The sequence below is a fragment of the Candidatus Pantoea communis genome (genome assembly GCF_011752685.1).
GTDB lineage: Bacteria > Pseudomonadota > Gammaproteobacteria > Enterobacterales > Enterobacteriaceae > Pantoea > Pantoea communis.
Window position 1 is genome coordinate 57,672 of record NZ_VWXC01000006.1, and the last position, 57,671, is coordinate 115,342.

The following is a 57,671-nucleotide window of genomic DNA, read 5'->3' on the forward strand; positions in this document are numbered from 1 at the left end:
GATTTGCGTTGCCACTGCCCTTCCGACTTCAGCGCACGCGGTGGCAGCAGACGCATCAGCAGGCTGGTGCTACTGCGCGGTAACCAGCGCACAAACAACGATTTCAGGAACAGTAAAATTAATAACAGCAGGATCGCCACCTGCACCCAATCCATCAGTGTCATCTGCGGCGATCTCCATCAAGATTGAGAACAATAGGTTGCGGGGTTTGCGCCCCACGCAGGTCAGAAGCGGACACCTTGTTTGCCCGCGGGGCCTCAATCGGTGCCATCGGCACTTCACGCTGCGCCACCGGCGTCAGCTGACGAATCTTGTGCACTTCCGACAAAATCTGGTTGTCCTCGAACCACACCACGCGGTTACTAAACAACTCATCGTGCGGCAGCGAGAAAATCGATTTCAACGCAATATCCAAATCGTTGAAGCGGCAGGATGACAGAAACAGATAGATGCGATCGTTAATCAGCGTCACCAAATCACCAAAACGACGCGGTTTACACAGCGTCAGAATCTGCTCAGGTTTCAGCTGCGGCACCGGGCGCAATGCCACCATCAGCCCCTTGTCGTTTTCTGGCAGCAGCGTATTGCTCATCAGCTGCTGTACCGCCGCGCAGAACGGCTCCAGCTGCAAATAGCCTTTTTGCTGCAGCGGCTGTAATGCCTGCATCAGCGCGGGCAAGTTGGCCGGAACATGACGCGTAAACTGCTGGCCCTGAATCCCTTCCAGCGTGGTGAGAAAGCGCGACAGCGTTTGAGCGCCGGGCACGATGGCATTGACGCCACAGGCCAGCAATAATCGCTCATCGCTATACCTAAGACTGGTACTGATTTCGCGTACCACAATTTTTAATGCGTTACCGCGTGAGCGGCGCAAACTGTGGACCATTTTTGCCAGGGCATTGATATCCTGGTTATGGACCAGACTAAAAATGACCGTGGCGGCGTTGGCCTGTTGCGCACGCGAAAATACGCTTTCATTATCACTAAACAGCTGCCACTGGCTGGAAAGCGGCGGTGCGCCTTCCAGCACCCCTTCTTGTGCCAGAAACTGATTTTCATCATTAAGGCTAAGGGGGGTGGTTTGCTCAACGTCATTAATGGCAATGAATTGATTATCATTACAACTCAGGCGAATCGCACGGTCAGCCAGTAATTTGTCTGCGGAGTACCACCAGTTAATTCGATATTGCCAGCTATCCTGTTGAAATTCTAAATGTGCGACACCATCAAGTTGGCGAAAATAACGCTGTAGATGGTTACGCAGATGAATAATCGACGCCCCCGAGGTGATCAGTAACAGCGTGATTTGTTTTTTGATCAACAACCGCCGCATGCGTTTCACCCAAAGCGTGAGTTCATCCTCGGATAATTTACTCCACTGCGCAGCGTTGCTGTAAAACAGCACTAAACCACTGCGGCTATTCAGTACACGCGCGAAATCATTCTCCAGATGCTGCAGGCCGGTTTTATTGGCCGGCAGCGAAAATAAGGGAATGCGCGCTGGGCCCGTCAGTGGGTCCGGCGTAAGTAAAGACTGAGGCTTCTCATCTGAACTGACCAGGGTTGCCGCCTGTTGATGGCTCACCACCTGACGCAGCAGTACCCGCGCGTCTTCCTGACGCTGACTGGTAATCCAATAAAACCCCGGATTTTGCAGGGTAACTAATTCCTGCTGAACCTGTTGTAGGCCAAGCGCATAGCGATTTTTCATATTTGTTTCGCGATCAGAACAATCCAGGCTAGTTTAATATAGACGGCAACGATTGGAACTGCTGAAATAATTAAAACCTGCGCTATCTCAAATGATATCGATTTTTACATAGTCTGCGCATTTTTCCGGGTTTAAACTTTACAAAAAATAGAACCACAATTCATCCATTGCTGTTTTTTGGTGGCAAAAAGTAATGAAAACAGAAAATGCCTTTTCGCTGATCGCGTCTACCACTGAAGATCAGGATGACATTAATACCCTGAGCGAAGCCTTTTCCCTTAAGGCATTTCGTTACATTGATATTGCCCGCGAAGAGCGACTGAATAGTCTGCTGACGCGCTGGCCGCTGCTGCGTGAATTATCCGCCGACCAGGAGCCTGAACGCTAATGCCGGTCATTGCCTTACAAGGTTTGCGCGGCGGTTGTGGCGCAACATCACTCAGTGCGGCACTTGGCTGGGCGCTCAATGCTTTACAGGAGTCGGTGCTGGTCATCGACTTTTCTGATTCGAATCAACTGGCTGCCCATTTTAACTTGCCGCTCAATCACACCCAGGGCTGGGTTCCCGCACTGCTGGAACAGCAGCCGTGGCAGCAGTGCGCGCAGCGCTATCAAACTGGTCTCGATTTCCTGCCGTTTGGCGCATTAACCTCTCAGCAGTGCTTAAGTCTGCAAAACGCCGACACCTCGTTCGCCACGCCGTTGCTGAAGGCGTTGCCGGCCCTGAAATCACACTATCGCTGGGTGATCCTCGACCTTCCGGCGGATCTGCTGCCGTGGCAACGATCCTTCGCCCTCCACGCCGATCGCCTGCTGCAGGTGCTATCGCTGGATGCTAACTGCCAGTTGCGGTTGCACCATCCGCGGTTTTTGCCGCACACGCTGTTTCTGATCAATCAATTCAACGCCAACAGTCAGCTGCAACAGGATCTGCATCAGCTGTGGCTGCGCACGCTGAAGAATCTGATTCCGCAGGTGATTCACCGCGATGAAGCACTGGCAGAAGCCTTGATGATGAAACAACCGGTGGGTGAATATCGTCCTCATGCGCTGGCGAGCGAAGAAATCAATACGCTGGCGAACTGGCTATTGCTGAACGTTGCGGGCGGTGCGGCGTGAATCCGTTGCGCTGGCTGCTGGTACCTCAGGCCTGGCAGGCGCTGCAAAGCCGTGCCCGCGTGGCGCGCCAGCACGGCGCGGGCCGCTTAACCGTGATGTTGCATCTGCTATGGTGCGTGCTCGCCTGGTCGCTGCTACGGCTGGAAATGCCCGGCTGGCAGCGCTTGCTGCAACAGCGTCAGCGATACTATCCGCAAATCTCACCGTTACGTCCACGCCCGTTAGACGTTGTGCGTTACGCCATGCAGAGCCTGTGGCTGATGCTGGTGTTACCGCTCGACAACAGCGCACGCAGCGAGCGCAAACGGTTTAACGCGTTTGGCCCCCTGTTCCGCTGGCGCCAGCAGTTTTATCAATGGCTGGGAGCGCTTCCCGCGCACATGGCGAAAACGGGCATTCATCTGCGTACCGAACAGCAGTTGCAGAAACTGCCACCGCGTGTACGCCAGCTGCTGTTTATTGTCGCGGCGATTGTCGCCAGCCTGCTGGCGCTATTGTGTATTTCACAGCCGTTTGGCATCACCACGCAATTTGTCTTCGTGCTACTGCTATGGGGCCTGGCGATGATGGTGCGTCGCGTGCCGGGCCGCCTCTCTACTATCATGCTGATTGTGCTGTCACTCACCATTTCCTGTCGTTATTTGTGGTGGCGCTACACTGAAACCCTGAACTGGGACGATCCGCTGAGTCTGACATTCGGTCTGCTGCTGATTGGCGCTGAAACCTACTCATGGACGGTGCTGGTACTGGGCTATTTCCAGACGCTGTGGCCACTCAATCGCCAGCCGGTCTCCATGCCACCCGAGATCACATCCTGGCCCAGCGTCGATATCCTGGTGCCCACCTACAACGAACCGCTGAGCGTGGTGAAACCAACCATTTATGCCGCGATGGGCATCGACTGGCCGCAGGACAAGCTCAACATCTACCTTCTGGATGACGGCAGCCGCGAGGAGTTTCGCGAATTTGCCGCCAGCGTGGGCATCAATTACGTGGTGCGCCCTACCCATGAACATGCCAAAGCCGGCAACATCAATCACGCATTGAAAGTGGCCTGCCGCAGCGATTACGTGGCGATTTTTGACTGTGACCACGTACCGACGCGCTCTTTCCTGCAGATGACCATGGGCTGGTTCCTGAAGGATCACCGCCTTGCGATGCTGCAAACGCCGCACCACTTCTTCTCGCCCGATCCGTTCGAGCGTAACCTTGGTCGCTTCCGCCAGACACCCAATGAAGGCTCGCTGTTCTACGGCCTGGTGCAGGACGGTAACGATACCTGGGATGCGGCGTTCTTCTGCGGCTCTTGCGCCGTATTGCGCCGCGCCGCGCTGGATGAGATTGGCGGCATAGCGGTGGAAACCGTAACCGAAGATGCGCACACCTCGCTGCGTCTGCATCGTCAGGGTTACACTTCCGCCTATATCCGTATTCCACAGGCGGCGGGCCTCGCCACCGAGAGTTTGTCCGCACACATCGGCCAGCGTATTCGCTGGGCGCGCGGCATGGTGCAGATTTTCCGCCTCGACAATCCGCTGATGGGCAAGGGCCTAAAGCTGGTACAGCGGCTGTGCTACGCCAACGCCATGTTGCACTTCCTCGCCGGGATTCCACGTCTGATCTTCCTGCTGGCACCGCTGGCGTTTCTGCTATGCCACGCCTACATCATCTACGCGCCGGCGCTGGCGATTGCAATCTATGTACTGCCACACATGGTGCACACCAGCCTGACCAACTCCCGTATTCAGGGACGCTGGCGTCACTCGTTCTGGAGTGAAGTGTATGAAACCGTGCTGGCGTGGTACATCGCGCGTCCCACCACCGTCGCGCTGTTCAACCCGCACAAAGGCAAGTTCAACGTCACCGCAAAAGGTGGCCTGGTCGAAGAGCGTCACCTCGATTGGGTGATCACCAAGCCCTACATGATGCTGGTGCTGCTGAATATCGCGGGCATCGGCATGGCGTTCTGGCGCATGGCGTATGGCCCGGCTAACGAGTTACTCACCATCTGGGTCAGCCTGGTGTGGGTGGTGTACAACATGATTATTCTCGGCGGTGCCGTAGCCGTTTCGGTGGAAGCGCGCCAGATTCGTGAAGCACATCGCGTGGAGATCGCCATGCCCGCCGCCATTGCACGTGAAGATGGCCATATGGTGCCGTGCACCCTGCGCGACTATTCAGATGGTGGTGTCGGTGTCGAACTGCGTGAGGCGGATGCACTGAAAGAGGATGAGCCGGTGTGGCTGCTGCTGCGCCGTGGCCAGCAGGAGTTCAGCTTCCCGTGCCAGGTTCAGCGTGTATTTGGCCGTCGCGCGGGGATTCGCCTGCATCAGCTCACCACCCGCCAGCATATTGAATTTATCCAGTGTACCTTCGCCCGCGCCGACACCTGGGCGCTGTGGCAGGACGGCTTCCCGGAAGATAAACCGGTGCAGAGTCTGGCCGATATTATGGTGCTGGGTTTCAAAGGTTACCTGCGTCTGGCGGAGTATGGCCCTGCCCCGCTGCGCCGTCTTTTCCGTGCACTGACTTCCCTGGTGAGCTGGCTGGCAACACTGCTGCCGCAGGGCATTAGCCGCGCACCTGCGGCAATCAAAACCGATTTTTCATAAGTTGATGATATGACCATGACGAGAAAACTGAGCTGGTTTACTGCCCTGCTGCTGGGCACTGCAACGCTGGCACAGGCCGCACCGCAGCCTTCTGCCCCTGAAGCACCGCGCGCCAGCGCACAGATACCGCTGCCGGTCGTCAGCCAGCCGCTGGATGCCAATGCCCCGCTGCGCGACAGCCAACTGCTGTTTAATCAGGTCGCGCCGCCGCCGGGCAGCATGACGCTGCGCGGCACCGAGCCTACCAGCCAGATCGAGTTCGGCGTGCGCAGTGATGAAGTGGTGACACGCGCCATGCTGACGCTCAGCTATCGCCCTTCACCGGCGCTGATTCCGACGCTGTCGCAGCTCAAGGTCTATCTCAACGATGAGCTGGTGGGACTGGTCACCGTGACCGCCGATCAGCTGGGCAAAGAAAATCAAACTCAGTTGCCGATCGATCCGCGTTTTATTGGCGATTTTAACCGCGTGCGCCTTGAACTGGTGGGCCACTACGCCAACGTGTGTGAAAACCCGGCCAACAGCACCATCTGGATGGATATCAGTAAAGAGAGCAAACTCGACCTGACGCTGCAAAAGCTGCCGTTGAAAAACGACCTGTCGCACTTCCCGGAACCGTTCTTTGATGCCCGCGACAGCCGCCCACTGCAATTGCCGATGGTGTTCAGCACTCAGCCTAACCTGCTGCAGCAGCGTGCCGCAGGGATTCTGGCTTCGTGGTTCGGCAGCAAAGCACAGTGGCGTGGTCAATCCTTCCCGGTCCTGTATAACCAGCTACCAAAAGAACAGCATGCGGTGGTGTTTGCCACCAACGATCATCGCCCGGACTTCCTGAAAGATCTGCCACCGGTGGAGAAACCCACGGTGGAAATGGTGAGCCAGCCGGACAATCCCTACGAAAAAATGCTGCTGATTCTCGGCCGCGATGACAACGATTTGCTGACCGCCGTCGAAGGTATTGCGCAAGGCGAACTGCTGCTGCGCGGGGATACCTCAACCATCGACAGTGTAAAAATGCTGGCACCGCGTCAGGCCTATGATGCGCCAAACTGGGTGCGCACCGATCGCCGCACCACGTTTGCCGAGCTGACACAGTATCAGAACCAGCTACAGGCCGATGGTTTGCAACCGAACCCGATCAGTCTGACGCTGAACCTGCCGCCTGACCTGTTTCTGGTGCGTGCGCGCGGCATCGACATGGATCTGATTTACCGCTACACCTCGCCGATCCAGCAAGATGGCTCGCGCCTGGCGGTGCATCTGAACAATCAGTTCATGCAGGATTACCCGCTGACGCCGAAAGACACGGCAGGCCAGCAGATCATGCGCATTCCGCTCATGCAAGGCCTACAGGACAGCAACCGCCAGTTGACCATCCCGGCGCTGCGCCTCGGCGTGGTCAACCAACTGCGCTTCAGCTTTGATTACGCCAACACCTTTATTGGTGGCACCGCCGACGGCCGTTGCGAAACCGTCACCGCGGTGGGCCACCATGTGGTGATCGATGACAACTCCAGCATCGACTTCTCCGGCTATCGCCACTACATCGAAATGCCGTCACTGGGTGCATACGCCAACGCCGGTTTCCCTTACAGCCGTTATGCCGATTTGGCGCAGACGCTGGTATTAGTACAGCCGAAGCCCGCGAACGGTGAAGTGAGCACTATGCTGAACGCACTGGGCGCCATCGGTGCCCAGACCGGCTATCCGGCGCTGCGCGTGCAGATGAGCGATGACTGGAACCAGGCAAAAGATAAAGACGCAGACCTGCTAATGATCGGCGGCATTCCGCAGGATCTGCAGGATGACAAAAAGATCAACCTGCTGGCGGATGCGGCGCGTAGCTGGATCAACATGCCATCACGCCCGATTACCGCGCAGAACGTACCGGTGTCCGCCAGCGATCGTGCGGTAGAGAGCCAGACCGGTATCCGCTCACGCGGCCCGATGGGTGCCATCGTCGGCTTCCAGTCGCCGTTTAACGATCAGCGCAGCGTGGTTGCGCTGCTGGCCGACAGCCCGCGCGGCTGGGATTTGCTGAATAATGCCCTGCTCGACAGCGGCAAGCGCGCCGCCGTGTTCGGTTCTGCCACCGTTGTGCGTGAGTCGGGCGTCACCAGCGTGCGCGTCGGCGATACCTACTTCGTCGGTCATCTGCCGTGGTGGGAGCGGCTGTGGAATCTGCTGGCAACGCATCCGGTGTGGCTGGCGATTTGTGCCGTGGTGGTGGTGATCTTGTTTGCTCTGATGGCATGGCGCCTGATGCGCATGGTGAGCCGTCGCCGCCTGGCCGAGCTGGAAGACGATGAATAAACTGCCACTCGGTCTGCTGATTGCCACTATCCTGGCGGGCTCCGGCATGGCTGCCGAGGGTCCGCAGGTGTCACCGGTCGCATGGCTACTGATGCAGATTCGCACCGGTGAATCCACCAACAAGTATGATCTGGTGCAGCAGTCGCTTTATCGCCTGGAAAAAATCGACCCTGATAATCCGCAGGTGCTGGCGGCGCAAATTCGCATGGCGTTGCGTCAGGGCGATCAGGCGAAAGCGCAGACGCTGCTGGATGAACTGAAGAAAGTGGCGCCGAATGACGTGGCGACGCGTGAATCGGAAACCGGCCTGCGTCTGATGAGCGCTGAAGGGCGCCAGCAACTGCAGCAGGCACGTTTGCTGGCCACCGCAGGACGCGTTGAAGAAGCGAAAACGGCCTGGGATGCCTTGTTCCACGGCGTGTTCCCGGATGTGAATACTGAACTGGAATACTGGCGACTGGTGGCACGTTTACCCGGTCAGCAGCCCACCGCTTATCGCCAGTTGCAGGCGCTGGAAGCGCGTTATCCCGGCAATATCGGGGTTGAACTGCAGCTGGCGCGCATGGCGTTTGATAACAATCAGCCAGGCGAGGCGCTGGTGCAGCTGCGTCGTCTGGCCAATCGTGACGGCGGGCGTGATGCCGCCTCCGAACTCTGGCTGCAACAGATTCAAAATCAGCCGGTGTCAGACAGTACTGTTGCCAGTCTGAAGCAGTATCTGCAGGTATTCACTTCCGGTGATGCGCAACAACGCGGCGAGGAAGAACTGGCCCGACAGCAGAAGCTGCTGGCCGATCCCGCTTATCGCCAACGCATGCGCGGGCTGGCGCTGGTGGATGCCGGTGGAGGCGCAGGTGCCATCGCGTCACTCAGCGCCGCGCTGAAAGCCAACCCGAATGATGCCGAACTGATGGGCGCGATGGGTCAGGCGCAGGCGCGAGCCAATAACCGCGCAGCGGCGATCGGCTGGCTGCAGAAAGCGATTCAGGCCGGACAGGCCAGCACCCAGATTGGCAAGTGGCAATCACTGTTGCAAACCAACCGCTACTGGCTGGCGATCAACAACGGTGACGACGCGCTAAAAAAAGGCGATGTGGCCGGTGCGGAACGCCAGTACCGCAGTGCGCAGGCCATTGATAACCGTGACAGCTGGGCGTTGATTGGCCTCGGCGATGTCGCGCAGGCGCGCAAAAACGACGCGCAGGCAGAACAGTACTGGCAACAGGCGCTGCGCCTCGATCGCAGCAATACCACCGCCGTGCGCCGACTGGCCGCGCTGTATCAGCAGCAGTCACCTGCTCGCGCGATGGCGTTTATCAATGCCCTGCCCACCGCGCAACAGCGGTCGCTGGCGGAGACGTTGCGTTCACTGCGCAGCGACAGCCTGCGGGCTGAAGCGGATACGCTGGCCCAGCAAGGTCAGTGGCATCAGGCGGTGGTGAAATATCGCCTGGCCGCGCAGGACAACCCCAACGATATCTGGCTCTCGTATCGTTTAGCCGGTGCGCTACGCAGCAGTGGCGAAGAAGCACAAGGCGCTCAGGTGATGGACGCCATGGTGCGCCAGCACGCGCAGGAACCCGCTGCGCTCTACGCCTGGGCGCTGTGGCTTTCGTCTGGCGATCAGGATGATGCGGCGCTGGCGGCACTGCATCGCCTGCCGGAAACCCGCTGGGACAGCAATATGCACGAGCTGGCGGACCGCCTAACGCAGGATAAAGTCTACGCCCGTGCCAGTGAGCTGCGCGCCAACGGCAATGAATCTGCCGCGCTGGCGCTGTTGCAACAGCAGCCGGCCTCGACGCGACGTGATATCACCCTGGCGGATTGGGCTCTGGAACGCGGCGACGCAAAATCTGCACTGGCGAGTTACCAACGCGTCCTGCAGCAGGATGCGACTAATAATGACGCTGCGCTGGGCCGTATCGAAGCCCTTATCGCCCTGAAACGCAAAGACGAAGCACGCATAGTGCTGCAGACTTTACCTGCCAGCGTGGCGCAGCAAAATATCAACAGCGGACGCCGCGTGGCGCTGGCCTGGCAAAACAGCGGCGATACGGCGCATGCGCAGCAGCTATTCGATGATTTAAAAACCCGTGCTGCCAAAGAAGCCCCGTCGCAAAGCAAAGCGCTGGTGTATCGCGATGCCGCACGGCTGGAAACTCAGCAGCAACAGCCGGATGCAGCGCAGCAGGATTATCGCCTGGCAATGACGGCCAGCGGCATCAGCGCCGACGCACCGCAGGATAATGACAGCTACACCCGTTTGACGCGTAACGATGCCAGTGATGACTGGCTGAAGCGCGGTATTCGCAGCGATGCCGCCGATCTCTATCGTCAGCAGGACACCACCTTCACGCTTGAACAGGATTATTCGCGCGATAAAGGCACCGGCGGTATCTCCGATTTCACCGCGCATACCACCATGATGCAGGCGGAGACACCGCTGGCCGACGGGCGCAGCTTTTTACGCGTCGATCATGTTCTGGTATCAGCGGGCACTTTCTCTACCAGCAATGGCAGCCACAGCGAACGCTTTGGTAGCTGTAATGATGATAACTCCGGTGGCTGTAGCCGCGACTTTACCCAGCGTGATGAAGGCACGGCGATAGGCGTTGGCTGGCATAACGATCGCTGGTCTGGCGATATCGGCACCACACCGCTCGGCTTTGAAGTCACTAACTGGGTGGGCGGTCTGAGCTGGAAAACCGACGTGGAAGATATTGGCGTGACGTTCACCGCGTCACGCCGACCGATCTCCAGCTCGCTGCTGGCCTATGCCGGTGCACGCGATCCGTCGGCCAACGGCGGCAAAACCTGGGGCGGCGTAGTGGCAACCGGTGGTTCGGTGGGGCTGAGTTACGATCAGGGCGGTGCGAATGGCGTATGGGCCGATATCAGCGCCCACCAAATTACCGGAGAAAATGTCGCAGACAACAGCCGTGAACGCCTGATGGCAGGCTATTACTACAAGTTGATCAACGAAGATAATCGCCGTGCCACCGTCGGACTGAACAGCATGCTGTGGCATTACCAGAAAGACCTGAGCGACTACACCTTCGGCCAGGGGGGCTATTACAGTCCGCAGCAGTATTTCTCGCTGGCGGTGCCGGTCACTTATCGCCAGCGCACCGAGAACTGGTCGTTTGATCTGGGCGGCTCGGTCTCCTGGTCACAATCGCAAACCGACGGTCAGCAGCGTTATCCGGTCAATCCTGGCTTTACGCTGGCTTCCAACCCGACCTCCGACAGCAGCTCCGGCAACGGTTTCGGTTACACCCTGCAAGCAGTGGTAGAACGACGCATCACTCCGCACTGGTCAGTCGGTCTCGCGATGGATATTCAGCAAGCCAAGGATTACACCCCGAGTCACGGCTTGATCTACATGCGTTATTCAATGGGCGGCTGGAATGGCGATATGGATATGCCACCACAACCGCTTGAGCCGTATGCGGACTTCAAATAAAAAAGCCGCACTTCGTTGATGAAGTGCGGCCCTTTCAATTACGTAGTACGTTGCACTGCTACAAAAATCGCGCTATGTGCTGACAACGCGATGTATCGCGAAATATTTAACGCTTTTCCTGATACGCCAGCCAGGTCAGTAACTGCAAGCTGGCGGAGAAGTAGTTCTGATCCGGCGCTAAACGATCGCTGAGATAACCGGTTTGATTCAGAGTCAGATCGCGAATCGCCAGCAAGCCGCCGTCCATATTGTAGAGCGCAGGGGTGTTGGCGAGCACATCAAACCAGGCCGGTGTCGTCTGGCGACCATAGCCCTGCCAGACGCGCTGGAACGGCACCAGACGCAGGCTTTGCGGGTCATACCACCAGATATTGAGCGGAATACGAATCGCATCGTAGCTAAAGCGATTGGAGTAACCCACTGCCGGTGCCACTGAACCATCGGCATTCAGCGCCACCCAATCGAGCGGCAGACCGGTTTTGCCAAAGTGCATATCACCGAGCAGTTCCATGCCGTCATCGATCAGGTTATTCCATACGCGCAAATGGCTGCGCTCAGCAAACTCCTGCCAGGCGGCAAACAGGAAATAAGAGGGATTCAGCACCACATAGCTGTTTTTATTGAAGCCCTGTGCGCCTGGCAACATCACCGTGTGGCCGCCAAACGTGATCACGTTTTGTTTGACGATGGCGCGCTGAATACGGTCAGAAGTTGACTGATAATCACCGCCCCACTTTTGGCCTGCGCGCTGCAGTGCCCACGCAATCAGCACATCGCCATCAGAGGCATTGTTCTTGTCGGCAATCGGGTCTGAAGCACCCGGCGTGTAACGCCAGTAGAACAGATCGTTTTGCGGATTACGCAGATGAGTGCGCGTCCACTTCCACAGCAGATCAAACGTGGTGCGGTCGTCGTTCGCGACGGCCAGCAGCATGCCATAACCCTGACCTTCGGTATGACTGACATTATTGTTGGCCGTATCACTGATACGTCCATCGCCGCTCATAAAGCGGCCTTTGAAGGTGCTCCAGCCATCTGCAGCAGCCTGGGCGCTGAAAAACATCACCATGAAACACAGCATCCATTGACGCCAGAAGCGCATGACTCTCATCAAACAATCCTATTGATATCGGTAATGCAGCGTGTTGCCGTCATTCTTTTCGAAGGTAACCGGCACCGCAGCGCTGCCGCCCTGTGCCTGCAGCCACTGTGAATAAACACCGGCCAGCACGGCGCTCATCGCCAGCTGCCAGCGCTCTGCACCCACCTTGCTGTCGCCCTGCGGCAGCGCATGATGCTGAATCAGAATGGCATTTTCCAGCGGCTGAAGCTGGGTGAAACCCCAACTAAAGCGCGCCAGTTGCAGATTCATCTCGCGTTCCAGATCCTGCACGGTGCGCGCTTCCGCTAAAGGATAGCGCGCTGCCAGCGATGCGCCCACATTGTTGAGGAAGCCTTCGGCTTCCTCGCCCGCGTTGTCCAGCATCCCTTCAATCATCACGCTGACCAGATCAAACCAACCCGGCTGATGCGGATGGCTGACGCGCGCGGTTGCCTGCTCACTCATTTAGTTGTCTCCGAACAGATAACGGAAGTACAGATTCGCTGTGCTCTCGTTGTAATCGCCAAAGGTGTCGTAGCCTAACTGGCCGCCAATGGTGACATCTTTGTTAATCTTATAGTCCGCACCAGCATGCAAGTTATAGCCAATACCGTTCTTGCTAGTGCCTGAGTAATAAGCCTCTTTCGCAAAACCTGCAGAAGTCAGCAATTCCATGGCAGTTTGTGCATCAGGATCGTTAGGGAAATATGCACTTTTATCTTGGCTATAAGTCTGGTAACCCATGGAACCGCCTACATTGACTTTCAAGTCGTCAAATTTACGCGAAAACTCAATCGGGAATGAAACCGATGCGTAATTCTGCGGGCTGAAGTAACCACCTTGACCATAAGTGAAATAGCTAAGGTTTTTCGAGAAGTCCATCCATGACAAGCTCATGCCCACTTTCAGCTCACGATCGTCGTAGTGGAACGGACGGACGTAAGCACCGGCGGTAGCATTCAAACTATTGTTGCTGGCAACATTCTCACCGATATAGCTATAAGCGCCTACACCGGCATAGAAGCCAGCATCGCCATTGTCGTAGCTAAGTAAAGCGTTTGCGCCGTTCTTGGTTACGCGGCCCCACTTCGTACCGGTAGCCTTGTCAGTTACGCCAACATAAGAGAGCAGGCTATCCGTCATCGCACGACGTTCACCCGTCAATACTAACGTCAGGAAATCAGTGAGTTTTGGTGACCACTGCACACCACCTACAAGGGTGCTGAGATCCTGGCCCAGTGGTGTACTCCCTATATCAATCTTGTAGCTGTCGCCCTTAAGCGCCATGTTAAGTTCAACGCCTGACGCACGCTGAGAATCGGTAGATGCACTTGGTACATCGTTGACGGTGGCTCCACCCGTAGCGACAACTAGCCCCTGAATTAAGGGGTTCGCTCCGAAGCGACGCCAGGCATCACCCGATGCGCTGCCAGCCGTTAAAGATACGGGTGTCATAGTGAAATCGAAACGCGATTCGCCAAATGGCACGGTGGAGAACGTCAACGGCGCTTTCGCTTCAGTCAGTTTACTCAGACCCGATTCGCCGTCACGCCCACGCACCTGTACTGCGCCCTGAATCCAGGTGCCGGTTTTCTCTTGCAGATCGTCCATCATACTGTCGATCTGGCGTAACGTCTGGCTCTGCTGGATTGCCGGTGTATTGCTGGCCAGCGTGGTCCCCGTTGCGCTGCTGGTGACATCCGGTGCCGATTGCCATGGCATCACCGCGCCATAAGCAGACGGAGAACGTCCCACCGGCGAAGTACCCCGGTTGATGAACGGGTTATCCGCCAATGCCAGGCCACCCACGCTTGGCGTATCACCGTTGGTGGCACCCTGCAGACCAATCAACTGCCCGCGCGCACTGCGCAGATAGCTCATGGCCTGGCTGTGATTGCCGTTGGCTTCAGCCACGCGCGCCAGTAACAACTGGCGATCCGGTGACTGCTCATTGTTCAGGCCGCGTGTCAGGGTATTGGCTTTATTGACGTCATTATTCGCCAGTGCCACGTTGATGGCACCGATACGCGCATCTTGCGTTGGCGTATCCTGGGTCATCAGGTAGTCATACACCACACCCGCTTCTTTGTTCATCTTGCCGGACTGATACAGTCGCGCCATGGCGAACATCAGATCGCGGTTCTGTGGATCGTGCTGCAGTGCGCCCACCAGCTTGTCGTAAGCCGCGGCGTACTGCTTCTGCTCACGCAGACGATCCACTTCGTTGATCACGTAACCGTTGCGAATACCCGCCAGCTGCGTTGGTGTACTGCGCGCCTGCAACTCCGGGCTGCTGAGGAAGCTCTGCGCTTCGGTATTCAGACCCGCCTGGTTGAGCACCGCAACCTGTGCAGCGTAATCACCGGCATTCCCCTGAATGCCGCGCTGCATATTGCTGCGCACCACAGAGACAGCGGTGGTGAGATCGCCCGCTTTCGCCAGCTTCTGTGCCAGGTTACCGGCATCCACCGGGTTGGACGGAGGTGACGAGGCCAGCGCACGCAGGGTATTCGCCGCTGCAGCATTCGAGCCCTGCGCCAGATACTGATCGGCGGTGGTCATCTGCAGGTTGAAGTTCACACGCTGCGCCAGCTCGCGCATATCGCTGCTCTTGCTGCCGTTCGGTATGCGTGACAGCAGTAAACTCGCCTGCTGCCAGGCACCGCTCTCGCTGGCGTTCAATGCGCCAGCATACAGCTCTGCCGTGCTGGCGCCGCTGCGCATCGACGGCTGCATGATATTGGCGGCCATCATATTATCGCCCTGTGCGCGATAAATACGCGCCAGGTCGAGGCGTAACCAGCCATCGTTGGGATAGCGCTGAATACCGCTGTTCAGCGTGGCAATCGCCGCACTGTTGTTGCCTGCCGCCAGCTCACGCTTAGCCTGCGCACGAATCGGATCGGTGCTGCTGCCGCGCGGGGCCACGCTCTGGCGCACGCTATCCGGCAGAGAAGCCAGCAGCGTGTTCGCTTCTGCACTGCGGTTCTGCTGACGCAGCACGTAGAACAAGCCTTCTTTGGCGTTACGGTTGTTCGGATCGGCTTGCAGGATAGAGCGATAAGTTTGTTCTGCCTGGTCGAGTTGATTGCTGCGACGCTGCACGTCCGCGCGGAACAGCTTAGCTGAAACGCCTTTCTCGCCATCGGCCTGCGCCAGGGGTTCACTCAAGGCTAATGCCTGCGCGCTGTCACCGTTTTTCAGCGCCTGCTGCGCGGTCGCCAGTTGAGCATAGAAGCGCGCATCGGCTGCCTGCTTTTGGCGCGTCTCGCTCTGATCGCCGCCCATCTGCGCGGCGCGCGTCAGATAATCAGCCGCTTCGGCATAGCGCCCGGCACGCTGAGCCACATAGCCCATCCCTGCCAATGCATCGGCATCCTGCGGGTTCGCCTGCAGCACTTTCTCAAAGTTGTTCTGCGCGTTGCTGACGTCACCACTGTTCAGTGCGGTAAAGCCAGCACCCTTCTCAGCGCCGCCAACATTTTTACGGTAGTAATCCATCACCGCATTGTCTTGCGGATGACGCTGCTGCCAGGTTTGGTATAGCGAGGCATCGGACGCCTGCGGGCCGAGCCACAGCAGCGCCTGACGCAGTGAACGGTCAGCATCTTTGTTGCCATCCGCCAGCGTGCCCAGCAGATCAATACCCTGACGACGGGTCGATTCCTGATAGGTCAGTGCTTTGCCGAGTGCCAGCTTCGCGCCGGTATCTTGTGGATGATCGGCCGCGAATTGACGCAGCGCTTCGACCGCCTGCGGCAGCAGCGAGCGGTCTCCGGCCATGGTCAGGTAATATTCCGCCGCCACGCTCGGTGGTGGCTCATTACCATTAAAGGTATTGCGCCAGGTTTGCAGCGAAGCTGCAATATTGCCGCTGCGGGCCTGCTGGCGCGCTAACGACAGCTGCGCCTGTGGGATGGTTTGCAGCTGACGCGCATTATCCAGCTCGGTGAGGTGCGGATCGTTTGGCGATGCGGCACTCAGTCGCGCGCGCCACTGCGCCGCTTCCGCGCTGCTGCCGCTCTGCTGGGAATAGAGCGCCAGCAAATAAAGCGCCTGAGTGTTGTTGGGTTCCACCATCAACACTTTTTGCAGCGAAGATTTGGCCAAATCGTCATGCGCTTTCTGATGCCAGTAAGCCGCCTGATCAAACAACGCTTGTAACGCAGGATTGGTGCTCTCCGCCGCCAGCAGCGGCTGAGAGAACGCCAGTGCCCCACCCAGAATCAGGGCATGACGAATACCGGCACTCAACAGATTTTTTTTCATTGTTTTTATCCTTACTTCTTGCCGGACTTGCTATCAGCTTTCGGGTTGAGGCGTCGCCATGCATGACGCTTCAGCATCGCCCATGCGCTACCGCCGACCAGCGTTGCCAGCACCAGAGCGGCCAGCGCCATCAGCACCGAATGCTGGTTGGCATACCACACCACCATCATGTACCACGGCATTTCGCCACTCGGGAACTGTGGGCCGACGCGGAAACTGCGAATACCGTTTTCATCAGTGATGATGGCGGTATCGCCACGAATGCCCGCGTTAATGCGCGCCGAGTTGAGATCTTCATGCAAACGCAGCAGCTGTTGATCGCTGGTTGCCACCGTCATCACCACCAGGCGATCGGCATTCCACGGCGAGCGGTAGCTGACAAAGCCACGCCACGCTTCGTTGGAGGAGAAGTAACGATCGGCATCCAGCTGCTGAAGGTTCCAGTCGCCGGTCAGCCAGCCACGCAGCTTGTCCCAGGTCGTCGGATCTTTCACGCCCAACGTATTACCGCTGGTCTGATAAGGCGTGTTAGCCAGCATCTGCTGATTGAATTCACTGTTCTGTGTGGTGCTCACCGCCAGCAGATCACTGTCCTGCAGGCGTGTCAGGTTAGTGCCACCATTTGGCAAACCAAACAGCACCTGGTTCTGCACCAGCGGTACACCGGTCGCGTTACCCGCACGTGAAGACATATCCAGCAGCGTGGAGATCTCTGCATCGGTCGGTTTTTCTGGCAGCAGCAAGGTGGTCTGCGAGAAGTCCGCCAGACGCGAGAACGGGAATGATGCGCCAACGAAGTACGACAGGTTCGGCAGCATGGTGAAGTGACGCGTGTGGCTCAGATCGATCCACGAATCATCTTCGATGCGGCTCTTGATGTTGTTGTTCAGCAACACACCACATGGCGCGTCCGCTTTCGGTTTGATGTTGAAGTACAGCGCCAGCTGGTTATCACCGTAAATCAGATACGGCTCCAGCTTCAGGGTGTAGTGCTCCTGACGGGCGTCGCCGCCCAGACGATGCCAGGCGCTCTCCAGCAAGCCGACTTTGTTTACGGTCAGGTTGCGCAGGAAGGTGCCGTTAATCATCACATTGAGGAACGATTTGTTCTCATCAATCCAGCTTTCTGACGGGAAGCGATAGTGCAGCTCGACCGGAATGGTGTCGCCATCCCACATAAACAGGTCTGGCGCCGCGCGGAAGTTCACGCTCAGCGCATCGTGCCAGATGCCGGTGGTGGTCAGACTCTGATCTTTACGCAGCAGCTCGCTCAACCGCACCGGACGAGTGGTATTGATCCAGCGCGGCGCGTCATACGGCTTACGCAGGCCAATCGGCTGCGGCTGCACGTTCAGGCTGCTGGCATCGGTCGCCAGCGGTTGCGTGGTCAAACGGTTTGCCGCCTGACGCAACTGAGCATCATCCGCACCGACGACTAACAGCAGTTTGTAAACCGGGTTGTTCGGGTTATCAATCACCTGCAACAGCGGACCGTTGGTGGCAGGTAAAGTCACAGAACCGATCTTCTCACCGGGATGACCAATCAAAATGCCGTTGTGCTCAGGCAGATCGCCACGCACCACCGGGAAACGAATGCCGCGATAGTCCGATTGAATACCCATCCATGATGCCACTAACGCCGCCGCGCTGATGCTGTCCGGCGTGGCATTGGCGGTAAAGCCAAAGGTCACGCTGGCTGGCGTCATACGCTGCGCATCCATAAACGGACGCGGGAAGTTGCGCAGGCTGGTGCCGATATTCAACTGCTGGCCTTCGAGGCTCAGCGTGGTTTTAGGCAGAATCGACACCTGATACTGCTGTGCACTCTCTTTTTCGCACAGCAGTTTGTCGGCATCGTTAATTTTGAAGCTGAGGTTGTTGCTTGAGACCACCATTGCCGCTGGGATATCCAACTGGTAGTCGCTGACATCGCTGTCGCTCGAACCCAGCGGCAAGGTGCCTAGCGGCTGACCGTTCAGCATCAGCTGCAACGAGGTATTACGCGCCGCCAGTGCTGCTGAAACGCGCAGCGACAGATTCAGGCGCGCGTTGGTGATCACTTCATCGCTCGGCAGAGTAAACACGATACCGGATTGCAGCTGACCGCCCGTTAAGGTGATGCCCTGCGGCTGGCCCATCTGCGCCACGGAAATGGTGCTGCTGATAGGTTGATTGAGCATCGCAGAAGCGGAAACCACGGGTGCGGCGACTGATGCCGCAGCTGCCACATCAGGCAGCACCATCTCTGGCGCTGGCGTGGTAGCAGGCGGCTCCGTCTGTGGTGCAGCCGAGTTCGTGGCGTTGGCTGCTGGCATATCCGTCGCAGCCGGGGCAGTATTTTCAGTTGCTGGTGCATTTTCAGTGGGCGCATAAGGTGTTGCACCCGCCGCCTGCTGCAACTGGGCATCCGCTTCACTCTGGATGCCTTGCGGTGGCGGCACGTTGGACAAGGCCGAACTATCCTGCGTTACCGCAGGGGTTTCTGCCCAGGCCGGGGCGAGCATCAGCGCCGTCGCCAGCGAGCTTGCCAGCAACGTTTGCGTCAAATTCTTCATACTGCGCTGTCCTCTTTCACTGCCGACTGGTTTTCACGCTTATGCTTCTCACGGCGATCTTTCCAGGTCAGCCAGAACAGCTCAAATACGGTACGAATAATAGTGCCCAACGATACCAGCGGGTTGTCCTGCTTATACTCGGGCTGGATCCACGCATCGGCGCGCGCCAGTACCACACGCACCAGCTCACGACGACGCGATAGCGGCATATCACCAAAGCGCAGACGAATGGTCTCTTCATCGCCGGAGATTTTGCTCACCGGAATAGTGATGGCACCGGATTTCAGCAGCAGATCAATCTCTTCAATTTCATCATGCTCATGACGGTTGTCCGGTGCATCCAGTTGCGCGCCGCCCATCGACAGGTCGCTGGTTTGGGTGCGTGATGAGATACCGCTGGCGTAGTGAATCACCGCCGGAATCTGCACTTCGATACGAATGGTTTTACGTACCTGCTTGGTTTCGCGCGCCACGGCAATCGCCGCCATCAGGATGATCAGGCTGAACACCGCCCAGCCGACGTTGAGGGCGATAACATAAGGGTCAACACCGAAGTAATCATGTGCCGTTGCACGAACCACACCCGCGACGATACCAATGGTCAGCAGTACCGCGACAATCACATGGGGGCGGACGATGTGGAAATCGAAGAAGCCCTGGTCCAGCAGGCCCCCCTTATCCGTTACGTTAAATTTACCGCGCTTTGGTGCCAGCATGGTCAGCAACGTCGGGATCACGAGGTGGAAGCACATCACGGTTTCGTAGATTTCACCCCAGAAGGTGTAACGGAACTTGCCGTTCATGCGGGAGTTGACGTACAGCGACATCACCAGATGCGGCAATACGTAGGCGAAGATCAGCGACGCCGACGAGTGAATGATGTTCAGGTTGAACAGCAGGTACGCCAGCGGCGCGGTCAGGAATGCCACGCGCGGCAGACCGAACTGGAAGTGCAGCATGGCGTTGAGGTAGCAGAGACGCTGCTGCCATTTCAGACCACGGCCAAACAGCGGATTATCCACACGGAAGATCTGCGTCATGCCACGCGCCCAGCGGTTACGCTGAACCACGTGCAAACCGAGACGCTCGGTTGCCAGACCTGCAGCCAGCGGAATCGCCAGGAAGGCAGACCCCCAACCCAGGCGCTGCATTTTCAATGCGGTGTGCGCATCTTCGGTCACGGTTTCCACCGCAAATCCACCAATCTCTTCCAGCGCGCTACGGCGAATCACCGCACAGGAACCGCAGAAGAAGGTGGCGTTCCAGTTGTCGTTACCCTGCTGAACCGGGCCGTAGAACAAAGCCCCCTCGTTCGGAATGGTACGCGCTGCACGCAAGTTACGTTCAAACGGGTCCGGTGAATAGAAATAGTGTGGCGTCTGCAACAGCGCGAGCTTGGGATCGTTCAGGAACGGACCGACGGTCGCCTGCAGGAAAGTACGGGTGGCGACGTGGTCACAGTCAAAGATGCAGATCAGCTCACCCTTGGTGATTTTCATCGCATGGTTGAGGTTACCGGCTTTCGCATGACTGTTGTCGTCACGGGTGATATAGCCCACCCCTACATCGGCGGCAAAAACCGCAAACTCGCTGCGCTTGCCGTCATCCAGCAGATAGACCTTGAGCTTGTCACGCGGATAATCGATGCACTGCGCCGCCAGCACGGTATCACGCACTACGTCGAGGCTTTCGTTATAGGTCGGGACATAGACGTCAACGGTAGGCCACAGGCTGGTATCGTCCGGCAACGGTTCAATGGTGCGTTTTAATGGCCAGGTGGTTTGCAGGAAGCCGAGAATCAGAATCAGCCAGACATACAGTTCGGCCAGATATAAGCCGATGCCGAGAATCGCTTCAATCTCGGAATTAAACTGCAGCGTCTCCGTGGTGCGCCACCAGATATATCGGGTCGACATCAGCGCAGAAAGGATAACCATGATGACAGTTATTTTGCGGCTTTTGCTGAAGCCCAGTAAAAACATCATCCCGATGCTGATTAAGCCAAAAATATATTGTTTTTGGCTGTCCATAGGCGTGATGACGATTACCGCGGCCACAGGTGCAAGCACCAGCAGCAGCAGGTAAAACCCGAGTTTACTCATGATTCACCCTAAAGAAGCTGTGTTGTTATTATTGCTAATACCGCCAGGCAAATGCCTGGCGATTAATAATGGCTGCGGATAGGTGCCTGAACTTCACCGTTACCCACGGTAATATTCAGGATATTGGCTACGCGCTTCGCCACCAGTTCGATATCAAAGGCTGCGGCTGATGCCGGGCTGAAATCATAAACTGATTGTTGTGAAGCATTGGCTTCCGCGACGCTTTCATCACGATGCACCACGCCTAATAAATTCTCGCCCAAACGCTGCTGCATAAAGCCAGTGACTTCACGGCTAATATTGCGGCGATTGTCACTTTGGTTAAGCACGAAATAATGACCACGCTTATTATTGAGCGGCTGACCTATCATGCGGTCATTTTCAATTTGCGGCAGTAAAGAGACCGAGGCGGTATCTGCCAGCATCACCACTAAATGCATATCGGCCAAAGCGGCCATGGCTTTAAGTGCCGGACCTGGGCCTGGCGGGAAATCGGCAATAATGACCAGTCCCGGATAATTTAAAACCGTGTCCAGACCGCGGCGCAGGAAATGCGGATCTTTAATCAGGTTCTCTTCAAAACGCTCACGCTGATCTTCGGTCACATCGCCATAAGGCATGACGAAAATATTACCGCCGGTGGTGAGGATGGATTGGCTCCAGTCAGCCTGCTCTTCAGAGCGCGCAACAAAGCCGCGACCATCGTGCAGTGGCACACCAAAATGCAGGCGCAATGCGTTCTGGACATCGAAATCGATTGCCAACACCTTGCTGCCAGCGCGAGCCAGGCTCCATGCAAGGTTGGCCGCCATGGTGGTTTTCCCTACTCCCCCTTTTGGCGAGCACACACAAACTAACGGCATAGCGCAATCTTCTCCAATAGCGGTTTTAAGGGTGTTTCTTTTGAAAGATTAGCAGGTTCCGTCGCACGCGAGCGGAACAGGGCACCAAAACGTGAGGGTGCAGAAGCTGCCGGACGCGCCGGTTCAACCGGAGCGGTAAAGGTAGACGCGGGCGCACTGAACGTTGTTGTAGCCTGCGGCGCTTCAGCCGATGTCGCGGCAATCGGTGAGGCTAAAGGCGCTGGAGCAGGGTTCGCTACAGGTGCGGGAGCCGGCGTCACTGTAGGTACCGCAGCGATAGGTGCGGATGCAGATAAAGGTGCAGCAGCCGGTTTCGCTGGCGGCGGTGGAAACAGCGACGTCGTGGCCTGACGCTCAACATGGGTCGCTTTCGGTGCCTGTGAGATCACAGAAGGTGCCGGTTTAGCCGCGGGTGCAGGCGGGAAGAGAGACGAGACTCCCGCAGGCGGCGTGGCTGGCGCAGGTTCTGCAGGCGCAGTGGCCGCCAGGCTGTCGAGAATCGAACCGCGTGAAGTGCTGGCCGCAGGTGAAATTGCTGCCGGTGCAGCAGCGGGTGCGCTGAACTCATCACCGCGAATCGGCTGCGGCTGTGGCAGGTCAATACGCTGGCCGCTGCCTAACTCAGGCTCATTATCGGTCGCTAATTGGCGAATGATCGCCCACTGGCTGTGATCCGCTTCCTGCGATTGCCCAGACATATCCTTAAAAGCGATATCTAGCGTTTTGGTCTTTTCTTTAAAACGCTGCAGATCGTCGTAATTCTTCATGATCAGAGCCTGTAAAAGCGGGAGGGAATTTTCCGCGAATATATCACACACATTAAAAGAGAGTGAGGGAATTCTGATTACAAAAACGGCGGATTCAACAAAAGACTTTTATCAATATGATTGAAATTCTGGCAATGCAAAAAGCGTGCAGATATTTAAGGCCCGAGATTTATTAATATCGATTAACTGAAATAATAACGACAAAAACATTCACCTAAGCTACTGATATGAAGCAGAAGTGGTTCAAGTTGCGGATTTAACAGGTGCGTGATTATGCTCACATAATCCTGACGCTATTCAGAATTTGCCTTAACGATTTAACCCCTAATCAGGACCAATCGATTACTGATGCACTGGAGTAATACATTTCCAGGCGCTTCTGGCAGAAACATTTCTCTTGTTAGCATCCCTGAAGTATAACGCAGGAAAAAATAAAGGCTCCCGCAGGAGCCTTTATTCATTTTTGGCGTTGTTAATTACACGCCCACTGGCTGATTCTCGTCCTGATCCACCGCGAAACAGGCAATTTGCTGCTCGCCATATTGCTTAAGTTTGGGCTGCAACTGGACGCAGGTACCAAAGCGGCGGCGGCAGCGCGCGTTAAACGCACAGCCCGGCGGCGGATTGAGTGGACTTGGCAGTTCGCCGGTCAATTTAATCCTTTCACGACGCTCATCTGGATTCAGACGCGGCGTGGCTGACAACAAGGCCTGCGTATAAGGATGACGCGGATTGCTGAAAATGGCCTCTTTACTGCCGCGCTCAACGCAACGACCTAAATACATCACCATTACTTCGTCAGCGATATGCTCCACCACCGACAAATCATGAGAAATGAACACATAGGACAAACCCAAATCCTGCTGCAAATCCATCATCAGGTTGAGTACCTGCGCACGCACGGAAACATCGAGCGCAGAAACCGGTTCATCGGCGATCAGCACGTCCGGATCGAGCATCAGCCCACGCGCGATGGCGATACGCTGACGCTGGCCACCGGAAAACATATGCGGATAGCGATCGTAATGCTCGGTTTTCAGGCCCACCTTCGCCATCATCTCCAGCGTTTTCTCGCGACGTTCCGCTTTAGTCAGAGAGGTGTTAATCACCAGCGGTTCTTCGAGAATCTGGCTGATTTTTTTGCGCGGATTAAGCGAGCCGTACGGGTTCTGGAACACGATCTGGATCTTCTGACGACGCAGTTTTTGCGCCTGTGGATCGTGTTTCAGCAAATCCTGACCATGCCAGTAAAGCTGGCCTTCGGTCGGTGTTTCAATCATGGTCAGCAAGCGTCCAAGTGTGGATTTTCCACAGCCCGACTCACCGACCACCGCCAGCGTTTTGCCGCGTTCAAGGTTGAACGAGACGCCATCCAGTGCTTTCACCAGGCGCTCCTGGCCAAACAGCCCTTTCTTCACCGGGTAGTGTTTTTTCAGGTCGATCGCCTGCAGCAGGTAATCCTGCTGAGTATTATCAAGACTCATAAGTCGGTCTCCCGGCATCATCCAGTGGGAAATGGCATTTAGACTGGCGACCCGGAATGTCACGCAGTTCAGGTTCTTCACGACGGCAGCGTTCGGTCACATACGGACAGCGCGGATTGAGCAGACAGCCGGTTGGACGATCATATTTGCCCGGCACCACACCCGGCAGCGAAGCCAGACGCGCTTTATCTGCGGCAAACTCCGGCAACGCGCGCAGCAGCGCTTGGGTGTAGGGATGACGCGGGGCTTTAAAGATATCTACCGCCTTGCCGCTTTCTACCACCTGTCCGGCGTACATCACGATGATGTGCTGGGCTGCTTCGGCCACCAGCGCCAAATCGTGGGTGATCAGAATCAGCGCCATGTTCTCCTGCTTCTGCAACTCCAGCAGCAGTTCGATGATTTGCGCCTGAATGGTCACATCCAGTGCAGTTGTCGGTTCATCAGCAATCAGCAGCTTAGGTTTGCAGGCGATCGCCATCGCGATCATCACGCGCTGGCTCATACCGCCTGACAGCTGATGCGGATAAACATCCAGACGAGAGGCCGGATCGGGGATCCCCACCTGTTCCAGTAAATCAATGGCGCGCTGACGACGGGTGCTTTTACTGCCGCCCTGATGCACCTTCAGCGCTTCCATGATCTGGAAGCCTACGGTGTAGCACGGGTTGAGGCTGGTCATTGGGTCCTGGAAGATCATCGCCACTTCGGCGCCCACCAACTGGCGGCGCTCTTTCTCGGAGATCTTCTGCAGGTCGCGCTGGTTGAACTCCAGCTTTTCCGCCATTACGCGGCCGGGATAATCAATCAGCCCCATAATCGCCAGCGAGCTGACCGATTTACCGGAGCCGGATTCGCCCACAATTCCCACCACCTGGCCTTGTTCAACCTGGTAGCTGATACGGTCTACTGCACGGAACGGTGTTTTTTCGTCGCCGAAGTGCACCGACAGTTTTTCTACATTTAATAGTGCCATCTCGGTGCCTCTTTACTGCTTGAGTTTCGGGTCGAGTGCATCACGCAAACCATCGCCCATGAGGTTGAATGCCAGCACGGTGAGCAGGATGACGACACCAGGGAACGTCACCACCCACCAGGCACTTTGCGCATACTGCAATACGTCGGAGAGCATGGTGCCCCACTCCGGCGTTGGCGGTTGCGCCCCCATTCCGAGAAAGCCCAACGCCGCCATATCGAGGATGGCGTTGGAGAAGCCTAATGAAGCCTGCACGATCAGCGGTGCCAGGCAGTTAGGCAGAATATTGACGAACATCTGGCGCAGCGTACCGGCACCCGCCACGCTGGAAGCGGTCACGTAGTCGCGATTCACTTCCACCAGCACCGCAGCACGCGTCAGACGGATATAGTGCGGCAGGGCGACGAAGGTGATCGCCAGCGAGGCGTTGACAATCGACGGACCAAAGATCGCCACCAGCACCAATGCCAGCAGCAGACTTGGCAGCGCCAGCATGATATCCACCAGACGCATGATCACCGCGTCGACCACGCCGCCGAGGTAACCCGCCATCAGGCCAAACACCACGCCAAGGATCAGCGACAGCACCACCACCAGACAGCCAACCAGCAACGATAAACGTGTGCCGAACATCAGGCGTGACAGCACATCACGGCCCACGTCATCGGTGCCAAAGATAAATTTCCAGCTACCGCCTTCCTGCCACACCGGCGGATGCAGCAGTGCATCACGGAACTGCTCTGACGGCGCGTGCGGCGCCAGTACATCGGCGAAGATGGCGATCAGCAGCATCAGAATGATGTAAACCAGGCCAATCACCGCGCCTTTATTACGTTTGAAGTAGTGCCAGAATTCCTGAATCGGGGTCATCGGCTTGGGTGCAGCGCTTACGCTTGCGGGATCAACAGTTGTCATGATGCCCCCCTTATTTCTTATGTCGAATGCGCGGATTGACCACGCCGTACAACAGATCAACCAGCAGGTTGACCACGATGATCAGAATTGCCACCAGCAGCACGCCGCCCTGCACCACCGGATAGTCACGACGCTGCAATGCTTCGATTAGCCAGCGACCCAGTCCCGGCCACGAGAAGATGGTTTCTGTCAGAATCGCACCGGCCAGCAAGGTGCCGACTTGCAGACCAATCACGGTGACCACTGGCAGCATGGCGTTACGCAGCGCATGCACCACGATGACGCGCATACGCGTCAGGCCTTTAGCGCGCGCGGTACGGATATAATCCTCACCCAGCACTTCCAACATTGAGGAGCGCGTCATACGCACGATCACCGCCAGCGGGATGGTGCCGAGCACGATGGCTGGCAAAATCATGTGCATCACTGCATCTTTGAAATCACCCGCCTCGCCCCACAGCAGCGTATCAATCAGCATAAAACCGGTGAGTGGGTGGCTGTCATCAAGGAAAATCGTGTCACTGACACGCCCGGATACCGGCGTCAGGTTGAGCTGCACCGATACCAGCATGATCAGCATGATGCCCCACCAGAAAATCGGCATGGAGTAACCGGTCAGGGAGATACCCACAGCGGTGTGATCAAACACCGAACCGCGTTTTACCGCCGCCAGCACGCCCACCGGAATGCCCACCGCAATCGCGAAGAGCATCGCGCAGATGCCAAGTTCCAGCGTGGCTTTGAAACGAGGGACAAACTCATCCCATACCGGGATGCGGCTTTTCAGCGAGATGCCGAGATCGCCGTGCAGCACACCATTAATGTAGGTGATGTACTGTTTCCACATCGGCTGGTCGAGGCCAAATTGGGCCATCAGCTGGGCGTGACGCTCGGGAGAGATACCGCGCTCACCCGCCATGATCAACACCGGGTCACCGGGGATCAGATGGACAAACGCAAAGGTCAGTAAGGTAATACCGATGAACGTTGGGATGACAAGGCCCAGACGTCGGAGTATGAATTGCAGCATAAGCCGGATTCTCAGTCATTTCCCGTGGCGTTGCCGCCAGGGACTACATTGCTCACAACACGCAATCGACAAAGCCGATCGCGACGCAAGAAGCGCTTCAATATAAGAAATTAGCCGGAAAAAAAGTGCGGAGACCGGGCGGCAAAGGTGCCGCCCGAGGGCCAGCAGCGCTGGCCCAGACCGCGATAATCCGAAAGGTTATTCCTGGATATCGACGTTTTCGAAGTGATGTTTACCTAATGGATCAACCACATAGCCAGTCACTTTCTTACTCACCGGCTCATACACGGTGGAGTGAGCAATAATCAGCGCCGGAGCCTGGTCATGCATCACTACCTGAGCCTGTTTGTAGAGCTCAATACGTTTGTTGTGATCGGCTTCTGCACGTGCAGGCTGAATCAGATCTTCAAACGGCTTGTAGCACCAGCGTGAGTAGTTAGAACCGTCTTTGGCGGCGGCACAGCTAAACAGGGTGGCGAAGAAGTTGTCCGGATCCCCATTATCACCGGTCCAGCCCATCATCACGGTCTGATGCTCACCGGCTTTGGCGCGTTTCAGGTACTCGCCCCACTCGAAGGTGACGATCTTGGCTTTCACGCCAATTTTCGCCCAGTCAGCCTGAACCATTTCCGCCATACGACGGGCGTTCGGGTTGTAAGGACGCTGTACCGGCATCGCCCACAGGTCGATAGAGAAACCATCCGGCATGCCGGCTTCTTTCAGCAGCTCTTTCGCTTTGGCAGGATCGTAAGCGTAATCTTTCACATCGTCGTTGTAGCCCCACATTGTTGGTGGGATCAGGTTTTTCGCGGCCTGACCAGCGCCCTGATACACAGCGTCGATGATGGCTTGTTTGTTCACCGCCATGGTCAGTGCCTGACGCACTTTCACGTTATCCAGCGGTTTTTTCTCGGTGTTGAATGACAGGTAACCGACGTTCAGACCAGGCTGCTCCATCAGGTTAATTTTGTCATCTTTCTTCATGCTGGCGATGTCAGCCGGGTTCGGGTACGGCATCACCTGGCACTCACCCTTCTGCAGTTTGGCGTAACGCACAGACGCATCAGGCGTGATAGAGAACACCAGACGATCAATCTTCGGCTTGGTGCCCCAGAAGTCCGGGTTGGCTTTATACAGAATGCGTGAGTCTTTCTGATACTGCTGCAGCACGAATGGACCGGTGCCCACTGGATTGAGGTCCAGCTTCTCTGGCGTGCCGGCTTTCAGCATGTTGTCCGCATACTCTTTTGACAGGATCGAGGCGAAGTCCATACCGAGGTCGGCAATGAATGGCGCTTCAGGACGGCTCAGGGTGAAGCGTACGGTGTAGTCGTCAACTTTCTCGATTTTCTCGATCAGCTTCGGCATATCCATACCTTCGAAGTATTCGTAGCTGCCGCCCGATACACCGTGGTACTTGTTGTTTTTGTCGAGCTGGCGCTCGAAGGAGAACACGACGTCGTCAGCGTTGAAGGTACGCGTTGGCTTAAAGTCTTTGGTGGTTTGCCACTTCACGCCTTTACGCAGATGGAAGGTATAGGTTTTACCATCTTCGCTAACGTCCCATTTTTCAGCCAGGCCAGGCTGCAACTCGGTAGTACCGGTTTTGAACTCAACCAGACGGTTGTAGATCGGCACGGAGCTGGCATCGTAAGTGGTACCCGATGTGAAGAGCTGTGGGTTGAAGCCTTCCGGCGAACCTTCTGAACAATATACGAGGGTTTTCGCCTGGACACCCGCGGCAACAGTCATAGCAATCAGGCTAAGACCGACCTTCAGCATCCTGGATTTAGCCAGGGAGTTGATCATGTTTTGCTCCATTGTGATGTGATGTTGTGTGCGTCGCCCGACCTCTGAATTTTTTTATGCGGTTCGGGCAGCATGCGAGTGGTTTTTTTTGTCATCCGATAGCCAATGGCTCCTCAGAATCGCCCTACTCTGCATGTTATTGACGCATCAATTTGTCAACAGTTGCAAAGAACGTCAATACAAGGTGGGGTTATTTACACAGAGTGTGAGTAAGTGCAAGCAACGATAAAAAACAGGGTTATTGCGCTGAGCCAAAATTTAAAAAGGTGATAAAGCGCGCAATGCCGCGTGATTGTCTGGCTATACAGTCAAATGACAGTGATTATCACCGCTAAAAAACACACAAAAGTTATTGGTAAACGTCGAATAACTGAACGATTCGTCGTGCGTTATGACGTTCAGGCAGCGAAATATGCTGGTGTAATGGCATAAGAAATCAGCAAAAAGCATTAATCGGTCATAAGAAGAATGTGTCGCGAATTAAGCGTGCAGGGTTGATTGCGTGAGGGGTTGAGTCGGTAAAGTGGGAATAATGGCGGGTAAATGTGATTTGTCGGATGGGATGGGTGAATTCTAAGGTTAGGTGCAAACAGCATCGCTTTTAAATGGTGCGCTGCTCAGGGAAGGCGGCTCGATCGCAAAGACGGCGTAAATACATCCCTGTAGCCTCGGTCGCCGCATCCCTGCGGCGAACGCTTTGCTCCCCGAGCCGCCTTCCCATCGCTCATCAGCATTGATGCTGCTGTTTTGAAAAGCAGCACGCACCTAGGCGGCATCATGTTTTCTTTTTGCAACACGCACAGAACCGAATGTTAGCCTTCAAAAAACCGCACAGAATCAGATGAAGGAGGGAATGCGGGGCCGCGGAGTAAAGCGTTACGCGCCATGGATGGCGTGTGTCGAGCGATCAGGGACGAGACAGCGACTTTACGCAGCGGCCCCGTATTTACTCCTGACTGCACCGGTTTCGCTTTTGAAACCCCGCACAGAAGCAACAGTTTAACCTCTGGACACACGCACAGAGCCGAATGCCAGCTTCTAAAAGCCTGCTCATAATCAAACGAAGGAGGGAATGCGGGGCCGCGGAGTAAAGCGTTACACGCCATGGATGGCGTGTGTCGAGCGATCAGGGACGAGACAGCGACTTTACGCAGCGGCCCCGTATTTACTCCTGACTGCACCGATTCCGCGATCGACAGACGAAAAAAAACCTGCTTTTTCAAGCAGGTTTCTTCAAATATGGTCGGCGAGAGAGGATTCGAACCTCCGACCCACTGGTCCCAAACCAGTTGCGCTACCAAGCTGCGCTACTCGCCGATGGGGGCGAATATTACTGCTCCCCCTTGGGAGCGTCAATCCCTTTTCCGTAAAATCCGCCCGATCGCCTGGAAAGCAAACAGCGCCGCAAAAAGCCCTGCCGCTCAACACCTTCCAGAAAACCCTTACAACGCTTTAGCAGGCGTCGCCGCCGGTGCCTGACACCAGTTATTCGCCGCTTTAATCCCGCCATCCGGCGAACTGTAGCCCAGGCAGCCTAAAATGGTATCGAACAACTCAACATGACGATGGGTTTTCCCCACGCGCTGCTGCGCCTGCAAACGCTCGAAGTTACTGCGGTTGGTGGGATCTTCGAGATATTTATCAGAGGCCCAAACCATCATCGGCACGCGGAACTGCTCCGGCGGCGCCATCTCACGCGGCGTACCGTGTAAGTGCATATTATCGCTGATCGACTCACCATGATCGGCGGCATAAAACACAATCGCCTTCTTATCACGCAGCTGATCCAGCACGCTATCCAGCATGGTATCGACGTAAAGAATCGAGTTGTCATAAGCATTGATCAACTGCGCTTTACTACAGGTCTCATCCACGCCCATACATTCCGGCTGATAACGGGCGAAGCTGCGCGGATAGCGCTGTGAATACAGATAATGCGAACCCTTAGTGTGCAACACCACCAGATGCTTACCTTTCGGGAAACGTTGCAGCGAGGCCTGCAGTTCTGGCACCAGCAGCATGTCATCCACCGCTTTACCCTGATTACGCTTCTCAGAACCAATCTGCTCACGGAACGAGAAATTATTCACATCGGCGTTATCGTAGAACCACACTTCACTCTGCATGGCGAACAGCTCAGAGGTAAAGCCCAGCTCCTTCATCACCGCAAAAACGTTCTGCTCTTTCAGCGTGCGGCCAGGGTTATCCATGGTGCCGCCCTCGCGCACAAACATACAACGCAACGACAGCTTAGTGGCGGTATCACAAGATTCACCACGGAACGCCACCAGATTCTTCTCTTTTGAAAGCTTCGGCGTGGTATCGCGGTCATAGCCCAGCAAACCCATGTGGTCCCAGCGCGTGGTCTCGCCAATCACAAACACCACATAGGTATCATCAATGCCCGGCGGTGCCACGTAAGTAAACTTCTTCGCTGGATCGAGCAGTTCCGCACCATCCATCTCTTCATCGACTTTAGTCCAGGCAAACAGCCCTAGCGCCGCAATCCAGTTAGAAGGCAAATACGAGTGCGCCACCACCCCGCCGTAACTTGGCAGGTCGATATTGGTGATCTCTTCATTCACTTTTTGCAGTTTGTCGAAGTAGCGAATCGGCAACCACACCAGCGCCACGCTTAGCAGCATGATCAGCGCGGGCTTCAGACGCTGGCCCGGCGTTTTCAATTGCTCAATCAAGGTCTGGCTAAGGTTATTACGCCAAATCAGCAGCAGCGGCAGTGCGCTAACCAGCACCATCCACAGCACAAAGCGCATGCCGACCACTTCTTTAGAGAGATCCACATCAGTGGTCATCACCGACGCCACGATGCCGTAGCCGATCACCACATTAAAGAAGGCCATGTAATAGGCCGCCGCCACCGAAATAATGACGGTCAAAGTAGCAAGGATGCGATAAGCCCACTTACCGCCCAGCGATAGCAGACGCATCAGGAAAAACGTCAGCAACACCGCAGCAGTCACTTCTGCTACCGCAGAAAACCAGTTAGAGAGGGTGGATTTTGTTAGGAAGCCGTCAAATCGGCGATAAAAAATTGGCAAATTCAACAAGATGCCAAGATAGAGCGCAAGCAACAGCGACAGCTTTTGCTGCGTTAACGTTTTGATATAATTCATTTACTTATTCATTCCTGACCCGGTGTCAATAAACCAACCTTAAATGTGACTATTTAAAGTCAATAGAGTTCGTCCGTGAGCGAGAAAAGCGCAAGCAACGAGCAGGAACGGGACGAATCTGAACCGGAACGGCAATGAAGGCGCATGCAGCGCAGCAGTAGAACATTTAACCAATGGTAAGACCAGACAATAATTGATCTGACCCTATAAAATGATAAAAGGCCCCTAATGGAGCCTCTCTTTGGACTGGCTGCGACCTTAGTTGATGATATTCAGAGTCACATCAATGTTGCCGCGCGTGGCGTTAGAGTACGGGCAAACAATGTGTGCCGCATCCACCAGTTTCTGCGCTTCGGCTGCATCCATCTCTGGCAGGTGGATATTCAATTTGGCTTCGATGCCAAAACCGGTTGGAATTGGGCCGATACCGACTTCGCCTTCAATCCACGCATCTTTTGGCATGGTGATTTTGTCACGGCCGGCCACAAACTTCATCGCACCGAGGAAGCACGCTGAGTAACCCGCGGCGAACAGCTGCTCTGGGTTAGTGACTTCGCCGCCTGCGCCGCCCATCTCTTTTGGCACGCCCAGTTTCACATCCAGCACGTTGTCAGACGAAGTGGCACGGCCATCACGACCGCCGGTGGCTTTGGCTTTTGCGGTATAAACAACTTTATCTAAAGACATATTAACCTCACTATTCGCTATATAATCGCGCACTATATATCTATGCGCAGTTTTGACGTTGATATCCAGGATGCCGCGTTAGCGACATCCAAAATGCTTTATTTGGCGCGGTTAAGATTGGTGCGCAAATCGTCCAGCTGATTTTTCAAAGCAATCAAGGTGTCATCGTCACAGGCGGTGGCACAGCGTACCGCCTCGGGAATGCTTTGTGCTCGTTCACGCAGCGCACGACCTTCATCTGTCAGGGTCACCACCACTTGGCGCTCATCGCGACGCGAACGCTGACGGCGTAACAAACCAGCGGCTTCTAAGCGTTTCAGCAGCGGCGTCAGCGTGGCTGAATCAAGGAAAAGCTGCTCGCCAATCTCCGATACGGTCACATCATCCTGATTCCACAGCACCAGCATCACCAGGTATTGCGGATAGGTAATCTCCAGCTCAGCCAGCAGCTGGCGATAGACTTTGTGCATCGCGAGATTCGCCGAATAGAGCGCGAAGCAGAGGTGTTGATCAACCTGGAGTGGCGTCTGCTGCACTTTTTTGTCATCTTGATTACTGTTCATGCGATTCAATATAGATAGCGCGCTAGATAATTGCAAGCAACTTTATTCCGGAGTGTTAAAGATGCGTGATTCACTGGAAGAGCAAGCGCGCCGTTATGCCACGCAGGCACATGCTGCTGCGGGTCAGCGTCGCAAATACACCGATGAGCCTTACATCGTGCACCCGGCTGCGGTGGCCGAACTGGTGCGCAGCGTCACCGATGATGAACAGATGATTGCCGCCGCCTGGCTGCATGACACCGTAGAAGATACCCCAAGCACGTTACAGGACATTGAGAGCCATTTTGGACAGCGCGTCGCGCAGCTGGTCGATATGCTGACTGACAGCGCGCAGCCCGAGGCGAAAAACCGCACCGCCCGCAAACTGGCGCACTTCCGCCATACCGCCGAAGCCTGTCCCGATGCGCAAACCATCAAGCTGGCCGATATCATCGACAACACCCGCGCCATTGTGCATTTCGATCCCGACTTTGCACGTATCTACCTGATTGAAAAACAGATCCAAATTCAGTTGTTGAATCAGGGCGATCCGCAATTGTGGCAGCAGGCAGAGAAGATCATTCAGCAAGGGATTGATCAGCTGGCGCAGCCACCGCACAGCGTGCCGGAGAGTTGGTTTGTGAAACAGGCGGCAAAATACGGCGGTTTAAGCTAAAAAAAACCCGCCGTGCAGGCGGGTCAGAGAACCGATAGTCTTCTTACTCGAGTAACTGCCGTCCCAGGTAGGGATTCGCTTGCAGCAGTTTCATCAGTTTACGTGCCGTAGCGGATGGGCGCGTGCGTTGCGCCTCCCAACTTTTTACAGATGAAACGCTCACCCCCATCACGCGGGCGAATTCATCCACCTGCATGCCGGTCATTTCGCGTAAACGCTGTGGCTCGGGAACGGATACTGCGTTGAGTGTAATTTCTGATACGGAAGGCTGTGCATCACGTGTCAAAACAATCTGCTCAAGGCTACTCAATAACTCGACCATTGGATCTTTTATTTCCATAGAGAACTCCTTAAAACTCACTATGAAGCACGTGAAAGTAGAGAGGTAAGCGCCACCAGGCGCTGAAACCCGGCCAAGTCAGGCTGTATCCCGCAGCGGTCTTTTCAATTTTTTATTAAACCGTTACGGGACACAGCCTATTGCACACTGCGAAAAGATGTCATAGCAATGCAACAATCAGCCGGGTTACTAATTATGGGTCAGATCCCCGGCTTTGCTGCCTGATTACTGATTATTTTTTATTCTTACTTATGCCGCTGAAGGATCGATCACCATAAGTAACTGACCCGCCTGCACTTGCTGCCCGGCCTGGCGATAGAAACAATGGATTTTTCCACTGACTGGCGCCACGATCGGGATTTCCATCTTCATGGATTCGAGTATGCCTACCGTGTCACCCGCTTCAATCTCACTGCCTTCGTCAACCAACCATTGCCACACGCTGCCCGCCACCTGGCTCTCTACCGGGCTACACCCTGCAGGCACCGTAATCTCTTCACTACTCTGTTCCTGCAGCTGACTGTCGAAGGTGAATTGCCCTTCTGCGCGCCAGCGCGCCAGCTCACTGTCAAAAGCCTGCTGACGTCGCTGCTGGAAGGCGTCGATTTCCTCCGCCTGCTCCACCAGCATCGCCTGATAATCTGCGAGGCGGAATTCGCCCTCTTCGCTCCGCAGCGGATAGTCACCCCACGGGAAACGCTCGCGAATGCTGAGCAATTCCTCGGCGCTGACCGGATAAAAACGGATTTGATCAAAGAAGCGCAGCAGCCACGGCTGTGTGAAGGCCGGGGTTTGTCGATCGCGGTTCCACATCTGCATGGTGCGCCCGACAAACTGATAACCGCCCGGCCCTTCCATGCCATAGACGCACATGTAAGCGCCGCCAATACCTACCGAGTTTTCTGCTGTCCAGGTGCGCGCCGGATTGTACTTCGTGGTCACCAGGCGATGACGCGGATCGAGCGGCGTCGCCACGGGCGCACCGAGATAGACATCGCCCAGCCCCATCACCAGATAGGCGGCGCTGAACACGATCTCCTTCACCTCATCAATGCTGGTAAGGCCATTGATGCGGCGGATAAATTCAATATTGCTGGGGCACCAGGGTGCATCAGGTCTCACTGACTGGCTGTAGCGGGTAATGGCCTCACGGCATGCCGCATCATCCCAGCTGAGCGGCAACCACACGGTACGAGAGGGCACGGCGGCCTCGCTCAGATCGCCCAGCTCTCTATCAATGTGCAAAATTTGCGCCAACAGCTCACTTCTTGCACAGCGCTGTGCATCGTAGTGCACCTGCAGCGAACGAATGCCCGGCGTTAATTCCAGCTGACCCGGCAGAGAATGGGCTTCCAGCTGTTGCATCAGCGCGTGCACGCGGAAACGCAGGGCGATATCCAGCATCAAATCGCCATACTCTACCAGCAGGAAACGGTCACCTGCCGCACGCACACTGAGCGATGGGCGGCCATTTTCTGCCGCCTGATGGTGCAATAGTGGATCAATAAGGGGCAGCGCAGCGTTCACTGTAAGCGGTACGGATTGCAGTTTGATGATCGCTTCACGCTCTGCCTGAGCCAGTTGATCCGCACTGCTGAGATCGATCGGCAGGAAGCGCACGCGATCCCCTGCTTTGAGCTGTCCGAGCTTCCACAGATCGGCTTCGATCACCGTGGCCGGGCAGACAAAGCCACCGAGCGAAGGACCGTCCGGGCCGAGGATCACCGGCATATCGCCGGTAAAATCCACCGTGCCAAAGGCGTAGGCGTTGTCGTGAATATTGGAGGGATGCATACCCGCTTCGCCGCCATCGCTGCGCGCCCAGGTCGGTTTGGGGCCAATCAGGCGGATGCCGGTGCGGCTGGAGTTGTAGTGCACCTGCCACTCGGCGGCAAAAAACGCCTCGATGTCTTCATCGGTAAAGAAGGTCGGTGCGCCGTGCGGGCCGTAAATCACCCGCAGCTGCCATTCGCCGTTGAGTTCCGGCACCAACTCGCGAGGCAAGTCTGCCGTTGCCAGCACCTGCGGATCGGCAAGATGCAATACATCGCCCGCCCGCAAAGCCCGCCCGGCGTGACCGCCAAACTTGCCGAGCGTAAAGGTGCTACGGCTGCCAAGATAGCGCGGCGTATTCAAGCCGCCCGCCAGCAGCAGATAGCTGCGGCACCCTCCACTCACATCACCCAGCGTCAGGGTTTGCCCGGCCTGTGCAGTGACGATCTGATGCATCGTTAACGACTGCTGATCCAGCTGCGCGGCAATCGGTGCGCCGGTCAGAACAAAACTGCACGCCTGATTAAAACGCAGCGTGGGACCGCGCAGGGTGATCTCCAGTCCCGCCGCCTGCGTGTCGTTATTCAATAAGCGATTACCCAACTGGAACGCGCGGCTGTCAAATGGGCCAGACGGCGGCACACCGACGTGCCAGTAACCGACGCGGCCTGGCGCATCCTGCACCGTGGTCAAGGTGCCGCCGCTGAGGATATCCAGCGTCGGCGGTTGCCACTGCACGCCGCCCAACGTGGCGGTGATGATGCGGCCCTGCTGCACTTCCGGCAGGGAACAGAGATGGCGCAACCACAGCAGATTGGTTTCGATACCGTACAGCTCGGTGGCGTCCAGCACCTGTTCCAGACTGCGCAATGCCATTTCACGGCTGGCCGCATGCACAATCACTTTCGCCAGCATCGGATCGTAGAACGGCGATACTTCCATGCCGGTTTCCACGCTGCTGTCGATGCGCAGCGTGGCGTCTTCACTTTCCGTCGGGAACTGGACGTGACTGAGCAAACCGGCACTGGGCTGGAACTGTTTGGCCGGATCTTCAGCGTACAGGCGCACCTGAATCGCATGGCCTTGCGCTTCGGTCGATAAGGTGTGCAGCGGCGGCAACGTTTGTTGCGCCAGCTCCACCATCCAGCGTACCAAATCCACGCCATACACCATTTCAGTGACGCCGTGCTCCACCTGCAAACGGGTGTTCACTTCAAGAAACCAGAACTGCTGGCTGGCATCATCGTAGACATACTCCACGGTGCCCGCGCTGCGGTAGTTGACCGCACGCGCCAGTCGCACCGCAGTTGCTTGTAGCTCAGCGCGAACCGCCGCACTCAATCCCGGTGCGGGCGTCTCTTCCAGCACTTTTTGGTTGCGGCGCTGAGCAGAACAGTCACGCTCGCCAAGGGCAATCACATTGCCAGCACCATCGCCAAAGATCTGCACCTCAATGTGGCGCGCGCGGGCGATAAACTTCTCTAAAAATACGCCATCGTCGGCGAAATTATTGCCTGCCAGTCGTTTAACACGCGTAAACGCCGCATTGAGCTGTTCGGCATCATCACAACGCTGCATGCCAATACCGCCGCCACCGGCGGTGCTTTTCAGCATCACCGGGTAGCCAATCTTCTCCGCCATCACTCGCGCTTCGTCCAGCGAAGTCAGTAAACCACTGCCCGGCAGCAGCGGCACCTGATTCTCCTGTGCCAGCGCACGCGCACGATGTTTTAAACCGAACGCGGCCATCTGCCCGACACTCGGCCCGAGGAACTGCACGCCGGCCGCTTCACAGCGCGTCACAAACTCGGGATTTTCGCTGAGGAAACCGTAACCGGGATGCACTGCCTGCGCCCCGCTCTGTGCGGCAATTTCCAGTATTTTTTGCTGATTGAGATAAGTGTCTCGCACCTGCCCCTCGCCCAGCGACCAGGCTTCATCGGCCATTCGCACATGGCGCGCGTGGCGATCGGCTTCGGCATACACCGCAATCGCGCGGATGTTCATCGCTTGCAAGGTACGGATGATGCGCACAGCAATCGCGCCACGGTTGGCAATCAATACGCGATCAATCATGAGTGAAATCTCTTATTACGGCAGGTCGTCCTGCAGGGACAATGACGGCTTAAAAACGGGTCGTCCCGTTGCGTCAAAGATTCACCACACGCTGACTAAGATCGGCGTAGGGTTGTAACCGTTACAGGGGTTGTTGAGCTGCGGGCAGTTGGAGATCAGCACCAGGATATTCATCTCCGCCACCATCTCGACGTATTTACCCGGTGCAGAAATGCCATCGGCGAAGGTCAAACCACCGTCGTGCGTCACCGGCACGTTCATAAAGAAGTTGATGTTGTGGGTGATATCGCGACGCGTCAGGCCAAATTCTGGCTTCTCAGCCACCGCCAGCATCCAGCTGTCACGGCAGGAATGCATATGGCGCTTCTCCAGGTCGTAGCGCACGGTGTTGCTCTCACATGAACAGGCCCCGCCCAGCGTATCGTGGCGACCACAGGTATCAGCGGTAATCGTCAGCATCGGGCGATCGGCGTTGGAGCGCAGCACGCTGCCCGCACTGAGGAACACATTCTTTTGCCCGCGCAGCGTATCGCTCATGCTGTAGCGCTCGGCAGTGTCGTCGGCGTTGAAGAACAGAGTGTCGGCAGCCTGATTCCCTTCCAGATCGGTGATACGCAAGGTCTGGCCCGCTTCGATGCGCTGCAGCCAGTAATCACCGGCGTTCACCTGCTGCTGGAATTTAGCTTCGGCGGGATTGAGTAAGCTTTCAGTGATCATCAGATTTCTCCTTGCAGCTGATAGAGCGCGTTGTTGCGCAGTCCGCGCTGATTTTCGGCACGCGCCAGGCAAATGTCCGGCAGCGGCGCGCGCTGGGCGTCCAGTGCGATCTGCACCGGCTGGCGCGGATATTCGCTGCTTACATTCAGCGGATGCGGGCAGGTGTGTAGGATCACCAGCGTGTCCATGGCGAAGCGCAGCCGCACCTGTGCGCCAGGTGCACCCTGCTGCACCAGTTGCAGCGTGCCGTTATCATCGGCGCGCACCCTGGCAAACAGGTTGAGGCAAGAGGCCATATCACGCTGGCCGAGGCCGTATTTCGCCAGCTCGACGAGGAAACTGTCGTAGCCGTTTTGATGGCGCAGATTGCGCGCCTGCTGATAGTCGCTGGCGCCGAAGCGTGCGGCAGTGTGCTCAGCATTCAAGGTGCCGCAAACGCTCTCATGCCAGCCGAAACTGTCTTCTTCGATGCCGCAAAAAATGCGCCCCATATCGGAATAAAGGCAGTGCCCGGCTGTCAGACGGAAAGTGTGCTGGCACTTCAACGTATCGGGCGCGTTGTAGCGCTCCAGCAGATTTTCCGGGTTGTAGAACAGCATGCCGACGTTGGCACCGCCTTCAATATCGGTCAGTGTCAGCGCCGTACCGCTGCGCATTACCAGCGACCAGTGCGATCCCGCCGGTAACAGGGTTTGATAAGCATTCATGTGGTGCTCCTTTAAGCCACCTGCGGCTCAGATGGCAGCGCAACATCAGGCTGTGTGCGATCCAGCGGCAGGTCGTAAGTGATAGTCGCGCCCCAGGCTTGCGGCGCGTGCGGGTCATGACGCAGTTTGTCGAACACCAGCAGGCGCGAAGCCAGGCTGAAGCCCTCTTTCAGGTCATGCGTGATCATAAAAATGGTCAGGTTGTGTTGCTGCCACAGGCGGGTAATCAGCTGGTGCATTTCACTGCGGATACCGGGATCGAGCGCACCAAACGGCTCATCAAGCAGCAGGATACGCGGCTGTTTCATCAGCGCCTGTGCCAGCGCCAGGCGTTGCTGCATGCCGCCCGAGAGCTGGTGCGGGTATTTGTTTTGCGCATGCTCCAGGCCAACCTGCGCCAGCATTGCCTGCGCACGCTGACGAATCGCCTGGCGCTTTTTGCCCCACACACGTCCCAGCCAGCGGGCGCTGCTGAACTCTTCCGCCAGCATCACGTTGCCGAGCACCGTCAGATGGGGAAACACCGAATAGCGCTGGAATACCACGCCGCGATGGGCATCGGGTTCGTCGGGGATGGGTTCACCGTCCAGCAGCAGTTGGCCTTTGGTCGGCGATTCGGTGCCAAGTAGCATGTTGAGGAAAGTGGTTTTGCCACAGCCGGATGCCCCGACAATCGCCACAAACTCGCCCTGCTCGACGTTGATGTTGAGACGTTCCAGCACCACCTGATCGCCGTAATGTTTTTCGAGGTTTTTCAGTTGCAGTAATGGCATGGTTCGCTCCTGAATCATTTCGCGTGATACCACGGCCAGCAGCGACGGCTGATCAGCCGCAGCAGCAGGTCGAGCACAAAGGCCAGCAGCGCGATCCACGCCACGTAAGGCAAAATCACATCCATCGCCAGATAACGGCGCATCAGGAAGATGCGATACCCCAGCCCTTCGGTGGCGGCGATCGCTTCAGCAGCAATCAGGAACAACCACGCTGACGCCAGCGACAGACGCACCGCATCCAGCAGACGCGGCATCATCTGCGGCAGGATCACGCGCCACAAAATCTGCGCGCTGTGCCCACCGAGCGTCTGCGCTTTCACCAGCTGCTCGCGCGGGATTTTCTCCACCTGCAACTGCAAATCGCGCGCAATCAGCGGGGTAATACCAATCACGATCAGCACCACTTTCGACACTTCGCCGAGGCCAAAGCAGATAAACAGAATCGGCAGAATCGCCAGCGGCGGCACCAGCGCGACTACCGTCACCAGCGGTGCCAGCACTGCCCGCACCACCGGCAGCGCGCCGGTGAACAGGCCAATCGCCAGCGCCAGCAGTGCGCTGATCGCCACCCCGCTCAGCAGGCGCATCAGGCTGGCGGCGGTGTCGGTCCACAGCAGGTATTCCCCGGTGCGCGGGCTGGGCTGAAACGCCATGCGACTGATGGCGTCCCCCATCGCGTTAAACCCTGGCAACAGTTTGTCTGCGGCGTTCAGGCTGAGACGCGCATCCGACGCGAACAGATAGACCAGCAGCAGCGCCAGCAGCGGCAGGATGCCAAGCAGCAGGCGACCGAGCGGCAGCGGTTGGTAGTTGATCAATTTACGCATCGGCATCGTCTCGCTTAAAGCTGACCCGCAGCGGCCAGTTTGGTGAACTCATCGGTGAAGCGCAGTTTCAGGTTGTTGGTATCGCCCCAATTGCCTGCTGGCGTTTCCACGCCCACCACATCAGCACTCGGTGCGCCTTCACCCAGTAAACCGTGCTTGAAGGAGAACTCTGCGACCAGTTGCATGGTGGCTTTCAACTGCGGGCTGTCGACAAAATCGAGGGTGGTTTTGGCATCGCTGAACAAGTGAGTGGCGGCCAACTGCTGATCGAAGCCCGCCAGATCGGTGCCGGAAGCCTGCGCCATTTGCGTGCGCGCAGCTTTGGCGCTGTCACTCGCGCCGGACATGGTTTTCAGCGTTTCATACCAGGCACCGGTCAGCGCCTTGCCCAACTGCGGATACTTTTTCAGCGTGGCGGTATTCACCACCAGCAGATCAAGGATTTCGCCGGGGATTTGTGCTGAAGAGAAGATTAAATGACTGTCTGGCTGCTTTTCCGCTTCGGCCAGCAGCGGGTTCCACGTGACGATGGAATGCACGTCAGACGTGCCGAACGCCGCCACCAGATCGGCATCCGCGGTGTTCACCACTTTGACATCCTTCTCGCTCATGCCCGATTTCTCTAGCGCACGCGCCAGCAGATAGTGAGAGACCGAGAGTTCGACCAGATTGATCGGCTTGCCTTTGAGCGAGGCAATGTTGCCTTTGCCCTTCAGCAAAATACCGTCATTGCCGTTGGAGTAGTCGCCGACGATCAGCGCCGTGCTGTCCACGCCGCCGGTGGCAGGAATGGTCAGGGCATCCATGTTGGTCATGGTGCAGCCGTCAAAGCCGCCGGCGGTGTACTGATTCACCGATTCGATGTAGTCATTGACCTGCACAAACTGGATGTCGATGCCGTATTTATCGGCCCATTTTTTCACGATGCCGCTCTGCTGGGCGTAATCCCATGGCATCCAGCCCGCGTAAATGGACCAACAGATCTTGAAGGAGGGTTTGTCGGCGGCCAGCGTATTGACGCTGAACAGTGCGACGGTGCAAAGCAACAGCAAGCGAAGGCAGGCTTTGATCATGATGGTTCCTCTGGCGTTAACGGGCGAAATAAAAGCAGGAGGCGGCGAGCAACGATCTCGCTTTCCTCCCGGGCTTTTGTCCCGCCGTGTAACCGTCAGAGGACGGTCGGTCACTCTCGGACCAGCATCTTTCGACCGGAACCCTAGTGACCCATTGCAAATTGTCTGGCGACATCGGTTGCCCGCTATCGCTCCTGCATCTGCATAAACACATTCAAAAAAAGTGCCAATATTTCAATTCATTGAAAAACAACATCATTCACGTTATTTCCAGTTCGAACGGTTCGCCTCGTGCACAGCAATGCAGCGTGAGCGCACCAACATGAAGCGCAACTTCCACCATGAATATTGATGCACCTCGCAGTTTTAAACGAAGCCCGAAAAAACTTTTACTTACTGTTCAAAGGGTTATTCCTGTCACGTACCTGTCATCTTTGAACCAATCCAATATTGGTTCGCTTCTTGCCTAAGCTGATAAATCCGATTGCTCAGCCTTTCATCAGTAAAAGTGCTGGTTAATCCGGGATTACCGATCTTTTTCTGATGCTTAAACAGGCGAACCAATCATGAGTCACACGTCAGATAGCGCCCGCAACTCCAGTTCTGCTCTGGAGCAACTGCGTCAACTGATCCAGCAACAGGAGCAGCAGCCCGACCGCGCGCTGCCCACGGAACGTGAACTGGCAGAGCGTTTTGGCGTCGGACGCCGTGAGATCCGCCGTGCTCTAGATGTGCTGGAAGAGGAGGGACGCATCTGGCGCAAACAGGGTAAAGGCACCTTTGTTGGTCCTGCTGCACCGGTGCAGCCGCTGGCACTGCACGACCTGCCGCAGCAGTCGAATCTGCTGGAAGTGATGGAAGCGCGCTTGCAACTGGAGCCAGGGTTAGCGCGACTGGCCGCCCTGCGCGCCAGTAAAGAGCAGATTGCACTGATGAAGCGCCTGCTGGAACGCATGAATGGCATCACGGCACCGGAGGATGGCGACCAGCACGAACTGTGGGACAGCGCCTTTCATCGCGCTATCGCGGAAGCCGCCGGTAATCGCTTGATGCTGGGCCTGTTCGACGCCGTGGATGCCGTGCGCCGCGATCCAGGTTGGCAGCATCTGCGCGTACAGGCACGCACCCCCGCCCGCCTCAACAACTATGACGACCATCATCAGCGCCTGGTGAATCACATCGCGCAACGCCAGCCGCATGAAGCCGCTGCCGCGATGCGCGAACACTTACTGGCACTGCAACAGGCGCTGCTTGAAGCGCTTTACAACCATCAGGAGGAGACGCCATGAACGATCACCCGGTGCTTAGCGTTCGCAACCTGCGCGTGCAGTTTCGCGGTTCGCCCGTTACGGTATTGGACGATATCTCTCTGACGCTGCACGCGGGTGAAACGCTGGCACTGGTTGGGGAATCGGGCTGCGGCAAAAGCATCACCTCACTCACATTGATGGGCCTGCAACCCGCCAGTGCTGAGATTTTACAAGGCGAGATGCAGTTCGACGGGCGCAGCCTGCGCGATCTTAGTGCCAGCGATTACGCCAGCCTGCGCGGCAATCAGCTGGCGATGATTTTCCAGGAGCCGATGACCTCGCTCAATCCGGCCTTCACCCTCGGCGACCAGCTCAGTGAAGCGGTGATGCGCCATCGCCACGTCAATCGCCGCACGGCGATGGAAGCCGCGCTGACCATCCTGCAAAAAGTGCAGATTCCCGCCCCGGAAATGCGGCTCAAAGCCTATCCCCATCAGCTCTCTGGCGGCATGCGTCAGCGTGTGATGATCGCCATGGCATTGATTAACAATCCAAAATTGCTGATCGCTGATGAGCCAACCACCGCACTCGACGTCACCATTCAGGCACAGATTCTGGCGCTGCTGAATACCCTGAAGCAGGAAACCGGCACCGCCGTATTGATGATTACTCATGACCTGGGCGTGGTGGCGGAAGTCGCGCAGCGTGTGGCGGTGATGTACGCCGGTCAGGTGGTAGAAACCGGCAGCGTGGAAGCGATTTTTAACGATCCCCAGCATCCGTACACCATTGGCCTGATGGGATCGATTCCCAGCCTGAGCGCACGCAGCGGCACACTGGCCACCATTCCTGGCCAGGTTCCATTACCGGAAAACATGCCCTCAGGGTGTCGTTTTGCCAACCGTTGCCCCTTTGCCGAACTCCGCTGCCAGCATAACCGCCCGACGCTGCGTGCGCTGGCTACCGATCATCAGGTCGCCTGTTTCCGCGCGCCGCTGGAACAGTACGTCTCGTTGGGAGAGATCGCATGAAGCCGATTTTAGAGTGCCGCGATTTAAGCAAAACCTTTGCCGGGCCCAACCGCCTGTTCAAACGCAATCGCGGCGTCACCGCGGTGGATCGCGTGTCGTTACAGGTGATGCCGGGTGAGACGCTGGCAATTGTCGGCGAATCGGGGTCGGGTAAATCGACCCTCGGTCGTTTGCTGCTACGTCTGCTGGCGGCCAGTACCGGAGACGTGTTTTATCAGGGCGAAAGCATTACCGATGCCAGCGGCGCACGCCTGAATCAGCTGCGCCGCGAACTGCAAATCATCTTTCAGGACCCCTTTGCCTCACTAAATCCGCGTATGACGGTGCAAAAGATTGTCGGCGAGCCGCTGTGGCTGCATGAAAAACTGAGCCGAGAGGCGCGCCATGCGCGCGTCGCTGAGCTACTGCGCACCGTGGGTTTACCGGCTGCCTGGGCAGAGCGTTATCCGCACGAATTTTCCGGCGGTCAGCGTCAGCGTATCGGCATCGCCCGTGCCCTCGCCTCCCAACCCAAATTGCTGCTGGGCGATGAGCCGGTTTCCGCCTTAGACGTTTCCGTGCAGGCGCAGGTGGTGAATCTGCTGGAAAGCCTGAAACAGCAGTTTGGCCTGACGATGATCATCGTGGCGCACGGTCTGGCGGTGATTCGCCATATGAGCGATCGCGTGGCGGTGATGTATCTCGGCCAGATTGTTGAAGTCGCCACCGTGGACGAGATTTTTGACGCGCCGCTGCACCCCTATACCCAGGCGCTGATCGCCTCCGCGCCGCAGATGCAACCGGGTGTCAGCCGCCAGATTCCGATGTTGCAGGGCGATCTGCCCAATCCAGCCAATCCGCCCAGTGGCTGTCGTTTTCACACACGCTGCCCATGGGCGACATCGGATTGCCGTCAGTTTGAACCGATTAACCAGGTGCTGAGCGGTGGCCGCCAGATTGCCTGTCATCGCTGGCAAGAGATTAACCGCGATCGCAGCGTCATCGTGATTGCCCCCCCTTCTGCCGCCTTTTTACGTCGCCGCGCGCTGTTTGAGCAGGCGGCCAAGCAACAAGCCTAACCCTCTGGAGATTCGCCTGTGAAGAAAGCTCGATTAACCTTACTCACGGCCGTAAGCGGCCTGCTCTTGCTCGGTGCCAGTGCACACAGCCAGGCGAAAAGTGTGATTCGCATTGGTCTGGGTGCCGACCCGGACATGCTCGATCCGCATCTGGCGCGCACCTATTACGGACGTTTCGTGTTTGCGGCTATGTGCGACCGCTTGGTGGATGTGGATGAGAACCTGAAAGTGGTGCCCGGCCTGGCAACCGATTGGGCGTGGAGTGATGACGGTAAAACCCTGACTATGAACCTGCGCGAGGGCGTGACCTTCCAGGATGGCGAGAAGTTTGATGCCAACGCGGTGAAGTTTAATATTGAGCGTGCGCTGACGCTGCCGGGTTCGCTGCGTAAAAGCGAAATCTCTTCCATCGACAGCGTGGAAGTCAGCGGGCCGATGCAGGTGAAATTCCACCTGAAAACACCGGATGCGGCGCTGCTCAGCCAGCTCACCGACCGCGCTGGCGCGATGCTGGCACCGGAAGCCGCTAAAAAACCGGACTTCGCGACCCATCCAGTCTGCTCCGGCCCGTATCAGTTTGCCAGCCGCGTGCAGCAGGACCGTATCGTGCTGACGCGCTTTGAAAACTACTGGAACAAAAGCGCATACCACTTCGATAAAGTGATTTTCCTGCCGATCCCGGATGCCTCAGTGCGTCTCGCCAACCTGCGCGCAGGCGATCTCGACCTGACAGAAGGCGTGGCGGCCAGCGATGTGAAAACGGTTGAAGGCGACAGCAAGCTGGCGCTGGCCAAAGTCACCGGCCTCGGTTATCAGGGCATCACCTTCAACATCAATAACGGCAAGGTTGACGCCAACAGCCCGCTAAAAGATCCGCGCGTGCGTGAGGCCTTCTCGCTGGCGATCGATCGCGATGCGCTGAATCAGGTGGCGTTTGAAGGCTTATATACCCCATCCAACCAAGCCTTCTCGCCGGTCAGTGCCTATCACGTCAACACACCAATCCCACCGCGTGATGTGGAAAAAGCCAAAGCGCTGCTGAAGGCGGCGGGCGTGACTACACCGCTTAATCTGACGCTGCTGGTCACCAATAACCCAACGGCACAACAGGTCGGCCAGGTGATTCAGGCGATGGTCGGCGAGGCGGGCATTAACCTCAACTTGCAGATGAGTGAGTTCGCCAGCTTGTTGGATCGTCAGCAGCGCGGCGATTACCAACTTAGCTTATCCGGCTGGTCCGGCCGTCCCGATCCCGACGGCAGCATCTACTCGTTTATCAACAGCAAAGGCACGCTCAACGACGGTCGCTACAGCAATCCCCAGGTTGATGAGTGGCTGAACGCCGCACGTCTCACCAACGATCAGGCGCAGCGCCAGGCGTTGTACACCAAGGTGGTGAATCAGCTGCAAACCGATATGCCAATCGCCTATCTCTATTTCGAGCCGCGCATCTTCGGCATGACGAAAAAACTGCAGGGCTTTAAAGCCTGGCCTGATGGCTTAGTACGCCTCGCGGGTGTGAGCATGGCGCAGTAAACCGCTGAGGAGCGATGATGCTGGAACTGATAGTTAAACGCTTACTGCTGGCGATCCCCACGCTGCTGCTGGTGAGCATCATGGTGTTTGCGCTGCAAAAGCTGCTGCCGGGCGATCCGGTGCTGGCGATGGCGGGTGAGGAGCGCGATCCCGCGGTCATCGCGCAACTGCGGGCGGAATATCACCTGGATGATCCGATCCCCACGCAGTATTTCTCGTGGATCGGCAATGCGCTGAAGGGTGATCTGGGCATGTCACTGCGCACCAAAGAGCCGGTAACCTCGCTGATCGCCAGCAAACTGCCGGTGACGCTGGAGCTGTCGCTGCTGGCGATGGTGATTGCGCTGGGGATTGGCATCATCATGGGCATTATCGCGGCGGTGCGTAAAGACACCTGGGTCGATCACACCACCAACTTTGTCGCGTTATCCGGCATATCGGTGCCGCATTTCTGGCTGGGGATTCTGCTGATCCTGCTGTTTTCCGTGCATCTGCAATGGCTGCCAGCCTCAGGCTTTGTCCCCATCAGTGAAGATGTGGCGCAGAACCTGAAAACCCTGCTGCTGCCGGCGTTGGTGCTGGGTACCGGCCTCGCCGCCACGTTGATGCGCCATACGCGGGCGTCAATGATCAGCGTGCTAAAGGCCGATTACATCCGCACCGCGCGCGCCAAAGGTCTGCTGGCCCCCAAAGTGGTGCTGAAACATGCCTTCCGTAACGCACTGATGCCGATCGTCACGCTCACCACCTTGCTGTTTGGTGAGCTGCTGGGCGGTGCGGTGTTAACCGAGCAGGTTTTCACCCTACCCGGTTTCGGCAAGATGATTGTCGATGCGGTGTTTAACCGTGATTACGCGGTGGTACAAGGTGTGGTGCTGGTGGTGGCGATCGGCTTTCTGCTGCTGAATCTGCTGGCCGATGTGCTCTATCTGTTAATCAACCCGAAAATGCGAGGCTAACCATGAGCGAGGTGTTAACAGCAGGCGCAGTGCCTGCGGTCACAAAGCCTAACCGCCGGGTGCTGAAGAAATTTCTGCGTAATAAGAGTGCGCTGATCGGCGCAGTGATCGTGCTGCTGTTTGTAGCCGTGGCGTTGCTGGCCCCTTGGCTGGCACCGGCCGATCCGATCAAGGCAAACTTCCTTGCCGTGCGCAAAGCGCCCTCCGCGCTGTTCTGGTTGGGGACCGATGAGCTGGGCCGCGATATTCTGTCGCGTCTGATTTGGGGGGCGCGCACCTCTCTGCTGGCGGGCTGTATTTCAGTGATGATCGCCATTTTGATTGGCGTGCCGCTGGGCTTAATTGCCGGTTACTGGCGGGGGTGGTGCGATGGCATCATCTCGCGCTTTATCGAAGCGCTGCTCGCCTGCCCGTTTCTGATTCTGGCGATTGCGTTGGGCGCTTTCCTCGGACCAAGCTTATCCAATGCAATGATCGCCATTGGGCTTTCCGCCATGCCCATCTTTGCTCGTCTGACGCGCGGCCAGGTGATTGCCATCCGCCATGAAGAGTATATCGACGGCGCGCGCGCCATCGGTTTGCCGGACCGTTGGATCATCCTGCGTTATGTGCTGCCCAACGTGCTGTCGCCGATTCTGGTACAGGCCACGCTGGCGATTGCCTCGGCGATCATCACGGAAGCCAGCTTGTCATTTCTCGGCCTTGGCCAGCAGCCGCCGTCACCTTCCTGGGGTGCGATGCTGAACACCGCAAAAGGCTATCTGGAGCAGGCACCCTGGATGTCGATTTTCCCTGGATTGGCCATTTTTCTCACTGTGCAGGGCTTCAATCTGCTGGGTGACGGACTGCGCGACGCACTTGATCCGCGCAATGACTCACATTAAGGAACCGTTATGAGCGATTTGGATTTCAACGTTAGTTATGTCTCGCACCGCGCCCCAATGATGGGCCGCAATGCAGTCGCCACCTCACAGCCGCTGGCGGCACAGGCGGGGATGCGCATGTTGCAACAGGGCGGTAATGCGGTAGACGCGGCGATTGCTACGGCGATGGCGCTCACCGTACTGGAACCCACCGGCAACGGCATCGGCAGTGATGCGTTTGCCATTATCTGGGATGGGAAAGCGCTGCATGGCTTAAATGCCTCCGGCCGTTCCCCCGCCAGCTGGAATGCAGAACGCTTTGCCGGACAGAGCACCATGCCGGAAATCGGTTGGGAAGCCGTGACCGTGCCGGGCGCGGTTTCTGCCTGGGTCACGCTGGCCGAGCGCTTTGCCACGCTGCCGCTGACCACACTGGCACAACCGGCGATCGAGTACGCCCGCGACGGCTTCCCGGTTTCGCCGCTGATCGCCCATCTTTGGCAGCGCGGCTACAACAAACTGAAGTCTCAGCCGGGGTTTGTTGAGTGTTTTGCGCCAGATGGCCGACCGCCGCGTGCTGGTGAGCTTTTCCGTAACCCGGCGCAGGCCGCCACACTGCAGAAAATCGCCGAAACCAGGGGGGAAGCCTTCTATCGGGGAGATCTGGCGGAGAAAATGGTGGCATTTGCCGGGCAGCACGGCGCGGCACTGAGCATGGCCGATCTCAACAACCATCGCGCCGATTGGGTTGAGCTGTTGTCACGCCCGTTTGCCGATGGCTCGGTGCAGGAATTACCGCCCAACGGTCAGGGCATCGCCACTCTAATTGCGCTCGGCATTCTGGAGCAGTGGGACATCGGCAGCTACACGCCGGATTCCGTGCCGTGGCTGCACTTGTCGATTGAAGCGATGAAGCTGGCGCTGGTCGATCTGGATCGTTACGTCACCGATTACGACCATCTGGAATTCCCGGCAGAGTTGCTGCTGAGTGACAGCTACCTCAAGCAGCGCGCTCAGCTCATCAATCCTGACCAGGCCGGGGATTTTACCTTCGGCTCCCCACAGCAGAGCGGCACCGTATATCTGTCGACTGCCGATGCCAGCGGCATGATGGTGTCGTTTATTCAGTCTAACTATATGGGCTTTGGTTCAGGCGTGGTGGTGCCGGGCACCGGCATCAGCTTGCAGAACCGCGGCTGCGGCTTCTCGCTCGATCCGCACCATCCGAACGTAGTGGCCGGTAGCAAACGTCCGTTCCACACTATTATTCCGGCGTTTGCGCTGGATGCGGCGGGACAGCCATTGATGTCGTTTGGCGTGATGGGCGGCCCGATGCAGGCGCAGGGGCACTTACAGCTGGCGTTGCGCATCATGCAGCACAAGCAAAACCCGCAGGCAGCGATTGATGCGCCGCGCTGGCGTGTTGAGCAAGGCCGTGCGGTAGTGGTGGAACCGGGTATTGACCGTAATGTGCTGGCGAAACTGCGCGAGATGGGTCACCAGATTACGGTGGAGGATCCATTACAGAGCTACAACTTCGGCGGTGCGCAGGCGATTGTGCGTGACCCGCAGGGCTTCTACATAGCCGCCACTGAAAGCCGGAAGGATGGACAGGCGCTGGTGTTTTAAATCACAATCTGGCGGCATCAGTGCGGACAGCCAGATGCCGCCAGGTGATTTCAGCCTTCGGGTTCGGTTTTTGCCTGCGTTCGTTGGTGTCGATGGAGCACAACCTTTAGGGCCGACTACCCGCACATTTCTTTCATGACCTTAATCCGGCGCGCCAGAGTGCGCCTTTTCCCACAGTTTGCCGCGCCTCAACCCGTTGTACACGCCAGGCCATTGCACTATCCTTTAGGACCATTCCCACCGAATCGAAATTAGCCATAACAGGAGTTCAACATGGCGTCAGGATTATCCCGCATCTGGATGCGTACCGGCATGCTTATGATCAGCGCACTGGTTGTGCTGCAACTTACCGCCTGTGGCGATAAAGAAGGCGATCAGCGTAAAGCTTTCACCGATTTCCTGCAGAACACCGCGATGCGTAGCGGCGAACATCTGCCAAGCCTGAGCGAAAACCAGAAGCAAACCTTCGGTAACTACGCCAGCGACTACGCCATTTTGTATGGCTTCTCACAGCAGGCCAATCAGGCGGTTGAGCAAGGCATGCGCCCTGTGGTTGATGAACTGGCTGCGATTCGTGTGCCACAAGATTATCTGACCCGTCGCGATAGTCTGCGTCAGGCGAGCGGCAACCTCAGTGTGCTGTCACAGCAGATTCAGAGCGCCAAAATGCAGGCCGACAGCAGCAAAGCCACGCTGAAGCAGCCTGACGATCTGAAGAAAGTGTATGACAGCGTCTACGCCAAAGTGGTGACGCAGCCAGCGGGTACACTGATTCCGTTACTGCCTCAGCTTCAGGCGTTGAGCCAGGCGGCGGTGCAAACCGGTGATTATCTGCAGTCGCAGGGCACGCGTGTGACCTTCAATGACGGTGGCGTTCAGTTCCCAACGCAGGATCAGGCCACGCAGTACAACACCCTGATGAGCAACCTTTCCAGCAATGCTCAAGCCCTGACTCAGGCACAGAATGCTGTGCAGGGTGGTTTGTAACCTCGCTTTGAATGCGTTCAGGGGCGACTAACAGGTCGCCCTTTTCCTGACATACTTTTCATTGCATCTTTCAGATTTTTCGTCACTCCCTTACACCTTACTTATCAGCATCGCTATTGTGTGATCTGACGCATTTTCAACCAAAAATAGTTTGTGATCTCAATCACACTTATGAAACAAACCTGAGAGCTGCAAAGGTGACTTAAGTCACATTTATCCCGTTGTTTTGCTTAAAATTTCGCCTTCGTACTTTTCTTACACTCTATTTATGTGATCTTCATCACCTTATAGCACCCTGACCACCCCAATTTTGAGTGATCTGCATCACACTTATCCCGGATGCTACGCAGCGTAATAAACTAGTGCTAGAGTCCGCGTGCATACAGTGATGCCACGGCCCGCGCCGGAACGGCTCAATAAAAGTCTTAACAAAAACAACCGCGCTCTTATTGCAGCGCGTCTCAATAAGGGGTGGGTTTATGTCCTCATCAGCGAAGGTCAAGGTCCAGAGCTTTGGTCGCTTTCTGAGTAACATGGTGATGCCAAACATCGGTGCGTTTATCGCCTGGGGTATCATCACAGCACTGTTCATCCCAACCGGATGGATTCCAAACGCAACGCTGGCGAAACTCGTCGGCCCTATGATCACTTACCTGCTGCCATTGTTGATCGGTTTCACCGGTGGACGTCTGGTGGGCGGCGATCGCGGTGGCGTGGTCGGTGCCATTACCACCATGGGTGTGATTGTCGGTGCAGATATGCCGATGTTCCTCGGCGCGATGATTGCCGGTCCACTGGGCGGCTGGGCGATCAAAACCTTTGACCGTATGGTTGATGGTAAAATCAAAAGCGGCTTTGAGATGCTGGTTAACAACTTCTCAGCCGGTATCATCGGTATGCTGTTGGCGCTGCTGGCGTTCATCGGCATCGGTCCATTGGTTGAAGGTCTGTCACACATTCTTGCGGCGGGCGTAAACCTGATGGTGCAGAACAACCTGCTGCCACTGACTTCTATCTTTGTTGAACCGGCGAAAATCCTGTTCCTCAACAACGCCATCAACCACGGTATCTTCTCGCCACTGGGTATCCAGCAGGCTAGCGAAGCCGGTAAATCCATCTTCTTCCTGATTGAAGCGAACCCAGGCCCAGGTATGGGTGTACTGGTTGCCTACATGATTTTTGGTCGCGGTAGCGCTAAGCAGTCTGCAGGCGGTGCGGCAATCATCCACTTCCTCGGTGGTATCCACGAAATTTACTTCCCGTACGTGCTGATGGCGCCACGTCTGCTGCTGGCAGTGATCCTCGGTGGTATGACAGGCGTGTTCACCCTGACCGTACTGAACGGCGGTCTGGTGTCTCCAGCGTCTCCGGGTTCTATTCTCGCAGTACTGGCGATGACGCCAAAAGGTGCATACTTCGCCAACATCGCGGCCATCATCGCGGCGTTTGCCGTCTCCTTCGTGGTCTCTTCTATCCTGCTGAAAACCAGCAAAGTAAAAGAAGATGACGATATCGAAGCTGCGACTCAGCGTATGCGTGATATGAAAGCGCAGTCGAAAGGCCAGGCCGTTGCCGGTTCTCCGGTTATCGCCGATGCCAACAGCGTTGATGTCAGCCACGTGCGTAAAATCATCGTCGCCTGTGACGCCGGTATGGGTTCCAGCGCCATGGGTGCAGGTGTGCTGCGTAAGAAAGTGCAGGATGCCGGCCTGAGCAATATCTCGGTGACCAACAGCGCGATTAACTCACTGCCGGGCGATGTGGATCTGGTGATTACTCACCGCGATCTGACCGAGCGTGCGATGCGCCAGGCACCGCAGGCGCAGCATATTTCGCTGAACAACTTCCTCGATAGCGCGCTGTACAGCAATCTGACAGAACGTCTGATCGCCGCTAACCGCAGTGAAACACATCGTGAAACCGTGCAGACCACGCTGGCAGACAGCTACGACGATGGCAGCGCTAACTTGTTTAAATTGGGCGCGGACAACGTGTTCCTGGGCTTGAGCGCCAGCAACAAAGAGCAGGTGATTCGCTTTGCTGGTGAGCAGTTGGTGAAAGGCGGTTATGTCCAGCCAGAGTACGTTGAAGCGATGCTGGAACGTGAAAAGCTGACCCCGACCTATCTCGGTGAGTCTATCGCTGTGCCGCACGGCACCGTGGAAGCCAAAGATCGCGTGCTGAAAACTGGCGTGGTGTTCTGCCAGTACCCTGCGGGCGTATTGTTTGGCGAAGAAGCCGATGACGTGGCGCGCCTGGTGATTGGTATTGCGGCTCGCAATAACGAACACATTCAGGTGATTACCAGCCTGACCAACGCGCTGGATGATGACAGCGTGATTGAGAAGCTGGCGAACACCACCTGCGTTCAGGATGTGCTGGATCTGCTGTCAGGTAACACCGCGAAAGCGTAATACCACGTTTTAACTTCCCTGGGGCGGGCAAGCCCGTCCCACATTTCCGGGGCGGATTTGCCCGCCCTTTCGTCATTTGATATGGGTCAAATTTATGAAAGCGTTACATTTTGGAGCAGGTAACATCGGTCGCGGTTTTATCGGTAAGTTGCTGGCTGATGCCGGTATCGAACTGGTCTTCGCGGATGTGAATCAGGTGGTTCTGGATGCCCTTAACGCCCGTCATGAGTATCCGGTTCATGTAGTTGGCGAGCAGGCAAAGGTCGAAATCGTTACCGGCGTTAGCGCAGTGAACAGCACCAGCGACGACATCGTCACGCTGATTGCTGAGGTTGATATCGTTACCACGGCGGTTGGTCCGCAAATTCTGGAGCGCATCGCAGGCGGTGTGGCGAAAGGTCTGGCCAAACGCAGCGACAACGGTAATGTCCGTCCGCTGAATATCATCGCCTGTGAAAACATGGTGCGCGGCACCAGTCAGTTGAAGCAGCACGTTCTGAAAGCGCTGCCAGAACAGTATCACGCGTGGGTTGAAGAGCACGTTGGCTTCGTCGACTCCGCCGTTGACCGCATCGTGCCGCCATCTGAGGCCGGCAGCAACGATCCGCTGGAAGTGACAGTCGAAACCTTCAGCGAATGGATTGTCGATAAAACGCAGTTCAAAGGTGAATTGCCAAACATTCCTGGCATGGAGCTGACTGATAACCTGATGGCATTTGTCGAGCGCAAACTCTTCACGCTGAATACCGGCCATGCCATCACCGCGTATCTTGGCCAGTTAGCTGGCCACGCCACCATCCGCGATGCGATTCTGGATGAGAAAGTGCGTGCCGTGGTGCAGGGTGCGATGCAGGAGAGCGGCGAGGTGCTGATCAAGCGCTATGGCTTTGATGCCGACAAGCACGCCGCTTACATCCAGAAAATCCTCACTCGTTTTGAAAATCCGTACCTGAAAGATGATGTGGAACGTGTTGGCCGCCAGCCGCTGCGTAAACTCAGCGCGGGCGATCGTCTGATCAAACCCACGCTCGGCACCCTTGAGTACCACCTGCCACACGCCAACCTGGTGCAGGGTATTGCTGCCGCGATGCACTACCGCAGCGAAGCCGATCCGCAGGCGCAGGAACTGGCTGCCCTGTTGGCTGAAAAAGGCCCGCAGGCAACGCTGGCCGAGATCTCTGGACTGGAAGCCAATAGCGAAGTGGTCACCTCAGTGGTGAGTGCTTACAACGCTATGGCATAATGCGCGCCTTTTAATAGCTCACTCGGGCGCGGTGCCAACCGTGCCCGTCGGCGGTAGCGGAACGATGCAGGCAATAATGGAAGAGAAGCAAGCTTTTGAAAACCGGGTGCTTGAGCGCCTGAACGCCGGTCGATCGGTGAGAAGCTTCCTGATCGCCGCCGTTGAGCTATTGGCTGAAGCGGTCAACCTGCTTGTGTTGCAGGTTTTCCGTAAAGACGATTATGCCGTAAAGTACGCGGTTGAACCGCTGCTGCTCGGTGACGGTCCGCTGGGCGAGCTATCGGTGCGTTTGAAACTGATTTACGGTTTGGGCGTGATTAATCGCCATGAATATGAAGATTGTGAGCTGCTGCTGGCGCTGCGTGAAGAACTCAATCACGACACCAGCGACTACCGCTTTACTGACGATGAGATTTTGGGGCCATTTGGTGAACTGCACTGCGTTGTAGCGTGGCCGCCACAACCTGACTTCACCCGGGATGACGAAGCATTACGCAGTATGCAGCAGCAGCGCTATCTGCAAATGGTGCGATCCACCATGGTGCTGTCGCTCACCGAGCTGATATCGCGCATCTCCCACAAGCAAGCCTTCAAGAAGCCGGCCGTTTAGGGGCTCTGTCGCGGTCGAATCCGCCCCGCTGCAAAATCGCCCCGTTTTGATGTATCCTTTGCCTGTTTTCCTTAACGAGTTTCCCCTGATGAAAGAACAAGAAAAAGCCGAGATCAAACTGCTCAGTGATCAACTGGACGCATTGAATCGCAAAGAACCCCAGCTGCTGGAATCTGGCGATGCCGAAAAACTCGGCGAGCTGCTGCGTGAAAAAGAGAAGCTGGTGCAGGAAATTGAACGTCTGCGCAGTGTTCGCGATGAGAAACTGAGTAAAGAAGCGCAACAGCTGCAGAAGCTGGGTTTCAGCCGTGAGATCACCAGGAAGGAACAAGCCAACATGGGCGCATTTAAGAAGAGCGTGCGCGGCCTGGTGGTGGTGCATCCCATGACCGCGCTGGGACGTGAGATGGGGCTGAAGGTGATGACCGGCTACGCGAAGCAGCCGTTCTGATACCCGATTACGCGGCGTGTGATACGTCGCGTTCCACGCTCTGTTCCTGCACTGCTTCAACCCCTGCTGCCAGCAATACCTGGGTGTTCAACGCATCCAACAGTGCATAGCGACGACGATACTCCGCACGTTTCTTACTGGCGATCTCTTCCAGTGCTTTCCTTTCCATCTGCAGCGGCAACGTAAACAGGTCGTCGGCACGGGCTTCACCGCCCAGTGACAGCCAGAACTCGCTGTAGCTGGCAAAGAACTTATCACCTTTACTGTGGCGATAACGCATGCTGCGGAACACATGCGTGGTATCTCCTACTGCGCAAATCGCTTGCACGCCACATTGTTGCGCCAGAATAAATACCGCTTCCATTAACAGACGTTTCGGGAATACGCCATGTGCGGCTTTGGTTGCATCGCGGATAACATCATTTGAGATGTGTTTGCGCGGCCCCTGCAATCCACCAATCAATAATGTGCGCTTGCCCTTTTCCTGGATAATGGAAAAAGAGAGCGAGGCAATATTCATGGTTTGATAATGCAGTGTCAGAGTTATTTCACCTTCACGGTCAAAATGTCCTGGGCAGCAATTAATAGCAAACACCTCATCATTTTTTCCGTTAAAAGTGGCAATCACATTTAACACCGGACTCAGCAGTAACTGGCGCAGTTTGGCATTATCCAGTTGATCCATCAGCGTGTAATGGTCCAGCAGTGCTTGCGCACGTTGTGCCACGCTAAAGCCTGCGCGCAGGTAAGGGCGATGCGGTTTAGCCGGCAGCAAACCCTGCATTTTCAGCAGTTGCGGCAGAAACGGCAGTTTCGCTAATGCGCTAAGGTAATTAAATGTTGTAACAGGAAAGATTAAAGACCTTAAAGCAAATTTAAAGCGGAACATACTGCTATTCCATAACTTATCAGGTCTGACTTTTCCGCTAATTAACGGCAAAAACAGGGATGCCGACGAATCTTTATTCGCCACAGGGGTAGTGATAGTAGACATAGTTATTTTACTTTCGTGTGATCAACTGCGGCTACTGTATGCCCCAAATTATCAACGGCAGGTTAATAACGAACGTAACGGTATTGTCAGCAGAGGTAATCTCGAAGTGGTTTAAGAAGTGTTTAGCTTTCGTAAAGAAAAAAACCGGTGAAGCAGCTTCACCGGTTCTGTGCGTTGGCTATCGCCTGAACTTACTTAGCAGCAGCGAAACGTGCAGCCGCTTCATCC

General features: G+C 56.5%; 44 protein-coding genes, 1 tRNA gene and 1 riboswitch (2 of these 46 cut by a window edge). Of the genes, 18 read left to right on the top strand and 27 right to left on the bottom strand.

Features of this window, described 5'->3' with window-relative positions:
• On the bottom strand, nucleotides 1-164 hold the 5' portion of the coding sequence (bcsF, locus tag F3J37_RS10045; RefSeq protein ID WP_038643825.1) for a cellulose biosynthesis protein BcsF. The gene continues 25 nt to the left of window position 1, outside the view; only the first 164 of its 189 coding nucleotides appear in the window; its start codon is at nucleotides 162-164; the stop codon falls past the left edge of the window.
• A complete protein-coding gene (gene bcsE / locus F3J37_RS10050; protein WP_166933251.1) occupies nucleotides 161-1,711 on the bottom strand; it encodes a cellulose biosynthesis protein BcsE in 1,551 nt (516 codons plus the stop codon). Before bcsE ends, bcsF begins: the two co-directional genes overlap by 4 nt.
• 193 nt (nucleotides 1,712-1,904) lie before the next feature.
• On the opposite strand from bcsE, the gene bcsR reads away from it, so the two are divergent.
• The 5 genes from bcsR to bcsC are packed head-to-tail and all read left to right on the top strand — an operon-like array spanning nucleotide 1,905 to nucleotide 11,221.
• Nucleotides 1,905-2,099, top strand: coding sequence for a cellulose biosynthesis protein BcsR (gene bcsR / locus F3J37_RS10055; RefSeq protein ID WP_034827811.1), 195 nt, complete (start codon nucleotides 1,905-1,907; stop codon nucleotides 2,097-2,099).
• Entirely contained in the window at nucleotides 2,099-2,830 is a 732-nt protein-coding gene (gene bcsQ / locus F3J37_RS10060; protein ID WP_058960387.1) for a cellulose biosynthesis protein BcsQ, read from the top strand. Before bcsR ends, bcsQ (F3J37_RS10060) begins: the two co-directional genes overlap by 1 nt.
• The gene (gene bcsA / locus F3J37_RS10065; RefSeq protein ID WP_166933252.1) at nucleotides 2,827-5,442 is read left to right on the top strand and encodes a UDP-forming cellulose synthase catalytic subunit; all 2,616 of its coding nucleotides are present in this window, start codon (nucleotides 2,827-2,829) and stop codon (nucleotides 5,440-5,442) included. Before bcsQ (F3J37_RS10060) ends, bcsA (F3J37_RS10065) begins: the two co-directional genes overlap by 4 nt.
• 15 nt (nucleotides 5,443-5,457) lie before the next feature.
• Nucleotides 5,458-7,755 carry a cellulose biosynthesis cyclic di-GMP-binding regulatory protein BcsB gene (gene bcsB / locus F3J37_RS10070; RefSeq protein ID WP_166933254.1) on the top strand — a complete coding sequence of 766 codons (2,298 nt, stop codon included), beginning with the start codon at nucleotides 5,458-5,460 and terminating at the stop codon, nucleotides 7,753-7,755.
• Nucleotides 7,748-11,221, top strand: a complete 3,474-nt coding sequence (bcsC, locus tag F3J37_RS10075; protein WP_166933255.1) for a cellulose synthase complex outer membrane protein BcsC — start codon at nucleotides 7,748-7,750, stop codon at nucleotides 11,219-11,221. The genes bcsB (F3J37_RS10070) and bcsC overlap by 8 nt, the downstream gene beginning before the upstream one ends.
• 106 nt (nucleotides 11,222-11,327) lie before the next feature.
• Here the strand turns inward: bcsC and F3J37_RS10080 are convergent, their stop codons facing one another.
• From F3J37_RS10080 to F3J37_RS10155, 16 genes are all read right to left on the bottom strand, one after another.
• Nucleotides 11,328-12,332: a family 8 glycosyl hydrolase gene (locus F3J37_RS10080; protein WP_166933257.1), complete on the bottom strand. Its 1,005-nt coding sequence runs from the start codon at nucleotides 12,330-12,332 to the stop codon at nucleotides 11,328-11,330.
• 9 nt (nucleotides 12,333-12,341) lie between these two features.
• Nucleotides 12,342-12,788, bottom strand: a complete 447-nt coding sequence (gene bcsD / locus F3J37_RS10085) for a cellulose biosynthesis protein BcsD (protein ID WP_034827794.1) — start codon at nucleotides 12,786-12,788, stop codon at nucleotides 12,342-12,344.
• Nucleotides 12,789-16,592 carry a cellulose biosynthesis protein BcsC gene (locus tag F3J37_RS10090; RefSeq protein WP_166933259.1) on the bottom strand — a complete coding sequence of 1,268 codons (3,804 nt, stop codon included), beginning with the start codon at nucleotides 16,590-16,592 and terminating at the stop codon, nucleotides 12,789-12,791. It lies immediately after the preceding gene.
• Between the two features lie 11 nt (nucleotides 16,593-16,603).
• A complete protein-coding gene (gene bcsB / locus F3J37_RS10095; protein WP_166933261.1) occupies nucleotides 16,604-19,147 on the bottom strand; it encodes a cellulose biosynthesis cyclic di-GMP-binding regulatory protein BcsB in 2,544 nt (847 codons plus the stop codon).
• Nucleotides 19,144-21,249, bottom strand: coding sequence for a UDP-forming cellulose synthase catalytic subunit (bcsA, locus tag F3J37_RS10100; protein ID WP_160868680.1), 2,106 nt, complete (start codon nucleotides 21,247-21,249; stop codon nucleotides 19,144-19,146). Before bcsA (F3J37_RS10100) ends, bcsB (F3J37_RS10095) begins: the two co-directional genes overlap by 4 nt.
• Nucleotides 21,250-21,311: 62 nt before the next feature.
• Nucleotides 21,312-22,112 (bottom strand): cellulose biosynthesis protein BcsQ, encoded by an 801-nt coding sequence (gene bcsQ / locus F3J37_RS10105; protein ID WP_034827788.1) that lies wholly within the window; start codon nucleotides 22,110-22,112, stop codon nucleotides 21,312-21,314.
• A complete protein-coding gene (bcsO, locus tag F3J37_RS10110; RefSeq protein ID WP_034827786.1) occupies nucleotides 22,103-22,879 on the bottom strand; it encodes a cellulose biosynthesis protein BcsO in 777 nt (258 codons plus the stop codon). Before bcsO ends, bcsQ (F3J37_RS10105) begins: the two co-directional genes overlap by 10 nt.
• A gap of 476 nt (nucleotides 22,880-23,355) precedes the next feature.
• Nucleotides 23,356-24,363 carry a dipeptide ABC transporter ATP-binding subunit DppF gene (dppF, locus tag F3J37_RS10115; RefSeq protein ID WP_034827783.1) on the bottom strand — a complete coding sequence of 336 codons (1,008 nt, stop codon included), beginning with the start codon at nucleotides 24,361-24,363 and terminating at the stop codon, nucleotides 23,356-23,358.
• Complete coding sequence (dppD, locus tag F3J37_RS10120) at nucleotides 24,353-25,339, bottom strand: dipeptide ABC transporter ATP-binding protein (protein ID WP_034827781.1); 987 nt, start codon at nucleotides 25,337-25,339, stop codon at nucleotides 24,353-24,355. Before dppD ends, dppF begins: the two co-directional genes overlap by 11 nt.
• Before the next feature lie 12 nt (nucleotides 25,340-25,351).
• Nucleotides 25,352-26,254, bottom strand: a complete 903-nt coding sequence (dppC, locus tag F3J37_RS10125) for a dipeptide ABC transporter permease DppC (protein ID WP_166933262.1) — start codon at nucleotides 26,252-26,254, stop codon at nucleotides 25,352-25,354.
• A gap of 10 nt (nucleotides 26,255-26,264) precedes the next feature.
• Nucleotides 26,265-27,284 carry a dipeptide ABC transporter permease DppB gene (gene dppB, locus F3J37_RS10130; RefSeq protein ID WP_166933263.1) on the bottom strand — a complete coding sequence of 340 codons (1,020 nt, stop codon included), beginning with the start codon at nucleotides 27,282-27,284 and terminating at the stop codon, nucleotides 26,265-26,267.
• Nucleotides 27,285-27,482: 198 nt separating this feature from the next.
• Nucleotides 27,483-29,093: a dipeptide ABC transporter periplasmic-binding protein DppA gene (dppA, locus tag F3J37_RS10135; RefSeq protein ID WP_034827775.1), complete on the bottom strand. Its 1,611-nt coding sequence runs from the start codon at nucleotides 29,091-29,093 to the stop codon at nucleotides 27,483-27,485.
• 1,240 nt (nucleotides 29,094-30,333) lie between these two features.
• Nucleotides 30,334-30,410, bottom strand: a tRNA-Pro gene (locus F3J37_RS10140).
• A gap of 125 nt (nucleotides 30,411-30,535) precedes the next feature.
• Nucleotides 30,536-32,227 (bottom strand): kdo(2)-lipid A phosphoethanolamine 7''-transferase, encoded by a 1,692-nt coding sequence (gene eptB, locus F3J37_RS10145; RefSeq protein WP_166933265.1) that lies wholly within the window; start codon nucleotides 32,225-32,227, stop codon nucleotides 30,536-30,538.
• Between the two features lie 258 nt (nucleotides 32,228-32,485).
• Nucleotides 32,486-32,914 (bottom strand): organic hydroperoxide resistance protein, encoded by a 429-nt coding sequence (locus tag F3J37_RS10150; RefSeq protein ID WP_034827959.1) that lies wholly within the window; start codon nucleotides 32,912-32,914, stop codon nucleotides 32,486-32,488.
• 98 nt (nucleotides 32,915-33,012) lie between these two features.
• Nucleotides 33,013-33,477: a MarR family winged helix-turn-helix transcriptional regulator gene (locus F3J37_RS10155; protein WP_034827771.1), complete on the bottom strand. Its 465-nt coding sequence runs from the start codon at nucleotides 33,475-33,477 to the stop codon at nucleotides 33,013-33,015.
• Between the two features lie 61 nt (nucleotides 33,478-33,538).
• Between F3J37_RS10155 and F3J37_RS10160 the strand changes: the two genes are divergently transcribed.
• Nucleotides 33,539-34,132 carry an HD domain-containing protein gene (locus tag F3J37_RS10160; RefSeq protein WP_166933266.1) on the top strand — a complete coding sequence of 198 codons (594 nt, stop codon included), beginning with the start codon at nucleotides 33,539-33,541 and terminating at the stop codon, nucleotides 34,130-34,132.
• Nucleotides 34,133-34,175: 43 nt separating this feature from the next.
• Here the strand turns inward: F3J37_RS10160 and F3J37_RS10165 are convergent, their stop codons facing one another.
• The 7 genes from F3J37_RS10165 to F3J37_RS10195 form a co-directional block, all read right to left on the bottom strand.
• Nucleotides 34,176-34,472, bottom strand: a complete 297-nt coding sequence (locus tag F3J37_RS10165; protein ID WP_034827767.1) for an HTH-type transcriptional regulator — start codon at nucleotides 34,470-34,472, stop codon at nucleotides 34,176-34,178.
• A gap of 249 nt (nucleotides 34,473-34,721) precedes the next feature.
• Complete coding sequence (uca, locus tag F3J37_RS10170) at nucleotides 34,722-38,321, bottom strand: urea carboxylase (RefSeq protein ID WP_166933267.1); 3,600 nt, start codon at nucleotides 38,319-38,321, stop codon at nucleotides 34,722-34,724.
• An 81-nt stretch (nucleotides 38,322-38,402) separates the two neighbouring features.
• A complete protein-coding gene (locus F3J37_RS10175) occupies nucleotides 38,403-39,038 on the bottom strand; it encodes an urea amidolyase associated protein UAAP2 (RefSeq protein WP_166933269.1) in 636 nt (211 codons plus the stop codon).
• Entirely contained in the window at nucleotides 39,038-39,745 is a 708-nt protein-coding gene (locus F3J37_RS10180) for an urea amidolyase associated protein UAAP1 (RefSeq protein WP_166933270.1), read from the bottom strand. The genes F3J37_RS10175 and F3J37_RS10180 overlap by 1 nt, the downstream gene beginning before the upstream one ends.
• Before the next feature lie 11 nt (nucleotides 39,746-39,756).
• Complete coding sequence (locus F3J37_RS10185; protein ID WP_097118480.1) at nucleotides 39,757-40,518, bottom strand: ABC transporter ATP-binding protein; 762 nt, start codon at nucleotides 40,516-40,518, stop codon at nucleotides 39,757-39,759.
• Between the two features lie 14 nt (nucleotides 40,519-40,532).
• A complete protein-coding gene (locus F3J37_RS10190; RefSeq protein ID WP_058961099.1) occupies nucleotides 40,533-41,345 on the bottom strand; it encodes an ABC transporter permease in 813 nt (270 codons plus the stop codon).
• A 14-nt stretch (nucleotides 41,346-41,359) separates the two neighbouring features.
• Nucleotides 41,360-42,418 carry a putative urea ABC transporter substrate-binding protein gene (locus F3J37_RS10195; RefSeq protein ID WP_166933272.1) on the bottom strand — a complete coding sequence of 353 codons (1,059 nt, stop codon included), beginning with the start codon at nucleotides 42,416-42,418 and terminating at the stop codon, nucleotides 41,360-41,362.
• Nucleotides 42,419-42,481: 63 nt separating this feature from the next.
• A riboswitch (guanidine-I (ykkC/yxkD leader) is annotated at nucleotides 42,482-42,576 on the bottom strand.
• A 408-nt stretch (nucleotides 42,577-42,984) separates the two neighbouring features.
• Here F3J37_RS10195 and F3J37_RS10200 point away from each other — a divergent pair.
• From F3J37_RS10200 to F3J37_RS10255, 12 genes are all read left to right on the top strand, one after another.
• The gene (locus F3J37_RS10200; RefSeq protein ID WP_160833346.1) at nucleotides 42,985-43,707 is read left to right on the top strand and encodes a FadR/GntR family transcriptional regulator; all 723 of its coding nucleotides are present in this window, start codon (nucleotides 42,985-42,987) and stop codon (nucleotides 43,705-43,707) included.
• On the top strand, nucleotides 43,704-44,699 hold the full coding sequence (locus tag F3J37_RS10205; protein WP_166933274.1) for an ABC transporter ATP-binding protein: 996 nt from the start codon (nucleotides 43,704-43,706) through the stop codon (nucleotides 44,697-44,699). Before F3J37_RS10200 ends, F3J37_RS10205 begins: the two co-directional genes overlap by 4 nt.
• On the top strand, nucleotides 44,696-45,757 hold the full coding sequence (locus F3J37_RS10210; protein WP_166933276.1) for an ABC transporter ATP-binding protein: 1,062 nt from the start codon (nucleotides 44,696-44,698) through the stop codon (nucleotides 45,755-45,757). The genes F3J37_RS10205 and F3J37_RS10210 overlap by 4 nt, the downstream gene beginning before the upstream one ends.
• Before the next feature lie 18 nt (nucleotides 45,758-45,775).
• Nucleotides 45,776-47,293, top strand: a complete 1,518-nt coding sequence (locus F3J37_RS10215; protein WP_166933278.1) for an ABC transporter substrate-binding protein — start codon at nucleotides 45,776-45,778, stop codon at nucleotides 47,291-47,293.
• Nucleotides 47,294-47,310: 17 nt separating this feature from the next.
• Nucleotides 47,311-48,252, top strand: a complete 942-nt coding sequence (locus F3J37_RS10220) for an ABC transporter permease (protein WP_166933279.1) — start codon at nucleotides 47,311-47,313, stop codon at nucleotides 48,250-48,252.
• 2 nt (nucleotides 48,253-48,254) lie between these two features.
• Nucleotides 48,255-49,136 (top strand): ABC transporter permease, encoded by an 882-nt coding sequence (locus F3J37_RS10225; protein ID WP_058961112.1) that lies wholly within the window; start codon nucleotides 48,255-48,257, stop codon nucleotides 49,134-49,136.
• Between the two features lie 9 nt (nucleotides 49,137-49,145).
• Nucleotides 49,146-50,744: a gamma-glutamyltransferase family protein gene (locus tag F3J37_RS10230; RefSeq protein ID WP_166933280.1), complete on the top strand. Its 1,599-nt coding sequence runs from the start codon at nucleotides 49,146-49,148 to the stop codon at nucleotides 50,742-50,744.
• A gap of 273 nt (nucleotides 50,745-51,017) precedes the next feature.
• Complete coding sequence (locus F3J37_RS10235; protein ID WP_034827740.1) at nucleotides 51,018-51,731, top strand: DUF3053 domain-containing protein; 714 nt, start codon at nucleotides 51,018-51,020, stop codon at nucleotides 51,729-51,731.
• 479 nt (nucleotides 51,732-52,210) lie between these two features.
• A complete protein-coding gene (locus F3J37_RS10240) occupies nucleotides 52,211-54,145 on the top strand; it encodes a PTS mannitol transporter subunit IICBA (RefSeq protein ID WP_166933282.1) in 1,935 nt (644 codons plus the stop codon).
• A gap of 94 nt (nucleotides 54,146-54,239) precedes the next feature.
• Complete coding sequence (gene mtlD / locus F3J37_RS10245) at nucleotides 54,240-55,388, top strand: mannitol-1-phosphate 5-dehydrogenase (protein ID WP_034827736.1); 1,149 nt, start codon at nucleotides 54,240-54,242, stop codon at nucleotides 55,386-55,388.
• A 76-nt stretch (nucleotides 55,389-55,464) separates the two neighbouring features.
• Nucleotides 55,465-55,998, top strand: coding sequence for an MltR family transcriptional regulator (locus F3J37_RS10250; RefSeq protein WP_034827734.1), 534 nt, complete (start codon nucleotides 55,465-55,467; stop codon nucleotides 55,996-55,998).
• A gap of 88 nt (nucleotides 55,999-56,086) precedes the next feature.
• Complete coding sequence (locus F3J37_RS10255; protein ID WP_058961117.1) at nucleotides 56,087-56,449, top strand: YibL family ribosome-associated protein; 363 nt, start codon at nucleotides 56,087-56,089, stop codon at nucleotides 56,447-56,449.
• 7 nt (nucleotides 56,450-56,456) lie between these two features.
• Here the strand turns inward: F3J37_RS10255 and F3J37_RS10260 are convergent, their stop codons facing one another.
• Nucleotides 56,457-57,443 (bottom strand): VirK/YbjX family protein, encoded by a 987-nt coding sequence (locus F3J37_RS10260; RefSeq protein ID WP_166933284.1) that lies wholly within the window; start codon nucleotides 57,441-57,443, stop codon nucleotides 56,457-56,459.
• 191 nt (nucleotides 57,444-57,634) lie between these two features.
• A protein-coding gene (sodA, locus tag F3J37_RS10265; protein ID WP_034827730.1) for a superoxide dismutase [Mn] crosses the window boundary here: on the bottom strand, nucleotides 57,635-57,671 show its final stretch. 581 nt of this gene lie beyond the right edge of the window; only the last 37 of its 618 coding nucleotides appear in the window; the start codon falls outside the window, past its right edge; its stop codon occupies nucleotides 57,635-57,637.

What these genes read in the sequence shown, in the direction of transcription:
- bcsE (WP_166933251.1), bottom strand. Translation starts at nt 1,711, where the DNA reads ATGAAAAATCGCTATGCGCTTGGCCTACAACAGGTTCAGCAGGAATTA.
- bcsR (WP_034827811.1), top strand. Translation starts at nt 1,905, where the DNA reads ATGAAAACAGAAAATGCCTTTTCGCTGATCGCGTCTACCACTGAAGAT.
- bcsQ (WP_058960387.1), top strand. Translation starts at nt 2,099, where the DNA reads ATGCCGGTCATTGCCTTACAAGGTTTGCGCGGCGGTTGTGGCGCAACA.
- bcsB (WP_166933254.1), top strand. Translation starts at nt 5,458, where the DNA reads ATGACGAGAAAACTGAGCTGGTTTACTGCCCTGCTGCTGGGCACTGCA.
- bcsC (WP_166933255.1), top strand. Translation starts at nt 7,748, where the DNA reads ATGAATAAACTGCCACTCGGTCTGCTGATTGCCACTATCCTGGCGGGC.
- F3J37_RS10080 (WP_166933257.1), bottom strand. Translation starts at nt 12,332, where the DNA reads ATGAGAGTCATGCGCTTCTGGCGTCAATGGATGCTGTGTTTCATGGTG.
- bcsD (WP_034827794.1), bottom strand. Translation starts at nt 12,788, where the DNA reads ATGAGTGAGCAGGCAACCGCGCGCGTCAGCCATCCGCATCAGCCGGGT.
- F3J37_RS10090 (WP_166933259.1), bottom strand. Translation starts at nt 16,592, where the DNA reads ATGAAAAAAAATCTGTTGAGTGCCGGTATTCGTCATGCCCTGATTCTG.
- bcsB (WP_166933261.1), bottom strand. Translation starts at nt 19,147, where the DNA reads ATGAAGAATTTGACGCAAACGTTGCTGGCAAGCTCGCTGGCGACGGCG.
- bcsA (WP_160868680.1), bottom strand. Translation starts at nt 21,249, where the DNA reads ATGAGTAAACTCGGGTTTTACCTGCTGCTGCTGGTGCTTGCACCTGTG.
- bcsQ (WP_034827788.1), bottom strand. Translation starts at nt 22,112, where the DNA reads ATGCCGTTAGTTTGTGTGTGCTCGCCAAAAGGGGGAGTAGGGAAAACC.
- bcsO (WP_034827786.1), bottom strand. Translation starts at nt 22,879, where the DNA reads ATGAAGAATTACGACGATCTGCAGCGTTTTAAAGAAAAGACCAAAACG.
- dppF (WP_034827783.1), bottom strand. Translation starts at nt 24,363, where the DNA reads ATGAGTCTTGATAATACTCAGCAGGATTACCTGCTGCAGGCGATCGAC.
- dppD (WP_034827781.1), bottom strand. Translation starts at nt 25,339, where the DNA reads ATGGCACTATTAAATGTAGAAAAACTGTCGGTGCACTTCGGCGACGAA.
- dppC (WP_166933262.1), bottom strand. Translation starts at nt 26,254, where the DNA reads ATGACAACTGTTGATCCCGCAAGCGTAAGCGCTGCACCCAAGCCGATG.
- dppB (WP_166933263.1), bottom strand. Translation starts at nt 27,284, where the DNA reads ATGCTGCAATTCATACTCCGACGTCTGGGCCTTGTCATCCCAACGTTC.
- dppA (WP_034827775.1), bottom strand. Translation starts at nt 29,093, where the DNA reads ATGATCAACTCCCTGGCTAAATCCAGGATGCTGAAGGTCGGTCTTAGC.
- eptB (WP_166933265.1), bottom strand. Translation starts at nt 32,227, where the DNA reads ATGAATTATATCAAAACGTTAACGCAGCAAAAGCTGTCGCTGTTGCTT.
- F3J37_RS10150 (WP_034827959.1), bottom strand. Translation starts at nt 32,914, where the DNA reads ATGTCTTTAGATAAAGTTGTTTATACCGCAAAAGCCAAAGCCACCGGC.
- F3J37_RS10155 (WP_034827771.1), bottom strand. Translation starts at nt 33,477, where the DNA reads ATGAACAGTAATCAAGATGACAAAAAAGTGCAGCAGACGCCACTCCAG.
- F3J37_RS10160 (WP_166933266.1), top strand. Translation starts at nt 33,539, where the DNA reads ATGCGTGATTCACTGGAAGAGCAAGCGCGCCGTTATGCCACGCAGGCA.
- F3J37_RS10165 (WP_034827767.1), bottom strand. Translation starts at nt 34,472, where the DNA reads ATGGAAATAAAAGATCCAATGGTCGAGTTATTGAGTAGCCTTGAGCAG.
- uca (WP_166933267.1), bottom strand. Translation starts at nt 38,321, where the DNA reads ATGATTGATCGCGTATTGATTGCCAACCGTGGCGCGATTGCTGTGCGC.
- F3J37_RS10175 (WP_166933269.1), bottom strand. Translation starts at nt 39,038, where the DNA reads ATGATCACTGAAAGCTTACTCAATCCCGCCGAAGCTAAATTCCAGCAG.
- F3J37_RS10180 (WP_166933270.1), bottom strand. Translation starts at nt 39,745, where the DNA reads ATGAATGCTTATCAAACCCTGTTACCGGCGGGATCGCACTGGTCGCTG.
- F3J37_RS10185 (WP_097118480.1), bottom strand. Translation starts at nt 40,518, where the DNA reads ATGCCATTACTGCAACTGAAAAACCTCGAAAAACATTACGGCGATCAG.
- F3J37_RS10190 (WP_058961099.1), bottom strand. Translation starts at nt 41,345, where the DNA reads ATGCGTAAATTGATCAACTACCAACCGCTGCCGCTCGGTCGCCTGCTG.
- F3J37_RS10195 (WP_166933272.1), bottom strand. Translation starts at nt 42,418, where the DNA reads ATGATCAAAGCCTGCCTTCGCTTGCTGTTGCTTTGCACCGTCGCACTG.
- F3J37_RS10200 (WP_160833346.1), top strand. Translation starts at nt 42,985, where the DNA reads ATGAGTCACACGTCAGATAGCGCCCGCAACTCCAGTTCTGCTCTGGAG.
- F3J37_RS10205 (WP_166933274.1), top strand. Translation starts at nt 43,704, where the DNA reads ATGAACGATCACCCGGTGCTTAGCGTTCGCAACCTGCGCGTGCAGTTT.
- F3J37_RS10210 (WP_166933276.1), top strand. Translation starts at nt 44,696, where the DNA reads ATGAAGCCGATTTTAGAGTGCCGCGATTTAAGCAAAACCTTTGCCGGG.
- F3J37_RS10220 (WP_166933279.1), top strand. Translation starts at nt 47,311, where the DNA reads ATGCTGGAACTGATAGTTAAACGCTTACTGCTGGCGATCCCCACGCTG.
- F3J37_RS10225 (WP_058961112.1), top strand. Translation starts at nt 48,255, where the DNA reads ATGAGCGAGGTGTTAACAGCAGGCGCAGTGCCTGCGGTCACAAAGCCT.
- F3J37_RS10230 (WP_166933280.1), top strand. Translation starts at nt 49,146, where the DNA reads ATGAGCGATTTGGATTTCAACGTTAGTTATGTCTCGCACCGCGCCCCA.
- F3J37_RS10235 (WP_034827740.1), top strand. Translation starts at nt 51,018, where the DNA reads ATGGCGTCAGGATTATCCCGCATCTGGATGCGTACCGGCATGCTTATG.
- F3J37_RS10240 (WP_166933282.1), top strand. Translation starts at nt 52,211, where the DNA reads ATGTCCTCATCAGCGAAGGTCAAGGTCCAGAGCTTTGGTCGCTTTCTG.
- mtlD (WP_034827736.1), top strand. Translation starts at nt 54,240, where the DNA reads ATGAAAGCGTTACATTTTGGAGCAGGTAACATCGGTCGCGGTTTTATC.
- F3J37_RS10250 (WP_034827734.1), top strand. Translation starts at nt 55,465, where the DNA reads ATGGAAGAGAAGCAAGCTTTTGAAAACCGGGTGCTTGAGCGCCTGAAC.
- F3J37_RS10255 (WP_058961117.1), top strand. Translation starts at nt 56,087, where the DNA reads ATGAAAGAACAAGAAAAAGCCGAGATCAAACTGCTCAGTGATCAACTG.
- F3J37_RS10260 (WP_166933284.1), bottom strand. Translation starts at nt 57,443, where the DNA reads ATGTCTACTATCACTACCCCTGTGGCGAATAAAGATTCGTCGGCATCC.